The organism is Vreelandella neptunia, from assembly GCF_034479615.1.
GTDB classification, from domain to species: Bacteria; Pseudomonadota; Gammaproteobacteria; order Pseudomonadales; family Halomonadaceae; genus Vreelandella; species Vreelandella neptunia.
In genome coordinates, this window is the sequence record NZ_CP140255.1 from 4,705,284 (window position 1) to 4,762,214 (window position 56,931).

The 56,931-nt window shown below is 56.1% G+C and carries 54 protein-coding genes (2 of these 54 running past the window's edge); 27 read left to right on the plus strand and 27 right to left on the minus strand.

The window, feature by feature from the left end:
• The 3 genes from SR894_RS21735 to SR894_RS21745 all read right to left on the minus strand — a co-directional run.
• Window positions 1-808: the 5' portion of a TRAP transporter large permease gene (locus SR894_RS21735; RefSeq protein WP_133732201.1), read on the minus strand. 512 nt of this gene lie to the left of the window's left edge; 808 of the gene's 1,320 nt are visible here — the first part of the coding sequence; the start codon lies at window positions 806-808; the stop codon falls past the left edge of the window.
• Window positions 808-1,452, minus strand: coding sequence for a TRAP transporter small permease (locus tag SR894_RS21740; protein WP_223288347.1), 645 nt, complete (start codon window positions 1,450-1,452; stop codon window positions 808-810). Before SR894_RS21740 ends, SR894_RS21735 begins: the two co-directional genes overlap by 1 nt.
• 153 nt (window positions 1,453-1,605) lie before the next feature.
• Entirely contained in the window at window positions 1,606-2,109 is a 504-nt protein-coding gene (locus SR894_RS21745) for a MarR family winged helix-turn-helix transcriptional regulator (RefSeq protein ID WP_223288346.1), read from the minus strand.
• 143 nt (window positions 2,110-2,252) lie between these two features.
• Here SR894_RS21745 and SR894_RS21750 point away from each other — a divergent pair, with 143 nt between their 5' ends.
• A complete protein-coding gene (locus SR894_RS21750) occupies window positions 2,253-4,061 on the plus strand; it encodes a feruloyl-CoA synthase (protein ID WP_246638148.1) in 1,809 nt (602 codons plus the stop codon).
• A gap of 91 nt (window positions 4,062-4,152) precedes the next feature.
• On the plus strand, window positions 4,153-5,388 hold the full coding sequence (locus tag SR894_RS21755; protein WP_223288344.1) for a thiolase family protein: 1,236 nt from the start codon (window positions 4,153-4,155) through the stop codon (window positions 5,386-5,388).
• Window positions 5,389-5,547: 159 nt separating this feature from the next.
• Here SR894_RS21755 and SR894_RS21760 read toward each other — a convergent pair whose 3' ends face one another.
• Both SR894_RS21760 and SR894_RS21765 read right to left on the minus strand, forming a co-directional pair.
• Complete coding sequence (locus SR894_RS21760; protein WP_133732206.1) at window positions 5,548-6,741, minus strand: DcaP family trimeric outer membrane transporter; 1,194 nt, start codon at window positions 6,739-6,741, stop codon at window positions 5,548-5,550.
• Window positions 6,742-6,957: 216 nt separating this feature from the next.
• Window positions 6,958-7,635 carry a GntR family transcriptional regulator gene (locus tag SR894_RS21765; RefSeq protein WP_223288343.1) on the minus strand — a complete coding sequence of 226 codons (678 nt, stop codon included), beginning with the start codon at window positions 7,633-7,635 and terminating at the stop codon, window positions 6,958-6,960.
• A 141-nt stretch (window positions 7,636-7,776) separates the two neighbouring features.
• Here SR894_RS21765 and SR894_RS21770 point away from each other — a divergent pair, with 141 nt between their 5' ends.
• The 3 genes from SR894_RS21770 to SR894_RS21780 all read left to right on the plus strand — a co-directional run bounded on the left by SR894_RS21770 (window position 7,777) and on the right by SR894_RS21780 (window position 10,903).
• Window positions 7,777-8,844 (plus strand): aromatic ring-hydroxylating dioxygenase subunit alpha, encoded by a 1,068-nt coding sequence (locus tag SR894_RS21770; RefSeq protein WP_244286566.1) that lies wholly within the window; start codon window positions 7,777-7,779, stop codon window positions 8,842-8,844.
• Window positions 8,841-9,809 carry a PDR/VanB family oxidoreductase gene (locus SR894_RS21775; RefSeq protein WP_223288342.1) on the plus strand — a complete coding sequence of 323 codons (969 nt, stop codon included), beginning with the start codon at window positions 8,841-8,843 and terminating at the stop codon, window positions 9,807-9,809. Before SR894_RS21770 ends, SR894_RS21775 begins: the two co-directional genes overlap by 4 nt.
• Window positions 9,810-9,880: 71 nt before the next feature.
• Window positions 9,881-10,903, plus strand: coding sequence for a TRAP transporter substrate-binding protein (locus SR894_RS21780; protein ID WP_223288341.1), 1,023 nt, complete (start codon window positions 9,881-9,883; stop codon window positions 10,901-10,903).
• A gap of 95 nt (window positions 10,904-10,998) precedes the next feature.
• Here the strand turns inward: SR894_RS21780 and pcaG are convergent, their stop codons facing one another.
• The 9 genes from pcaG to SR894_RS21825 form a co-directional block, all read right to left on the minus strand.
• A complete protein-coding gene (gene pcaG, locus SR894_RS21785; RefSeq protein WP_171051099.1) occupies window positions 10,999-11,643 on the minus strand; it encodes a protocatechuate 3,4-dioxygenase subunit alpha in 645 nt (214 codons plus the stop codon).
• 16 nt (window positions 11,644-11,659) lie between these two features.
• Entirely contained in the window at window positions 11,660-12,391 is a 732-nt protein-coding gene (pcaH, locus tag SR894_RS21790) for a protocatechuate 3,4-dioxygenase subunit beta (protein WP_088700076.1), read from the minus strand.
• An 88-nt stretch (window positions 12,392-12,479) separates the two neighbouring features.
• Complete coding sequence (gene pcaQ, locus SR894_RS21795) at window positions 12,480-13,412, minus strand: pca operon transcription factor PcaQ (RefSeq protein WP_088700075.1); 933 nt, start codon at window positions 13,410-13,412, stop codon at window positions 12,480-12,482.
• 66 nt (window positions 13,413-13,478) lie between these two features.
• A complete protein-coding gene (locus SR894_RS21800; protein WP_223288340.1) occupies window positions 13,479-14,648 on the minus strand; it encodes an alpha/beta fold hydrolase in 1,170 nt (389 codons plus the stop codon).
• Window positions 14,649-14,659: 11 nt separating this feature from the next.
• The gene (gene pcaF, locus SR894_RS21805) at window positions 14,660-15,862 is read right to left on the minus strand and encodes a 3-oxoadipyl-CoA thiolase (RefSeq protein ID WP_223288422.1); all 1,203 of its coding nucleotides are present in this window, start codon (window positions 15,860-15,862) and stop codon (window positions 14,660-14,662) included.
• Window positions 15,863-15,888: 26 nt separating this feature from the next.
• Window positions 15,889-16,662: a CoA-transferase subunit beta gene (locus tag SR894_RS21810; RefSeq protein WP_089691070.1), complete on the minus strand. Its 774-nt coding sequence runs from the start codon at window positions 16,660-16,662 to the stop codon at window positions 15,889-15,891.
• Window positions 16,662-17,495: a CoA transferase subunit A gene (locus SR894_RS21815; protein WP_133732218.1), complete on the minus strand. Its 834-nt coding sequence runs from the start codon at window positions 17,493-17,495 to the stop codon at window positions 16,662-16,664. Before SR894_RS21815 ends, SR894_RS21810 begins: the two co-directional genes overlap by 1 nt.
• Before the next feature lie 174 nt (window positions 17,496-17,669).
• Window positions 17,670-18,998: a class-II fumarase/aspartase family protein gene (locus tag SR894_RS21820; RefSeq protein WP_223288339.1), complete on the minus strand. Its 1,329-nt coding sequence runs from the start codon at window positions 18,996-18,998 to the stop codon at window positions 17,670-17,672.
• Between the two features lie 210 nt (window positions 18,999-19,208).
• Window positions 19,209-19,874 (minus strand): TetR/AcrR family transcriptional regulator, encoded by a 666-nt coding sequence (locus tag SR894_RS21825; RefSeq protein ID WP_133732220.1) that lies wholly within the window; start codon window positions 19,872-19,874, stop codon window positions 19,209-19,211.
• 169 nt (window positions 19,875-20,043) lie between these two features.
• On the opposite strand from SR894_RS21825, the gene SR894_RS21830 reads away from it, so the two are divergent.
• The 6 genes from SR894_RS21830 (at window position 20,044) to SR894_RS21855 (ending at window position 26,632) form a co-directional block, all read left to right on the plus strand.
• Entirely contained in the window at window positions 20,044-21,084 is a 1,041-nt protein-coding gene (locus SR894_RS21830; RefSeq protein ID WP_205737507.1) for a DctP family TRAP transporter solute-binding subunit, read from the plus strand.
• 89 nt (window positions 21,085-21,173) lie between these two features.
• A complete protein-coding gene (locus tag SR894_RS21835; RefSeq protein ID WP_223288338.1) occupies window positions 21,174-21,671 on the plus strand; it encodes a TRAP transporter small permease in 498 nt (165 codons plus the stop codon).
• Window positions 21,668-22,933, plus strand: coding sequence for a TRAP transporter large permease (locus SR894_RS21840; RefSeq protein ID WP_223288337.1), 1,266 nt, complete (start codon window positions 21,668-21,670; stop codon window positions 22,931-22,933). The genes SR894_RS21835 and SR894_RS21840 overlap by 4 nt, the downstream gene beginning before the upstream one ends.
• A gap of 28 nt (window positions 22,934-22,961) precedes the next feature.
• On the plus strand, window positions 22,962-24,848 hold the full coding sequence (locus tag SR894_RS21845; protein WP_223288336.1) for a bifunctional sugar phosphate isomerase/epimerase/4-hydroxyphenylpyruvate dioxygenase family protein: 1,887 nt from the start codon (window positions 22,962-22,964) through the stop codon (window positions 24,846-24,848).
• On the plus strand, window positions 24,845-25,720 hold the full coding sequence (locus tag SR894_RS21850; protein WP_223288335.1) for a shikimate dehydrogenase family protein: 876 nt from the start codon (window positions 24,845-24,847) through the stop codon (window positions 25,718-25,720). The genes SR894_RS21845 and SR894_RS21850 overlap by 4 nt, the downstream gene beginning before the upstream one ends.
• 198 nt (window positions 25,721-25,918) lie before the next feature.
• Window positions 25,919-26,632: a GntR family transcriptional regulator gene (locus SR894_RS21855; protein WP_223288334.1), complete on the plus strand. Its 714-nt coding sequence runs from the start codon at window positions 25,919-25,921 to the stop codon at window positions 26,630-26,632.
• Here the strand turns inward: SR894_RS21855 and SR894_RS21860 are convergent.
• The 6 genes from SR894_RS21860 to SR894_RS21885 form a co-directional block, all read right to left on the minus strand.
• Window positions 26,622-27,608, minus strand: a complete 987-nt coding sequence (locus tag SR894_RS21860) for a C-terminal binding protein (RefSeq protein ID WP_223288333.1) — start codon at window positions 27,606-27,608, stop codon at window positions 26,622-26,624. The genes SR894_RS21855 and SR894_RS21860 overlap by 11 nt on opposite strands.
• A complete protein-coding gene (locus tag SR894_RS21865; protein WP_223288332.1) occupies window positions 27,605-28,489 on the minus strand; it encodes an isocitrate lyase/PEP mutase family protein in 885 nt (294 codons plus the stop codon). Before SR894_RS21865 ends, SR894_RS21860 begins: the two co-directional genes overlap by 4 nt.
• A gap of 36 nt (window positions 28,490-28,525) precedes the next feature.
• Entirely contained in the window at window positions 28,526-29,230 is a 705-nt protein-coding gene (locus SR894_RS21870) for an SDR family NAD(P)-dependent oxidoreductase (protein WP_223288331.1), read from the minus strand.
• Window positions 29,231-29,243: 13 nt separating this feature from the next.
• Window positions 29,244-30,257, minus strand: a complete 1,014-nt coding sequence (locus SR894_RS21875) for a DctP family TRAP transporter solute-binding subunit (protein WP_223288330.1) — start codon at window positions 30,255-30,257, stop codon at window positions 29,244-29,246.
• Between the two features lie 66 nt (window positions 30,258-30,323).
• Window positions 30,324-31,604 carry a TRAP transporter large permease gene (locus SR894_RS21880; RefSeq protein ID WP_088699282.1) on the minus strand — a complete coding sequence of 427 codons (1,281 nt, stop codon included), beginning with the start codon at window positions 31,602-31,604 and terminating at the stop codon, window positions 30,324-30,326.
• Window positions 31,601-32,101, minus strand: coding sequence for a TRAP transporter small permease (locus tag SR894_RS21885; protein ID WP_223288329.1), 501 nt, complete (start codon window positions 32,099-32,101; stop codon window positions 31,601-31,603). The genes SR894_RS21880 and SR894_RS21885 overlap by 4 nt, the downstream gene beginning before the upstream one ends.
• 423 nt (window positions 32,102-32,524) lie before the next feature.
• Between SR894_RS21885 and SR894_RS21890 the strand changes: the two genes are divergently transcribed.
• The 7 genes from SR894_RS21890 to SR894_RS21920 all read left to right on the plus strand — a co-directional run bounded on the left by SR894_RS21890 (window position 32,525) and on the right by SR894_RS21920 (window position 40,262).
• On the plus strand, window positions 32,525-33,511 hold the full coding sequence (locus SR894_RS21890) for a tripartite tricarboxylate transporter substrate binding protein (RefSeq protein WP_223288328.1): 987 nt from the start codon (window positions 32,525-32,527) through the stop codon (window positions 33,509-33,511).
• Window positions 33,512-33,563: 52 nt separating this feature from the next.
• Complete coding sequence (locus tag SR894_RS21895) at window positions 33,564-34,025, plus strand: tripartite tricarboxylate transporter TctB family protein (protein ID WP_223288327.1); 462 nt, start codon at window positions 33,564-33,566, stop codon at window positions 34,023-34,025.
• A 12-nt stretch (window positions 34,026-34,037) separates the two neighbouring features.
• Window positions 34,038-35,537: a tripartite tricarboxylate transporter permease gene (locus SR894_RS21900; protein ID WP_223288326.1), complete on the plus strand. Its 1,500-nt coding sequence runs from the start codon at window positions 34,038-34,040 to the stop codon at window positions 35,535-35,537.
• Window positions 35,538-35,549: 12 nt separating this feature from the next.
• The gene (locus SR894_RS21905; RefSeq protein WP_223288325.1) at window positions 35,550-36,239 is read left to right on the plus strand and encodes a GntR family transcriptional regulator; all 690 of its coding nucleotides are present in this window, start codon (window positions 35,550-35,552) and stop codon (window positions 36,237-36,239) included.
• A 214-nt stretch (window positions 36,240-36,453) separates the two neighbouring features.
• Window positions 36,454-38,322, plus strand: a complete 1,869-nt coding sequence (locus SR894_RS21910; protein WP_223288324.1) for a bifunctional sugar phosphate isomerase/epimerase/4-hydroxyphenylpyruvate dioxygenase family protein — start codon at window positions 36,454-36,456, stop codon at window positions 38,320-38,322.
• A 202-nt stretch (window positions 38,323-38,524) separates the two neighbouring features.
• Window positions 38,525-39,475: an AEC family transporter gene (locus SR894_RS21915; RefSeq protein ID WP_223288323.1), complete on the plus strand. Its 951-nt coding sequence runs from the start codon at window positions 38,525-38,527 to the stop codon at window positions 39,473-39,475.
• A 43-nt stretch (window positions 39,476-39,518) separates the two neighbouring features.
• Entirely contained in the window at window positions 39,519-40,262 is a 744-nt protein-coding gene (locus SR894_RS21920; RefSeq protein WP_223288322.1) for an SDR family NAD(P)-dependent oxidoreductase, read from the plus strand.
• A 1-nt stretch (window position 40,263) separates the two neighbouring features.
• On the opposite strand, the gene SR894_RS21925 is transcribed toward SR894_RS21920, so the two are convergent.
• The 3 genes from SR894_RS21925 to SR894_RS21935 all read right to left on the minus strand — a co-directional run bounded on the left by SR894_RS21925 (window position 40,264) and on the right by SR894_RS21935 (window position 43,366).
• On the minus strand, window positions 40,264-41,769 hold the full coding sequence (locus SR894_RS21925; protein ID WP_223288321.1) for a tripartite tricarboxylate transporter permease: 1,506 nt from the start codon (window positions 41,767-41,769) through the stop codon (window positions 40,264-40,266).
• A gap of 27 nt (window positions 41,770-41,796) precedes the next feature.
• On the minus strand, window positions 41,797-42,303 hold the full coding sequence (locus tag SR894_RS21930; RefSeq protein WP_133732227.1) for a tripartite tricarboxylate transporter TctB family protein: 507 nt from the start codon (window positions 42,301-42,303) through the stop codon (window positions 41,797-41,799).
• Window positions 42,304-42,379: 76 nt separating this feature from the next.
• Window positions 42,380-43,366 carry a Bug family tripartite tricarboxylate transporter substrate binding protein gene (locus SR894_RS21935; RefSeq protein ID WP_133732228.1) on the minus strand — a complete coding sequence of 329 codons (987 nt, stop codon included), beginning with the start codon at window positions 43,364-43,366 and terminating at the stop codon, window positions 42,380-42,382.
• Window positions 43,367-43,596: 230 nt separating this feature from the next.
• On the opposite strand from SR894_RS21935, the gene SR894_RS21940 reads away from it, so the two are divergent.
• A complete protein-coding gene (locus tag SR894_RS21940) occupies window positions 43,597-44,376 on the plus strand; it encodes an IclR family transcriptional regulator domain-containing protein (RefSeq protein ID WP_223288320.1) in 780 nt (259 codons plus the stop codon).
• On the opposite strand, the gene aroQ is transcribed toward SR894_RS21940, so the two are convergent.
• Entirely contained in the window at window positions 44,369-44,812 is a 444-nt protein-coding gene (gene aroQ / locus SR894_RS21945; RefSeq protein ID WP_133732230.1) for a type II 3-dehydroquinate dehydratase, read from the minus strand. The genes SR894_RS21940 and aroQ overlap by 8 nt on opposite strands.
• Before the next feature lie 58 nt (window positions 44,813-44,870).
• The gene (gene hglS, locus SR894_RS21950; protein ID WP_223288319.1) at window positions 44,871-46,232 is read right to left on the minus strand and encodes a 2-oxoadipate dioxygenase/decarboxylase HglS; all 1,362 of its coding nucleotides are present in this window, start codon (window positions 46,230-46,232) and stop codon (window positions 44,871-44,873) included.
• A 214-nt stretch (window positions 46,233-46,446) separates the two neighbouring features.
• On the opposite strand from hglS, the gene SR894_RS21955 reads away from it, so the two are divergent.
• Window positions 46,447-47,301, plus strand: coding sequence for a DUF72 domain-containing protein (locus SR894_RS21955; protein ID WP_223288318.1), 855 nt, complete (start codon window positions 46,447-46,449; stop codon window positions 47,299-47,301).
• A gap of 155 nt (window positions 47,302-47,456) precedes the next feature.
• On the plus strand, window positions 47,457-48,800 hold the full coding sequence (locus SR894_RS21960) for a sodium-dependent transporter (protein ID WP_223288317.1): 1,344 nt from the start codon (window positions 47,457-47,459) through the stop codon (window positions 48,798-48,800).
• Window positions 48,801-48,906: 106 nt separating this feature from the next.
• Here SR894_RS21960 and SR894_RS21965 read toward each other — a convergent pair whose 3' ends face one another.
• Window positions 48,907-49,122 (minus strand): PA3496 family putative envelope integrity protein, encoded by a 216-nt coding sequence (locus SR894_RS21965; protein ID WP_022521120.1) that lies wholly within the window; start codon window positions 49,120-49,122, stop codon window positions 48,907-48,909.
• A gap of 249 nt (window positions 49,123-49,371) precedes the next feature.
• Between SR894_RS21965 and hexR the strand changes: the two genes are divergently transcribed.
• From hexR to SR894_RS21985, 4 genes are all read left to right on the plus strand, one after another.
• Window positions 49,372-50,226, plus strand: coding sequence for a transcriptional regulator HexR (hexR, locus tag SR894_RS21970; RefSeq protein ID WP_133732234.1), 855 nt, complete (start codon window positions 49,372-49,374; stop codon window positions 50,224-50,226).
• 257 nt (window positions 50,227-50,483) lie between these two features.
• Window positions 50,484-52,682 (plus strand): DNA helicase II, encoded by a 2,199-nt coding sequence (gene uvrD, locus SR894_RS21975; protein ID WP_133732235.1) that lies wholly within the window; start codon window positions 50,484-50,486, stop codon window positions 52,680-52,682.
• Window positions 52,683-52,741: 59 nt separating this feature from the next.
• Window positions 52,742-53,221 (plus strand): phosphate-starvation-inducible PsiE family protein, encoded by a 480-nt coding sequence (locus SR894_RS21980; protein WP_133732236.1) that lies wholly within the window; start codon window positions 52,742-52,744, stop codon window positions 53,219-53,221.
• A gap of 104 nt (window positions 53,222-53,325) precedes the next feature.
• On the plus strand, window positions 53,326-54,420 hold the full coding sequence (locus SR894_RS21985) for a TRAP transporter substrate-binding protein (RefSeq protein WP_223288316.1): 1,095 nt from the start codon (window positions 53,326-53,328) through the stop codon (window positions 54,418-54,420).
• Between the two features lie 88 nt (window positions 54,421-54,508).
• On the opposite strand, the gene SR894_RS21990 is transcribed toward SR894_RS21985, so the two are convergent.
• The gene (locus SR894_RS21990; RefSeq protein ID WP_022521117.1) at window positions 54,509-54,925 is read right to left on the minus strand and encodes an acyl-CoA thioesterase; all 417 of its coding nucleotides are present in this window, start codon (window positions 54,923-54,925) and stop codon (window positions 54,509-54,511) included.
• A 193-nt stretch (window positions 54,926-55,118) separates the two neighbouring features.
• On the opposite strand from SR894_RS21990, the gene SR894_RS21995 reads away from it, so the two are divergent.
• Both SR894_RS21995 and SR894_RS22000 read left to right on the plus strand, forming a co-directional pair.
• Window positions 55,119-56,021, plus strand: coding sequence for a PstS family phosphate ABC transporter substrate-binding protein (locus SR894_RS21995; RefSeq protein ID WP_223288315.1), 903 nt, complete (start codon window positions 55,119-55,121; stop codon window positions 56,019-56,021).
• Window positions 56,022-56,155: 134 nt separating this feature from the next.
• Window positions 56,156-56,931, plus strand: partial view of an ABC transporter permease subunit gene (locus SR894_RS22000; protein ID WP_133732239.1) — the 5' portion only. Its footprint extends 343 nt past the window's final position; only the first 776 of its 1,119 coding nucleotides appear in the window; its start codon is at window positions 56,156-56,158; its stop codon lies beyond the right edge, outside the window.

A 56,931-nucleotide genomic window follows, 5' to 3' on the forward strand; every position in this document is an offset into this window, starting at 1 on the left:
CGTTCCAACGCAGTCCGCCTCTTGTTATTGCCAGGGCACCGGTGGAGACCGCACCGACGGCGGCGGCTTCGGTCGGCGTAAAGATACCGGTATAGATGCCTCCAATCACCACGATAAAGATCGCTGCTCCTGGCCAAACCTCCAGCAGTGAGCGCCAACGCTCGCTCCGGGATGCTTTCGCTTTACTCGGCGCACTGTCAGGGAAAAAGCGCACGTAAAGCGAGATGGCCAGCATATAGCTGAACACCGCTAACAAACCCGGCACCAGGGCGGCGGCAAACATTTCATTTATGTTTTGCTCGGCCAGAATTGCGTAGATAACCAACACCACAGAAGGGGGAATCAAAATGCCCAGGGTGCCGCCAGCGGCCAGTGCGCCGGTCGCCAGGCTGCCGCGATACCCTTGACGCTCCATTTCGGGCAGCGCCACTTTGGTCATGGTGGCGGCGGTAGCCAGCGAAGAGCCACAGATGGCCCCAAAAGCGCCGCAAGCGCCTATGGTAGACATCGCCAGCCCACCGCGGCGGTGACCCAGCCAGTCGTTGGCCGCCTGAAACATGGCTCGGGAGAGACCGGCTCTCGCCGCGAACTGCCCCATCAGCAGGAAAAGCGGAATGATGGATAGCGTATGGCTGGAAAAGTGTTCGTAAGGGAGCGTCTTTAAGCCATTTAAAATGCCCATCGGGCCAGTAATCAGCATCATACCTACGGCACCGACAACTAGCATGGCCAGGCCAATAGGAATACGCGTAGCCATCATGAATAGCAGTACCACAAAGCCGCTAGCGCCCAAAGTGAGTGGTGTCATCACAGGTCTCCCTGGGCGGAGCTTTCTTTAGCCGAGCTGCCTTGAGTCGGACTATTTTGATTCGAACTATTTTGTTTAGAACCTTGCTGATGTGGATCGTAAGTAAACGCATCGCAGGTGCGATAGAGACACACCAGCGTCAACAGCGCGAACCCCACCAGACCACCGACATACCCCCACCAGAGCGGTATATCCAGCAGCATGCTGGTTTCCATATAGCGTCGTTTATCGAGCAAGCCATGATAGAGGCGCCAGGTCATTAACCCTGCCACCACCAAAAAAAGCGTTTCTGCGACAACAGCGAGCAGGCGTTGAACCATGGGCGGCGCATGCATGACCAGTAGATCCACCGTGACATGCCCACCGCGAAGATGGCAGTAAGGTAAAAACAGAAAAACGGCAATGGCAGTACCCATTTCCACCAGCTCGTAATCGCCAGTGATGGGGCCCACCCATTCCAATATAGGCAGTTCACTTAAGATTGGCGCACTGGCTAGCCACCGGCCAAGAATACTAACGACGGTGATGATCGCGAGTGCTGCGACCAGCAAGCCGCCGCTTATCGCGGCAACCCTACAGGGTGTCTCAAGGCTACGGCGCATCAATGCAGTGCCGATTGTCGGTACCGTCGCTAAGCTGCTCATCGCTTCGTCTCTTGTTTTTGGAGTTCGCTGTATGGCTGAAACACACCTTGCGCTATACACCGCGAGACCGTCACAACCAAACTAGTTACTTAATATAAGTAATTGTCTTTGAGAGAGCATGCAAGCGTTGCCGACAAAAATACGCCTAAAGTTTTATTCCTCGATGGTATCCGCTGCGTATATTTTCACTAAAAGAGACAGCAATTGGCGCCGCTCAATTTCACTAAGTGCTTGAGTTGCATTGATATCACTCTGTTCAGCCAGTTCTTTTAGCTGTTCGGTTAAGGCTTCCCCTTTTTTGCTAAGAAAAATCCCGTGGGAGCGCCGATCTCGCTTACATCGCACCCGCAGAGCAAGCCCTCTTTCCTCCAGATTATTAATTAAGCTAACGATTCTGGGCGGATCAATGTCCAGTATTTTGGCTAAATTGGTTTGGGTGATGCCGGGATAGCCTTCAATCACCACGAGCGAAGAGAACTGGGCAGGGCGTATTTCATACTCCTGCATGGCCTCATTAAAATGTTTAAAAACGGAGAGTTGAGCCCTTCTCAAGGCGTACCCAAGGCGATTTTCAAGCACCAGGCCGGCGACAGAAGTCGGCTCTTTTTCTTCGGGCTCAACTTGCTGAACAGACGTGCTTTTTTTAGATGTGGTCATGCGTCAATTCCCATCTTATTTAAATAATTACAACCAAGGTCTTAAATCAGCATCCTAGCCAATCATCTAGTTAACAACTATAACTATATTCGCCAAGATGACAGCACACAACAAATCCAAGATTTTTCGCTATGGAGCTATTCATGTCACTCCCCCCTCCGCTTACCAAGCCACCCCTCCATGAGTACCGACTACACGGGGGCGATGTTCCCAGCTATCCCAGCAGCATGACCCAGCGCCTAACCCATTGGGCAAGCGAAACACCACTGAGCCCCTTTTTGGCTGAGCGAGAAGAGGGTCGACACAGGTGGCGAACGCTAACCTTCGGCGAAGCAATGCCACAAGTGATTCGTCTGGCACAAGCACTGATTGATCATGGCCTGTCGACGGAGCGGCCGCTGATGGTGCTGTCGGGAAACAGCATCGAACATGCTCTGCTTGCCTGTGCCGCCATGCATGTGGGCATTCCCTACGTGCCGGTGTCGCCCTCTTACGCGCTGCTGTCTGAGGATTTCGTTAAGCTTAGGCATGTGGTGGAGCTGGTAACCCCAGGAATGCTATTTGTCGATGAAGAGACGCGCTTTGGCAAGGCACTGGCAGCCGTTTGCGATAATAACGTCACCTGTGTGGCCAAGGTACCAGCTCAGCGGGCCCTGGCGTTTGACTCACTGACAGCGACGCCGGCAAGCGCAGAGGTTGACGATGCCCACGCCCGTGTAACGCCTGACAGTATCGCTAAACTACTGTTTACCTCAGGGTCGACGGGCATGCCGAAAGCGGTGATTAACACCCATCGCATGCTATGCAGTAACCAAGCCATGCTGGCGAAACGGCTGAGCTTTCTAGAACGGCGCACCCCGGTGTTAGTCGACTGGCTCCCCTGGCACCACACTTTCGGCGGCAATACGATTTTGGGGATGGCAATGCATAACGGAGGCTCGTTATACATTGATGACGGTAACCCCACCGCCCAGGGGGTTCAGCGAACCGTCGAGAATCTGCGCGAAGTGTCGCCGACGTTTTACTGCAATGTTCCCAAAGGGTTTGAAGCACTAGTCGAGCACTTGCGTAACGATGACACCCTGCGTGAAGCCTTTTTCCGTGACCTGGAAATGCTGCACTTCGGGGGGGCCGTACTGCCCGCCCATGTGCGCACCGCCTTAGAGAGCCTAGGCAAACAGACGCGCGGGGCTCCAGTTCCCATGTTGACGGGGCTGGGCTCTACCGAAGCATGTCTGGCATTTTGCACCGAAGAGCCCAGCGAGACACCGGGGTTGATCGGGCAGCCCGTACCTGGCATGGCGCTGAAACTGGTAGCGACGGATGATAAGTGGGAGGCGCGCCTCAAGGGCCTCAACATCACTCCAGGCTACTGGCGCGACACCCAGCGAACCAGTGAGGCGTTTGACCACGAAGGCTACTACTGTACCGGAGATGCCATGCGCCTTCTTGACCCAGACCACCCCGAACGGGGGCTAATCTTTGACGGCCGGCTAAGCGAGAATTTCAAACTGGTGACCGGAACCTGGGTCAATGTGGGCACCCTGCGCCTAAACCTTGTCGAGCACTTTGCCCCGCTGGTACAAGACATCGTGGTGGTCGGCGAAGGGCGTGACTACCTGACGGGCATCGTCGTGCTGAACCTTCCCGCCTGCGAGCAGAAGCTTGGCTCAGCGGATAGCTCCCTTGAAGCTCTGTCCACCGACGCCAGCCTGCACCAATGGTTCGCACAGCGCCTGGCAACCCACTGCCGCGGCCAGTCAAGCTCCATGCGTTTAGAGCGCCTATTACTGCTCGATCAACCGCTTTCCGTTGACCGCGGTGAACTGACCGACAAGGGCTCGGTGAATCAGCGCCTAGTTCGCGAGCGCTACTCGGATCTCGTGGCCTGTCTCTACGCTGAGCCACTCCACGATCCACGCATTATCCTGCCCACCAGCCCAGCGTCTTAACTACCGGCACTGTTAACATCAGGGCGTCAGCCGCCACCAGAGCGCACGGGCAGCTATACGCCGCCCGCTACGCTATTTTGGGAGAATAACTATGACACGCGGGCACTACACGGCATTTGAGGATACCCATTTAGTTGCCGCTGTACGCACACCGTTCACCGACCTGAACGGTGTACTGGGGGCGATCTCCCCCACGGATCTGGGCATCTGGGTCGCCAAGGCAGTACTGGACATGAGCGGTACACCACCGGCAAGCGTTGATTCGGTGATCGCTGGGTCGGTGGCACAGGCAAGTTTCGACGCCTATTTACTCCCCCGCCATATTGGATTGTATGCAGGCGTCCCTCAGGAGGTGCCTGCGCTACACACACAGCGTGTTTGCGGCACCGGTTTTGAGCTGTTGAAACAAGCTGCGGAACAGATTGCACTCGGGCAGGCCAATTGCGTGCTGTGCGTCGGCACGGAATCCATGACCCGCAACCCAATTGCAGCCTACACGCACAGAGGTGGCTTCAAACTGGGTGCACAGGTGGCCTTCAAAGACTTCCTGTGGGAAGCGCTAATGGATCCGGCACCCAATGTATCGATGATTCAGACCGCCGACACACTGGCGCAGCGCTATGCCATCACTCGTGAGCAGGTAGACGCCTATGCGGAGCGCAGCTTCTCCCGGGCGGTCGAAGCCCAAGCGCAAGGGATTCTCTCCACGGATATCATTGCTGTTGAAAACGAAACCTTCTCCCTCCCCGGTTATAGTGATAGGCGCATTCGCCTACCTCGTAAAATTACCCGGGTAGACCAAGACACACATATTCGGCCTTCGCCTCGGAAGGTATTGAACCAATTGCCGCCGGTATACGACGGCGGTGTACAAACGGCTGGTAACAGCGCCGCCGTGGTCGACGGCGCAGCAGCGGCGCTGGTGATGGCAGGGACTCACGCGGCCAGGTCATCTCTCGCACGCCTATGCGCCACGATCGTGGTTGGCGTAGCCCCCGAGATCATGGGTATTGGACCGGCACCCGCCATTCGGCTACTGCTGGAACGTAGCGGCCTCACTCTCGATGATATCGACCGCTTCGAAATCAACGAGGCTCAGGGTGCGCAGGTGCTCGCAGTTGCACGTGAGCTGGATCTCGACCCAACCAAGCTCAACGTTCATGGCGGAGCTATCGCCATTGGGCACCCACTGGCTGCAACGGGCTTGCGGCTAGCAATGTCCTTGGCCCGACAAATCAAGCGTGATGGCTTGCGCTATGGCATAGCGGCCGCTTGCATTGGCGGCGGTCAAGGCATGGCCATTCTGCTTGAGCACTCAGCCGAATAAACCGCTCGTTCACCTCTTTAATCTACGCCCTTCTATGTACGCTTGAGCCCCCCTTTTTTCCATACGTGACCAAAAAAGGCTGGCAAATCGCCAGCCTAAAACGTCATCGAAACAGCGGTAAATCACTTACACAGTCACCTCACGAGAACGCGTAGAGCGCTAGAATTGGAAGGTGGCACTCGCCTGAAGGCGACTAGCATCATTGGAGACCCCATTCACCTGCTCGATATCCGCATGCTGGTACTCAAGTCCTACCGTCATGCGCTCGGTAACATCCCAAATCACATTGGCAAACCCATAGTTGAGCGTTTCGAAATGATCGCCATAGCCTGCGGGTAGGTCTTGCTCAAGACGCGAAACGCCCACTGAACTGAACCAGCTATCCGTCCAGTAGTGATTCAGTGAGAGACCAAATGCCTGGGTTTCAATCGTTTCAAGATTGTTACCCTTCACATAGACGTCAGGTGCGTTACGGTGACCTACATTGCCAGGGTTACCCATATAGTTACCGATACCTTCACCGTAGGTGGCACTGCCTCGCAAGCTGGTTGACGCATTAAAGGGCAAATTAAACTGTGCCTGCACCCCATAGCCAGTGACTTCGTCATCAATGGTATTGGTGATGTTATTGGTCGAAAGCTGGCGTGCTATCCCCGATAGCGCAAATAAACGCTTATATTCGTAGCGCAGCGTCAAATCTGGCAGCTGACTCTCCCCATCGGCTACTGAAGCATCATTGCGGGCTATAACCGTAGTGGGGTTTTCCAATGCAACCGAGAAACTCCCTTCCCCAACAGGCTGCGTATAGCGCAACTGAGCCTGCCGCTCGAAGGCGTAGCCCTTAGGATCCCCTAGTGCCAGGGTGCGTGTTCCGCCCACGAAGCTCATAAAATTTGACCACGTTTGCCCGGCGAGAAAACCATTCAGTTCGCCATACGCATGGCGTAGCCCGAACTTACCATCGGGAACAAAATGCCCTTCGAAGTAAGTCGATAAACGCCCATAGTCAGTGGCGGTGTGGGTGCGGAAATTCAGGCGGGACTCATAGGCCGTAAAGCTGGTTCGACCATCGGTTCTATTACCGGGGTTCATAACGGCGTAAGGATTAGTTGATGTCCCCAGGTCGTAGTCGAAGTCGTAAAACGCATCGAGTTTAACGTACCCCCCAAAGGCAATATCTGTTTTGGTGCCTGGAATATTAATCGTTGATCGATGATTCCAGGGTGGGCCTACACGGCTGGGCTCTCCGGTAACGATAGGCTGCCCGGCTTCTACAACATCAAATGCATGGGCCTGAGAAGCAAGCGCACAGGGAGCGAGAAGAACACACGCGACAAAGTGGTTAATTTTCATTGTTTGTCTCTGCTTTTGGTCGTAGTGGCTAGTTGTAATTGTTCTCAATGCGAACTCTGATCCGCACTACGTACCAAAGCTGCAAAAAAAACCTCCATCTGTCAATTACAATGGAGGCTATACATCTTTCTGATAACACAAACTACTGAATATAAAAGATTTTATTAATTTAATACTTTGGTTTAATTACACTATATAACTAAATTATCGGTATTTTTATTCAGAATCTGCCAGCAGCTCAGGGTACCGTAGCCCGATCAGCGCATGTTCGCGCATCAGCATTTCGGCTCTGGCTCCCTCTCCCCTCTTAAGCGACTGAAATATAAGCTCATGATGGAACTGAGCTAACTGCAATTTTTTAAATTCACGCTCTAAGTCATCACCATCAATAATGATTGAATCGGCGGCAGCAAAAGGCAGGTGATTATTCCTGGCAATGGCATCCGCCACGACACCGCTGCCGATAGAGTCAATAATAATGCCGTGAAAATGTGCATTAAGCTCACTCCATTGATTAATATCTGATTCCAAAAGGTAGCCTTTGTCGATCAGCGCCCTCCCTTTTTGGATCCAAAAATTCAATTCCTTATCAACACTCGGCGGCAGGCCCTGCTCAGCAAGCCGCCGAGCAGCCAGCCCCTCCAATACCCCGCGAACCTCAACCGCGCAGTGCACATCCACCTGGGTAAACTCACGCACCATAAACCCACGCTTGCCTGCCTGCTGCAGCAGCCCCTCCTGCTCTAAAGTTCGAAATGCAAGCCTTACCGGCGTTCTCGAAACACCCAGCTGCTCCGCAACCGCAACCTCCCCAAGGCGCTCGCCAGGAGAGTACTTCCCCTCGCTGATCAATTTACGCAGCCGGCTGACGACACTTTTATCGTTGTTACTCATTTAATTTTTCTCTCATATCAACACTGTTTAGCTATTTATTGGCGAACTCTACGAAAGTATAGGTTGACTGCAAAAACCTTCCTAGCCTTTACTTTGGATCCAATAAGCATAATTACAACACTAAACCATAAGGAGTTAACCGTGACTCAACAAACCCCCTTTCCAATGAACACTTGGTACGTCGCCTGCACCCCTGATGAGCTTACCGAAAAGCCACTCGGGCGAACTATTTGCAATAAGCAACTAGTTTTCTTCCGCGGCGATGAAGGTCGCGTAGCCGCCGTGGAGGATTTCTGCCCCCACCGTGGCGCGCCACTCTCCCTGGGCTTTGTCCGTGATGGCAAGCTGGTTTGCGGCTACCACGGCCTTGAAATGAACTGCAGCGGCAAATGCGACAGCATGCCCGGCCAGCGGGTTCGCGGCTTCCCAAGCAATCGTGCCTATCCTGTTGAAGAACGCCACGGCTTTATCTGGATCTGGCCCGGCGACCCCGATAAAGCTGACGCCGATCTGATCCCCGAGCTGCACTGGGCCAACAACCCCGACTGGGCTTATGGCGGCGGCCTCTACCATATTCAGTGTGAATATCGCCTGATGATCGACAACCTCATGGACCTTACCCATGAGACCTATGTGCACGCCTCCAGCATTGGCCAGCCAGAAATAGAGGAAGCCGCACCGGAAACAACGGTTAACGGCGATGAGGTGGTCACCAGCCGCGAGATGGAGAATATCCCCGCGCCGCCTTTCTGGCAGGCCGCCCTTAGGGGTAACGGGCTTGCAGACGACGTACCCGTTGATCGCTGGCAGATTTGCCGCTTTACCCCGCCCAGCCATGTGTTAATTGAAGTCGGCGTGGCCCACGCGGGCAATGGCGGGGCCAACGCACCGGCCAATGTAAAAGCCTCAAGTATCGTAGTCGACTTTATCACCCCAGAATCAGACACCTCTATCTGGTACTTCTGGGGAATGGCCCGCAACTTCAAGCCGGAAGATCAGGCGCTCACCGACAAGATCCGCGAGGGCCAGGGCAAGATCTTCGAAGAGGATCTTGAGATGCTCGAGGCACAGCAGCGTAACCTACTTCGCTATCCCGACCGCCAACTGCTGAAACTCAATATTGACGGCGGGGGCGTACAAGCGCGCCGCATTATTGATCGCATCTTAAAAGAGGAGCAGGCCGAGCAACCCCAGGAGGCAACGGCATGAGCCCCCCCTCTCTATCGCTTATTGTCGAGGTAAAAGCTCGCCATGAGGAGGCGCTTGGCATTGCTACCTTTGAGCTTGCCGACCCGCATGGTCGACCGCTGCCCCCCTTTAGCGCTGGCGCCCACATTGACGTGCAGGTGAAAGAGGGGGTAATCCGGCAATACTCGCTATGCAACCACTCTGAAGAGCGGGATCGCTACTTGATCGGCGTATTGCGTGATGAGGCCTCCAGAGGAGGCTCCGTCGCCATGCATGATGAAGTTCAAGAGGGTGACCTCTTACTCATTAGCGCCCCTAAAAATCACTTCCCGCTCAAGCCAGCTAAACGAACTTATCTGCTGGCGGGCGGAATTGGCATTACGCCATTGCTTTGCATGGCAGAGCGTTTAGCGCGCACCGAGGCAGACTTCGAGCTGCACTACTGCGCGCGCTCTGCCGAGCGCATGGCCTTTCGCGATCGTATCAAGACATCAAGCTTTGCCAATAGAGTGCACTTCTATCTGGACGACGACACCGCGGCCCCCGCCCTCGACCTGGAAAAACTGCTTAATGAGCCAGAAGCTGATTCCCAGGTCTACGTCTGCGGCCCTAGCGGATTTATTAACGCCGTCATATCCACAGGTAAACAGTGTGGCTGGCCAGCCGACCAACTGCATACCGAGTACTTTGCAGGCGCGGAAACAACCAGCGAAGACGACGGCAGTTTCGAGGTGCGTATCGCCAGCAGTGGCGCTGCCTTTACCGTGCCCGCCGACAAAACGGTCTACCAAGTGCTGGCCGAAAATGGCATCGACATCATGGTCTCCTGTGAGCAAGGCGTCTGCGGCACCTGCCTAACCCGTGTGCTTGAAGGCGAACCCGACCACCGGGATTTATACCTGGATGACGATGAGCACGCGGCCAACGACCAGTTCACGCCCTGCTGCTCCAGAGCCAAGAGCAAAACCCTTGTGTTGGATCTTTAAGCCAGCATAAAAGCAGTCATAAAAACAGTTACAAAAACGTACCCCGTTGACTAGCCATCAGGATAACGACAATGAATAAACTACCCACACATCTAGCCAAGGCGACTCTATTTGGCGTGTTCGCCGTTTCAATCGCGGCCCCCGACGTGGAAGCTAGTACCACACTTCGAGTGGCGCACGTTTGGCCGGGTGGCTCAATGATAGACCGTGAGCTGTTTCAAGCCTGGGCTGAAAGCGTCGAGGAGGCGTCAGATGGGCAGCTGACAGTAGAAGTTTTCCCCAGCCAGACACTAGCGAAATCGGCTCAAACCTACGAAAGTGCTGTCAGCGGTATCGCCGATATTGGTGCCTCTGCCCAAGGTTATACGGCGGGCCGCTTTCCCCTCACGCAAGTCGTCGAGCTGCCGGGGGTCTCATCAAGCGCCCGCCAAGGAGCCTGCATACTCCAGTCGCTTTACGATCAGGGATACTTTGAACAGGAGTACGCCGACACGCGCCCTCTGTTCTTGTTCACTACCGGCCCAGGCTATCTGCATACCAAGGATCAACTGATTGAAACACCGGCTGACCTAGAGGGACTTCGCCTACGCCGCCCCACGCCAGTGGTGGGTGATATGTTCGAACGCTTAGGTGCCCAGGCGGTGGGTATGCCAGCACCGGATGTGTTTACCTCCATGCAGCGTGGTGTCGTCGACGGCCTCAGTTTCAACTGGGAAGGCATGAAAACCTTCCGGCTAAATGAACTGGCGCAGTACCATACTGAAGTTCCCCTGTATGACCTTTCGCTGTTCGCCACCATGAGCCAGCGCAGCTACGACAGCCTGCCGGCCGATTTACAGCAGGTGATTGATGACCACAGCGGCTTAGAGTGGTCGCTTCGCGCGGCGGAGGTTTACGACGAGATGATACGCCAAGGCCGTGAAGAAGCCGTTGAAGCCGGACATGAGTTCGTCGTCATCGAAGACGCACTGGAAGATCCTGAATGGGGCCCCGCGCTGCAGCAGACCATTGATGATTACTTGGAAGAGGTTGGCGACTCTGCCAACGATATCTACAAAGCCGCGATAGATTTACAGCAAAGCTGCTCGGCTTAGTTTAAGAAATAGAAGTAACCATCGCTATCGACATACTATAAAGGCAGCCAATTGGCTGCCTTTATAGCTATATTAAAAACCCTGTATGCTCAGTATCAAAAATCAAAAAACACCGTCTCGCCTTCGCCCTGCAGGCGGATATCAAAGCGATAACGTACCTTTCCATTTGCCTCTTCTCGCTTGGCGATTAGCGTTTGGCGTCGCGTCGGTGACTCAATACGCGTGAGCACCGGGCACTGGGCGTTCGCCTCAGCTTCATCATCGAAGTAGAGCCGTGTTTGCAGGTGAACATTGACCCCCCGGGCAAAGACCGCCAGGTTAATATGCGGCGCCATTGGCTGGCCGCTGGGGTGCTTCACCGCGCCGGGCTTAATGGTGGTTAGCGACCACTCGCTGCCGTGGTCAAACGTCGTCGCGGTACGGCCGAAGCTATTGAACGGCTTGCTGAGGTCGTAATCGGATTGGTAGTTGCCGGCGGCATCGGCTTGCCACGCTTCTAAAAACGCATCGCGCACCAGGTCACCATTGCCGTCGATAACGGTGCCGACGACTTCGATATGCTCGCCCTCGGCGTCGGGCTTGGCCATCTCGTTCCAGATCTCTTCATCCCGTACGGGGTTGCCGGCTGCGGCGAGCGCCAGACCAATATGCACGTAGGGGCCAGCAGTTTGCGACGCCGTTTCGCGCAGCATAAGCTCGCTAGTTGGCTGCGTGTTGGGCTGAATAGCGGGTTGTTTCATGAGGTTTCCCCTGGCCTTACTGGTTTTCGAAGTAGGTTTGCAGTTCACCGCGCACCACGATGTCAAAGCGATAAGCCAGGCAGTCCATCGGTTTACTGTGCGCCATATCGAGTCGGCCGATCATGGTTTCCACTGCGTCAGGATCTCTGAGCGTATGCACAATGGGGCACAGGGGAATCAGCGGATCACCTTCAAAATACATCTGAGTAATCAGCCGGGTTGAGATCGAGGGGCCGGTCACCGATACGTGAATATGCGCTGGGCGCCAGCTGTTCACATCGTTGGGCCACGGGTAGGGGCCAGGCTTGATGGTGCGAAAACGGTACATACCCTGCTCATCGGTCAAACAGCGACCTACTCCGCCGAAGTTAGGGTCTAGCGGCGCCAGATACCTGTCGTTTTTGTGGCGATAGCGACCGCCAGCATTGGCCTGCCACATTTCCACCAGGGTATGCGGTACCGGCTTACCAAACTGATCCACCACTCGGCCAAACATCATAATTCGCTCGCCCTGGGGGAGTCCGCCCCGGTCTGGATCCTGGCGGAAGTTCAGCAGTAGATCGTTATCGTGGGGCCCCATGCGCAGGTGGCTGAAGTCGGGGCCGGTCAGTTCGGAGGCGGTGGGTTGCTGCATACTCACCAGCGCCTGCTGTGGCGAGCGCGGTACCGAGGTTTTATAACCCGGCGTATAGGCTGGGGGATGCCAGTTGCGGTCACGGGTCACAAAGCGGTTATTGTCATTTGGCATACAGGTATCTCAAGGATTGAAACGGACGGTATTAGTGTCATGGTTAATCCACCACCTGCCAATTAATAACTTATCCAACCCTCATAACCTATAGGTTATGCCCTTTGACAACGTCGGCAGCCACTTCCCGCAACACTTCGCAGAACGTTTCAGTCGCCAGAGTAGGGCGCAGTGAACGGTTGATACATGCCCCGACGGAACCGCCATGGGGCTCTAAGGGCAGGGCGAGTTCGCAGAGCTCTCTGCGCTCAAGGGCTGAACGCACCGCTTCTTCTGGCGCCACCCAAATAGCATCACCGGTAAGCGTATAACGCTGTCCCAACGCTAACGACAGTGTCTCAATGCGCTGGGCTGGCAGCGTGAGCCCATGACGTACAAAGAAGCTATCGACTTGTTGGCGGAGCGTGGTTTGCGGCGGCGGCACAATCCAGGGGTAGGCGCAGAGTTTATCGGCACCTGGCGCCTGTTCGAGCAGTAACGGGTGGCCTGCGCGAACCACTAGCTGAAGACGTTCGTAATAGAGGTGTTCAAAGCTCAGATCATGAATTTCGCGCGCTTCTGTCATGCGGCCTACCACCACATCCAGCTCACCGCGGCGCAAACGCGAAAGCAGGAAGGCGCTGGTGCCGGTAACCACCTGTGCGCCTCGTTCGGTGGTGGTACTCATCTGCCAACGGCGCAGAGCTTCAGGTAGGAGCCAACTTTCAACCGTAGATAGCGTGCCTACGCGCAACCAGTGAGAGCCGGTTTGAACGGCCTGAATAGCATCCACGCCCTCCTCCAGCGCGCGCACTGCCGGGCCTGCATGTCGAAGCAGTGTCAGTCCAGCCTGGGTAAGGGAAACACCACGGGGAGTGCGCTCGAATAGCTGGACAGCGAGGGTATCCTCTAGCTCACGAATGGTTTTGGAGATACCCGGCTGAGTAATGGCGAGGCTTTCAGCGGCGCGGGCAAAACTTCGCTGTCGCGCTACTTCGAGAAACGCCTGCAAGTGGCGTAGTTTTATCCGCGCGTTGAGCATAACACCCTCACAATAACCCTTTGGTTATGAGGATACCCTGTCAGCACGTGTACAGCGAGTGGCGCTTTACTCGCCCCACCCCAGCTCTTTGGCTAGCGCAAAGGCGTGATTTGCCGCTGGAACACCGCCGTAAATGGCCACGTGCATCAGCACCTGGCGCAGCTCGGATTCCGTGAGGCCAATGCGCTTGGCGGTTTTCAAGTGCAGCGTTAGCTCTTCGCGGCCAAGGGCGGCGAGAATACCCGTTGTGATCATGCTGCGTTCGCGCCGCGTGAGATCACCGTTGCTCCACAGCTCGCCCCAGGCCAAGCGGGTGATCATCTGCTGGAAGGGCGCATCCAGAGTGTTGGCGTTGGCGGTGGAGCGCGCCACATGCTCCTCGCCCAATACCTGTTTGCGGGTTTCAAGGCCAGTGGCGTAAGCCACGCCGTGGTTGGCCACGTCGCCCAGATCCGTTGCCATCACGGCAAGGAGCTTTTGCACGAACAGCGTCGGGGCTTCGACTGCAGGCACATGGCCCACACCGTCAAAAATCTCCAGCGGTGCGTCACCGAGCTCTGCCGCCAGGGCTTCCAGCGTCGCGGGTGGCGTGGCCAGATCTTCGCTGCCACCAAATAGCTGCACTTTGACCTGCTTAGCAGCTAATTTGCCAGTGAAGGTATCGCGGCCAAGCATTTCGCACAGCTGGGCGTAGGACTCATCGTCGCCACGGCCCATTTGTACGCACCACCCCGCTTTCAGCGCCGGGCTTTCCTCAAACGCCGCCGGGGCAAACCAGCGCGGCACGATCTCTTCAGACATCGCCGCCAAGCCCTCCTGACGCACGCGACCTGCGCGGGTGTTCCAGAGATCCGGATTACCAATCACCGCGCCGGTGTTGGTCAGCGTAACGGAGAGCAGGCGATCACCATGCTCGGCAATCAGTTGCTGGCCGACGACACCGCCAATGGACGTCCCGGCAAAGTGAAAGCGCTCAGCACCCGCCAGTTCTGCCAATGCCAAGGCCTCGGCGGCTAGATCAGCGGGCGTAATTTGCGTACCGCTGACCGCCTGGCTGGCACCGTGGCCGGGAAGATCCCAGGTCAGCACCCGATAGCGGGGCAGCAGCGCGGGAATCACGTCATCCCATACTGCCTGGCTCATGCCCAAAGGGTGCGCCAGCACGACCAGCGGGTTCACTTCTGCGCCGAGCAGCCGATAGGCCACGCTGCGGCCGTTGATGCTATGAAATGCCATGACGATCTCCGTTAAACGCGTTCAATCAACGTAGCGATACCCTGACCCACGCCTACGCACATGGTGCACAGTGCATAGCGCTTGCCGCTGTTTTGCAGCTCATGGGCAGCGGTCATTAACAGACGCGCACCGGACATACCCAACGGGTGCCCCAGCGCAATCGCGCCACCGTTGGGATTAACACGTGGGTCGTCGTCTTTAAGACCCAGGTCGCGCATACAGGCTAACGCCTGGGCGGCGAACGCTTCGTTAAACTCAAACACATCGATCTCATCCATCGAGATACCCGTGCGCTTGAGCAGTTTCTGCACTGCCGGTACCGGGCCATAGCCCATAATGCGCGGCTCTACGCCTGCCGTGGCCATGCCGATGATTTTCGCCATTGGCTTAAGACCATGCTGTTTGACCGCCGCTTCGCTGGCCACCAGCATCGCCGCCGCACCGTCGTTGACGCCAGAAGCGTTGCCCGCGGTAACGCTGCCGCCTTCACGGAAGGGCGTGGGCAAACCTGCCAGTTTTTCCAACGTGGTTTCCCGCAGATGCTCATCCTGGTCAAAGATCAGCGGCTCCTGCTTGCGGCGCGGGATCTCGATGGCGGTGATCTCCTGTGCAAAGCGCCCGGCTTTTTGAGCGGCAGCGGCCTTCTGCTGGGAGCGCAGGGCAAAGGCATCCTGGTCTTCGCGAGAGATATTGAACTGCTCGGCGACGTTCTCTGCGGTCTCCGGCATGGAATCAATGCCGTAGGTTTTCTTCATCAGCGGGTTGATCAGGCGCCAGCCAATGGTGGTGTCTTCGAGTTTTTGACTGCGGGCGAAAGCGCTATCGGCCTTGCCCATCACATAGGGCGCGCGAGACATGGACTCCACGCCGCCGGCCAGCGCCAGCTCCATCTCACCCGCTTTAATGGCGCGAAACGCGGTGCCCACCGCGTCCATACCCGAGCCGCAGAGGCGATTCATGGTCGTGCCGGGCACTGAGGTAGGAATACCCGCCAGGAGCGACGACATCCGCGCTACGTTGCGGTTATCTTCGCCGGCCTGGTTGGCGCAGCCCATAAAGACTTCTTCAATGGCAGCAGGGTCGAGATCCGGCGCTTCTGCCAGTACGGCTTTAAAAATCGTTGCAGCAAAATCATCCGGGCGCACACTGGCCAGGGTTCCACCAAAGCGTCCCACGGCGGTGCGGCGGGGATGACATAGAAAGACGTCTTGCATAACAACATCGCTCATAAATAGCTCCTTTATGCGTCCGCGTGGGCCCGCTCAGTGCGCGCTTTGAGCTCACGTAAAATCGTCAGCTCGTTTTCGCTGGGCTCTGGTGTGCTCTCAAGCTGTTCGGCAAAGCGAATCTCCCAGCCGGTCGCCTCAATCACGTCTTCGCGGCTGACACCTGGGTGCAGTGACACCACTACCAGCTCTTTGCTTTCCGGGTCGGGCTTCATCACGCACAGGTCGGTGATTACCCGGGTGGGGCCTTTGCCGATATTAGGTACGTTATCGCGCCCTTTGCCGTCGCGGCCAAAGCCTAGGGTGGTGACAAAGTCGACATCTTTCACAAAGGCACGCTTGGAGTGCTTCAGGGTGATAAACACTTCACCGGCGTTGGTGGCGATTTCCGGCGCACCGCCGCCGCCCGGCAGACGAACCTTGGGCGCTTTGTAATCGCCGATCAGCGTGGTGTTAAGGTTAGCAAAGCGGTCGATTTGCGCGGTGCCTAAAAAGCCCACGTCGACTTTGCCGCCCTGCAGCCAGTAGCGAAACATCTCCGGCACCGCTACGGTGGTCAGCGCTGATTCGCACAGCTCACCGTCACCGATGGAGAGCGGCAGAATATCGGGCTTGGTTTGCAGCGTGCCGGACTCGTAAATCAGCACCACATCAGGGGCGTGGGTCAGCCGTGCCAGGTTGGCGGCTTCCGAGGGCAGTCCGATACCCACAAAGCAGGTCATGCCATTTTCCAGCGCCCGCGCGGCGGTCACCGACATCATTTCAGAAGAGGTATATTCGAGACTCATTAGCTGTTCTCCTCTGCATGATTTTTAACAGCGTTAAAGACGTTGTCGTCAAGCCACTGGGTAAAGGTGTCGCGATCGCGAGCGATGGCATCCCACTCTTTATAGAAGCGGTTGCTGCGGCCGTAATAACCGTGGGTGTAGGAGGGCAGTGCGCCTTTCTCAGCTACCGCAATGGCGCTGATGGCCCAGCTGGGAATCACGCAGGCGTTAGGATGGGCGTTGAGGTCATCGACGATCTCCTCCACCGTGACGATACTGTGCTTGGCCGCTAGTACCGCCTCTTTCTGTACGCCCACGATACCCTCTACCAGCACATTACCCTGACGATCCGCCCGCTGGGCGTGGATGATCGAGACGTCCGGGCGCACCGACGGCACGGCGGCCAGGCGCTCACCGGTGAACGGGCACTCGATGAATTTGATTTGATCGTTGACGCTGGGCAGTTCGCTGCCGATGTAGCCACGAAAAACAGCCAGTGGTAACCCCGCTGCACCCGCTTCAAAGGCGCAGGCCATGGCCGCGTGGCTATGCTCAAGAATCTCGATCTTATTCGGCCAGCCTTTCTCAACCGCATCGCGCAGGCGGTGCAGCGAGCCCACGCCGGGATTACCGCCCCAGGAGAAGATCACCTTTTTAGCGCAGCCCGCGCCAATCATCTGATCGTAGATGATATCCGGGGTCATGCGGATCAGCGTCAGGTCACGCTTCTTCTGGCGGATCACTTCGTGACCGGCGGCAAACGGAATCAGGTGGGTAAAACCTTCCATGGCCACGGTAGCGCCGTCTTGGACGTAGCGCGCTACCGCGTCATGCAAGCTGAGAAACTCGGCCATGATGGGTGCCTCTTAGCGGTTAGCAGAATGTTCGTTAAGCGAACATAGATCCTCTATACGAACAATCTACTGCTGAACGCTAATGGGGTCAAACCCATCGGCGCTCACCTAATTACCCTGCTGAACCCATCCACCACGCCAAACCTAAACGTAACGTTTTGTTTTTAAATACGCTTATTGCGCTGCTAGCCATTTTTTGGCACGAGTGACCTGGGCGGCGCTGCTACCAAGGTATAAAGCAGGGTCGCAGGCATTACGCAGCGCATCGGGGCCTACGACCCCTTTCACATCAGGATGGTTGGCGAGTACATCAGAATAGGGGCGCGCTTCCTGGCGTGAGACCTCTGCCGCTTCTGCGCTGACCGCTTTGGCTCTCTCCACACCTAGCGTAGGCGCCAGCAAACGTGCCACTGGCTCGGCCATAATGCCGCCGCCAGTGGCCGCCAGGTTGCGCTGCATTTTTTCGGGATAGACCTCCAACCCTTCCAGCAGCACGGCCACTTGCTCTAGCGCACCTTCTACCAGCAGAGCGCTCTCCATCAACGGTGCCCACTCCGCATGCCACTCGCCCAAGCCACGCTCAAGGGGCTGAGCGGCAGCATTGATCAACACGCTGGTATGGCCATGTACCTGCCGCGCGGCGCCGCGGATCAGCGCGCTGCGTACCGGGTTACGCTTATGGGGCATGGAGGAGGACTCCCCCAACCCCGGTGCCGAGGGTTCCGCGACTTCGCCGACTTCGGTTTGGGTGAGCAGCGAGACATCCAGGGCGATTTTTTCAGCGGCCCCGGCAACGGCATCAAACGCCGTGCCGAGGGCATGGATTGGGTAGCGGTCGGTATGCCAGGGCAGTACCGGCACCGCCAAGCCTAACCGCTCGGCTAGCGCATCCATCCACTCAAGCCCGAGGTTATCCCAACCCGAGTGCACGCCCACCGCACCACCAAACTGAACGGGTAGCTCAACAGCGCTTAAACGGCGGCGCGTTTGCTCCAGGCCAATTGCCCAGTGAGCCACCTTCACCCCAAAGGTGATTGGCAGCGCCTGCTGCATTAAGGTGCGTCCCACCATGGGCGTGTCGATATGAGTGCCCATAAGTGCTACCGCCGCCGAACGGCAGCGCAGCAGTAATTCATCCAGCGCCGCCAAGCGTGGCTTAAGTAGCAGCATCAGCGCAGAGTCGACCACGTCCTGGCTTGTTGCACCCTGGTGCCAGTAGCGCTTGATCTCATCGGCGAGCAGCGCACGGCTCTGTTTAACGAAGGGAATCGCCACATTGCCTCCGCTGGCGATGCCCTCAGAGATCTCAGCGACATTAACGTTGGCGCGCTCAAGCTGCTCACGCATTTGCTGGCTAACCCCGGCAGGCACGGCTCCGCTGGCTTCTTGAACCTCGGCCAGGGCCAACTCGAAGGCCAACATGGCACCCACCATCGCGTCATCGTCACTCTCAGCGACGGCTCGCTGGCTCATAAAAGGGTGTTTTAAAAATGCAGAGGGCATGGCGGTAGGCTTCCTATTTAACGCTGTCCAGCGCCTCAAAATAGCTTATAAGCAGGGCCTAGGACAAAATTGTACATATGTTCGCTCTTCGAACGCACGCTAAGAACCATACGCTAACTAGGTAGGTGTGAACTCACAAGCGTCTCCCTACTTCGTAAGGCAAGCTTGCGAATCAACATGAACTGATTTTGCTCACCATTAAGGGGTCGCCTAGTCGGGACGCACGTAACGCATCACCATATCGGTAACATGATCTTCTAATTTTTGCTGATTCTCTGGCGCAGCTTGGTGCCAATCAAAAATCCGCGAAAAGGTGTGCTGATTTGAGACATTGAAAAACGACAGGGCGCTAATCAGCCAGTGCAGCTCCCGAGGATCCAGGCCTTCGCGAAAACAACCCTCCTCTACACCGCGGCTATAGACGTTGGTGAGTACATCAATCACTCCAGCATTGAGTGATTGAATCAACTCTGACTGCGCCAAAAAGCGGCCATGATGAATATTTTCGATCATTACCAGGCGAATAAAGTCAGGGTTTTTGGCGTGATGACAAAAGGTAAACCGCACCAGCCGACTAAGCGCTTCAAGCGGGGCCAGGTGGTCAAGATCCAGCTCAGCCTCCTGCAGGCGCACTTTCTGATAGGCGGCTTCCAGGGTGTGCAGGTAGAGCGTCTCTTTATCATTAAAGTAGTAGTAAATCATCCGCTTGGAGGCGCGGGTTTTCTCGGCGATCTCATCAATCCGGGCTCCAGAGAGGCCTTTTTCTGAGAATTCGCGGGTAGCCACCGCAAGAATATCGGCGCGCACAGATTCGGGGTTATTTTTACGCCGACGCCGCGCGGCAGGGGGGCTGGCCTTGGTCGAAGGGGCTGTCATAGAGCGTGCCTTTTATTGTCATGGTCGTCTTTTGTCTAGTATGCCACAGCTTGACTGAACGTACCATTTCGTACATTGTTGATTATGACAGGATGAAAAGGCCAGGCACGCCATGTCTATAAGGCTTTTTCAAACCCCATGACAACGGCCCGATAAGAGGACAACAACAATGTCTCCAGTGTTTTCAGTAAAACAAATATCCATGAAGCGCACGCTGACGGCAGCCGTCGCTGCCGCTACTCTCATTGCCGCAGCAAATGCTTCCGCCCAGACGTTACGCTTCGCCCACGTTGACCCAGATGACTGGACTACTTCGAAAAAAGGCGCAGCTGGTCAGGTGTTTAAAAACCTGGTGGAAGCCGAAACTGACCTCACCGTAGAGGTCTATCCCGCTGGAGCGCTAGGTGGTGAAACCGAGCTGATTGAAGGCGCCCAGGATGGCACCATCAGCATTGCGATGGTCTCCGGCGCCTACGCTAATTTCTGCCCGGCGGTCGCCGTGACGGATATCCCTTACACCTTCCCGTCAGCACCAGTGGCGTGGCAAGTGATGGACGGCGAGTTCGGTACTGCACTTGCCGAGCATTGCTTGCAACAGACTGGCCTCCGCACACTGGCTTATGGCGAAACCGGCTTCCGCCACTTCACCAACTCCGTGCGCCCGATCAACTCGCCTGAAGATATGCAGGGGCTTAAGTTCCGCGTGCAGACTATTCCGCTCTACCTGGAAATGGTCAGTGCTTTAGGTGGAGAGCCTCAGGGCATCGCCTGGGGTGAAGTACCCACAGCCCTTGCCACCGGCGTAGTCGATGGCCAGGAGAACCCCATCTCGGTGATCTACGGCAATAACTTCTATGAGTTTCAGGATTATTTGACCCTGGATCGCCACGTTTACGGCGTTGACCACCTGCTGATCAACGATGAGATATTCCAGTCGCTTAGCGAAGAGGAGCAAGCGGCGGTGAAGCGCGCCGCTGTAGTCGCGGGCACCACCGGCCGTGCCATTCAGCAGTTCAACTCGGCAGAGGGGATCACCAAACTTGAAGCAGAGGGTATGGAGATCACCCAGCCCACCGCTGAGCAGATGGAGGCCTTCCGCGCAGCCGCCCAACCGCCGGTTCAGGCGTACCTGACCGAAGAGCTTGGCGATGACGCGGAGTGGATTGAGCGTCTCTCTTCCGCTGTGGAAGAGGCTTCCGCACGCTTCTAAACCCCGCCTGATCAAAGCGCTTTTGCGAGTGGGCCTTCGGTGGCCCACTCGCGACCCTGCATGCCTGACTATCGATTGAAGGTGCTCCTATGTCTCATCTTCTTGCCCGGATACATCGCGGCCTGATCCTGTTCAATGGCAGCTTGGCAGGGCTTGCCATGGTGCTGATTTTTCTGCTGGTCGCAGGCAATGCCTTTGCGCGCTACACCTATGGCGGCTCCATTACCTGGGGGGAAGATACCGCCATCTACCTGATGATTTACGGCCTGATGTTTGGCATGTCCTGGGCGTACCTACAGGACAAACACATCGGCTTTGACCTTATTCGACGCCTGCTGCCGCCACGCTGGGTGCGCTGGCAGGCCGTGGTTGTTGACTTGGTGGTGCTCGTGGTGGGCATTGGCTTGATGGTATCAGCCGTTGAGTTTATCTCCGCACGGGGTGGCCGCACCTCATCAAGCACCGGCATGCCGATGTGGCTGTTTCAAGCCTCTATGCTCATCGGTGGCGGGCTGCTCTGTCTCTCTGCACTGGTGATGGGTGCGCTGCGTTTGAGCGAGCACGCCAGTGAGGAGGTCTCCTCATGATATTCGTACTGCTTTTAGCCCTTGTACTGCTCGGGGTGCCGTTTGCCTTTGCCATTCTAGGCTCACTGACGGTGTTAATGAGTAGCGGCGATTTGCCCTACCACATCCGTATCGTCTCCCAGCAGTTTTTCGGCGGCATGGAGTCCTTCCCGCTACTGGCTATCCCGCTATTCATTCTAGCCGGCGAGCTGATGAACGAAGCGGGTATTACCCACCGAATTATTAACCTGGCCACCGCCATAGTCGGCCGCCTAAAGGCGGGGCTGGCGCACGTTAACATCTGGGCCTCGGTGATTTTTGCCGGGCTTTCCGGTTCAGCGATTGCCGACACCTCCGCGCTGGGGCGGGTATTTATTCCGTCAATGGAAAAAGAGGGTTACCCCCGGGATTTTGCCGCTGCGCTCACCGCTGCCTCTTCGGTGATTGGCCCGATTATTCCACCCAGTATTCCGGTGATTATCTATGCACTGACGGTGTCGGGTGTGTCGGTACCGGGGCTGTTTTTAGCCGGTATCGTGCCGGGCTTTTTGCTGGCACTGGGGCTCTCCGTCTACGTCTACTTTTTTGCCGGTGACCTTGGCGCCACCCAGTCAAAACAGCAGTCGCGCCGCCACGCCCTTCTCCACGGCCTGCTGCCCGCGCTCATGCCGGTGTTTGTGGTCGGGGCCATTCTTGCCGGTATCGTCACGCCCACCGAGGCGGCGGCCTTTGCCGTGGTCTACGCGCTGATTCTGGGCGTGGTGCTCTACCGCAATATCAAACTGGTGAACCTGCCTGGCATCTTCGCCCGGGCCATGCGCGACAGCGCGGTGATTATGGTCATCATGGGCGCCGTTGCCGCAGCCAACTGGGTATTAACCTTCGAACGCGTGCCCAACATGCTCACCGAGTGGGCGTTGATGAGTATCGATACCCAGTGGACTTTCCTGATTGCCGTGATTCTGCTCCTGCTGGTGGTGGGACTGTTTTTAGAGGGTATAGCGGCCATCTTGGTGCTCGTGCCTATCCTCCACCCCATCGCCATGGCGCTGGGTATCGACCCACTGCATTTCGGCATCGTGGTGATCTTCAACCTGATGATGGGGCTGATCACACCGCCCATGGGGCTCTGCCTGTTTGTCGCCGACTCCGTCTCTGGCGTGGGAATGGGGCCGATTATCCGCCGCATTCTGCCAATGCTGGGCGTGCAGTTTTTGATTCTGCTGCTGATTACCTTCGTACCAGCGCTGGTCACTTTCCTGCCGCGCCTGGCGGGCTACTGATGTTACTCAATGTAAGGAGCGTGATGCCATGTACTCATCCATTGCCACGGTTTGCCTAAGCGGCTCACTGGAAGAGAAGGTAGACGCCATTGCTCAGGCAGGCTTTGAGGGGCTTGAGCTGTTTGAAAATGACCTAACCGCGTTCACCGGCACGCCGCGGGAAGCGGGTGAGTTGATTCGCTCCCGCGGCCTCAAGCTGGTGACGCTCCAGCCGTTTCGCGATTTTGAAGGTCTCCAGGGCCGCGCACGTGAGCGGGCCTTTGACCGCGCCGAGCACAAGTTTGATCTGATGGAGGAGCTGGGCACGGATCTGCTTATGGCGTGCAGTACCGTCCACCCTGATTCGCTACCGGGATTGAGCCGTGCCGCCGATGACTACTATGAGCTCGGCGAGCGTGCCGCGCGGCGCAATCTGCGCGTGGCCTATGAGGCGCTGGCCTGGGGCCGCCATATTCACGACTACCGCGACAGCTGGGAAGTGGTACGCCGTGCTGCCCACCCCAATGTCGGCCTGGTGCTGGACACTTTCCATATCTTCTCCCGCCAGACCGAGCTGGGCACCATTGGCCGCATTCCGGGGGATCGCATCTTTCTGGTACAGACCGCCGATGCGCCGCGTCTCTCCATGGATCACCTGTCGTGGAGCCGCCACTACCGCTGTTTCCCTGGCCAGGGCGAGCTGCAGATGGATAGCTTCATGGCCATGTTGGATGAGACCCGTTACGACGGCCCGCTCTCTCACGAGATCTTTAACGATGTCTTTCGCATGGGGCACAGCGACCAGACGGCCCGGGACGGGCTGCGTTCCTATCACTTGCTGCGCAGCATGCAGGGCGACAGTGGCATTCCCGCGCCGCAGCCGATCGAGTCGGTCGCCTTTCTGGAAATCGCCGTTGAGCCTGCGGATTTAACGTCGTTGCGCGAGCTGCTCAGTGCGTTGGGCATGGCCTGCGTGGGGCGCCACCACACGCTTAACGCCGAGCGCTGGGCGGCAGGTGACGTCAATCTGGTACTCAATGCCGAATCAAGCTTTACCGGCCGCACGCCAGGACGCGATGCCACCGCAGTAACGGCGATTGGCCTGCGCGTGGCAAATGCCTATGAGGCGTTTAAACGTGCCGACAAACTTGGCTACGATATTGTCGAGCCTGAAGAAGTGGGCGCCAGCCACCGCATGAGCGCCCTGCGCAATGTGGATGGCAGCCTCTCCTATATTATTGACGACTCACAGCTAAGCCGCACCTGGGATCGCGAGTTCCCTGTCGATGTACAGCCGGTTCCTCAGGTGGCGCTGGTAGATATCGACCATATCAGCGTGGCCCTCTCCTACCACGACTACCTCTCGCTGATGCTGCAGTACCGCGCTATTTTCCAGTTGGAGCCAACGCCCTCCTTCGATGTCACCGACCCCCGCGGGCTGATCCAGAGCCAAGTGCTACAGAACTACAACGGTCGCTTCCGCCTGGCGCTTAACGCCAGTGCCTCGCCGGATACCGCCAGCAACCGTTTTGTGCGCCAGTACGGCGGCTCGGGAATTCACCATGTTGCCCTGCGCACCAGCGCCATGCGCGACACCAGCGCAGCGCTGCGGCAGGCGGGCACGCCGCTACTGCCGATTCCCGGTAATTACTACCGCGACCTGGCCGCGCGCTTCGACCTACCAGCGCAAACCCTGCAATGGATGCAAGAACACCACATCCTTTTTGATCAGGATAGCGACGGTGACTTCCATCAGCTGTATACCCAGCCCGGCCACCAGGCGTTCTTCTTTGAGCTGGTGCAGCGTGAAGGTTATCAAGGGCTCGGCGCGCCGAATGCCTTTGTGCGCGTCACTGCACAGCAACGCCTGGAAGCGGAAATTGATGGTATTGCTCAGGCAACGCCAAACCACGACTCGGGAGAGAGCCAAGCATGATCAAACTCGGACTGGTAGGCGAAGGTATTGCTAAATCGCAATCTCCCGATTTGCATGAGCGCCTGGGTGCCTCACTGGGCGAGCCGGTACGCTATGATTTAGTCGATAGCCGGGGGGTGGCAGATTTTGACTTCCCCAATGCAATACAAAAGCTGCGTGCCGAGGGCTACCGGGGCACCAACGTTACGTTCCCGTTTAAGGAGAAAGCGGCACAGCTGGCCGATATCCGCGGCGAGGGCGTTCGGCGGGTAGGCACTGCCAACACGCTGCTGTTTGACGCGGATGGGTTGCGCGCTGAGAACACCGATTACACCGGCTTTATCAGCGCCTACCGCCACTCTTTCGGCAGCCAGCCCGCGGGTGAGGTACTACTCATTGGCGCCGGTGGCGTTGGGCGTGCGGTGGCGTGTGCGCTGGGGGAGCTTGCCGTTAGCCACATCCATATTCTCGAACACGATGCTTCCCGGGCAGAGAGCCTCAGCCGTGATCTTAACGCCATGGGCATTAAGGCGGCGTGTATCACGTCAGAGCAGGCGCAGCAGGAACTGCCCCAGTGGCAAGGCGTGGTCAACTGCTCGCCGATTGGCCATATCAACCACCCCGGCTGCCCCATCGATACCGCTGGGCTGGGTGCCCAGCATTGGGTCTTCGATGCGGTTTACATCCCCGCCCACACCGAGCTGTTAAACGCCGCCCACCAGGCGGGCGCCAAAACACTGTCGGGTGTTGATCTGTTTGTGTTTCAGGGCGTAGATGCGTTTCGCTTTTTCACCGCCGATTGCATCACCTCTGAACAGATCGATCCGCATGTGATACCGCTGCGTACGCACTATATCGAGCAGTTAGTCGCACCACAGCGTTCTAACTCTTGAGCAAGGGCCTCGCCAATGTCACCACCTGCTCCCGTAATGATGGCAACCGTACCCTTTAACTCTGTATTGAACGCGTTATCCTTGGTGTCCATATAAAATTCTTCCAAGTTGAAACAAAACGACACAACTATATTTAGATTTACGGTGTGTGGTACTTTACATACTAGATGCAGTCACCACCCACTGTGCGGAACACCTATGGCTTCCAAACCTCTTAAGATCCAGCGCCCCCAGTCCCTGGCAACACTTGTTATGGAGCGGATTCGTGATGCTATTGTGTCTGGCGAGTTCACCTTGGGTGAGAAAATCTCAGAAGAGTCGCTAGCCGAAACGTTTGGTGTCAGCCGCTCACCGGTACGCGATGCGCTAAACGCACTGCAATTTACAGGCTTGGTTGAAATTCGCCCCAAGCGAGGTAGTTTTGTCTTCAATCCTACGATCGTCGACATAGGTCAACTGTGCGAATACCGTGAAATGCTAGAGCGTGAAGCCTGCACCCTCGCCATGCGAGGCGGGGGTGAGACATTGATTCAAGCTCTTCAAGGGCTGTTCGATGAAATGGCCAGCACCCATAAAAGCGGAGACACCAGGCGCTATGCCGCACTGGATACCGCCTTCCACAAAGCGTTCTTCCAACACTGTTCAAACACATTGGTACAGGACGCCTATATGCTGGTTGAAGCACGGCTAGCGACAATCCGCACCGTACTGACAGCAGCCAAGGAAGAACGCCGTGAGGCCAGCTTTACTGAACATGGCGACATCATTGAGGCGCTAAAACAACAGGACATGGCCAGATTTGAGAGAGTGCTGAAAACGCATGTTCACCGCACTCAGCTCGTTGCCGTCGAACGCTTATCCGAAACGGATCATGATGCCTCTGCGTCGGCTCGATCCACCCTCAGGCTTTAGTGCGAAGAATATCGCGGACAGCCGGATTAGCGAGATAAGTCGGTTCACGTCCCTGTAATACGTCGACGATATTCTGCGCAGTCTTTGAGCGGATCTCGAACTCGCTGCCTTCTGAATACCAAGCGCAATGCGGGCTAGTAATGACATTGGGAAGCGATAATAGCGGGTGATCAGCGCCAATCGGTTCGGCTTCAAACACATCGAGCCCTGCGCCTGCAATTTGCCCGTCTTTCAGTGCCCGCACCAGCGCATCCTCGTCAACCACTGGGCCGCGAGCGGTATTCAGTATTAGGGCAGTGGGCTTCATCGCCGCAAACTGTGCATCTGAAATCATGTGCCGGGTTTCATCGGTCAACGGAACATGTACTGACAAGATATCGGATTCGGCGATTAACTTGTCGTAAGTCACCAGCTCAACACCTGCGGACTTCGCGACAGCTACATCGGCGTATGGGTCATGCGCAATAATACGCAGCCCAAAATTCGCCATTTTGTGTGCCATACGCTGGGCAATTTGGCCGAAGCTAAGAAATCCCAATGTTTGCCCACGTAACCGCGATAGTGGTTTGGCAACAGTGTAGTCCCATGTGCCTGCTCTTAGCGCGCGATCATAGGTAGCAATGCCTCGTTTCAGCGCCATCATGAGTGCAATGGCATGATCCGATACTTCTTCCAATGAGCCGTCTGGCACATTGGCAACATAGATGCCAGATTCGGTGGCACGCGGTACATCAATAGTGTTCAGCCCAATACCATAACGCGAGATAACCTGACAACGTTCTAACTTGTCGATCACCCCAGCTGTCAGCTGGCAATACTGATTAATAATGGCATCCGCATCGGCGCAGGCAGCGATGGCCTCGGCTTCTGTCTTGCACTGAGCTTCGATTAACTGAAAACCAGCCGCTTCAATGACCGCTCGTTCGGGTGCTAGATCGGGAAATTCAAAATCGGTAACGACAATCTTGGGGTTCATGAACGCGCTCCATACTGGTCATCAAAGGCGTTGAAGAAGTCCTGGTTCACGATCTCGGTGAACTGGTTATAATTATGCTGATCACCGACATTTGCTGGGGTACCGTCCTCGCGCAGGCGTACCAGTGCGTTTTCCATGGCCTTGCTCGCGGTAAACAGCAGGGTGACGGCATAGAAAACGACCGAGAACCCCATCTCCTGCAGTACTTCCTGGTTCAGCTTGACCGTTTCGTTGCCATCCACGATCGACACGACCTTAGGCCCTTCGACAGATTTAGCGACGGCCTCAATTTCGGCGATGGTTTTAATGCCATCGACAAATACCAGGTCGACGCCAGCATCCTGATACATTTTCGCTCGGCGAATCGCTTCCTCGGGCCCTGCGGCAGGCATCGCATCAGTGCGACCAATGACCAGCATATCTTGGCTACCACGTGCGGCGATGGCGCCTTTTAAACGTCGTACATTGGCATCGGCATCGATCAAGCGTACACCCGCTCGCTGGCCACAGCGTTTAGGTGCCTCTTGATCCTCCAAATGGATCGCAGCGACTCCAGCCTGCAGGTATTCCTGCACGGTGCGATAAATGTTGTTTGGCCCGCCATAGCCGGTATCGGCATCGGCGATAATGGGGATATTGACAGCTCGCACCATATTACGGGCGTGCTCGGTCATCTCAGTCTGGGATAAAAGCCCAATATCGGGCATCCCCAAACGACTGGCAGTGGCACCAAAGCCCGTCATATAGATAGCGGGGAAGCCTGCTCGCTCGACCAAGCGCGCCGACAGCGAGTCGGGGGCACCGGGTGCGGCGACGATATCGCCCTTGGCAATAAGGGATCTGAGAAGAGAAGCCTGGGTAGTTGGCCGTGTGTCGGTCATTGGGCACCTTTGAGTGATGGAAGTAGTACGTGGGCGTCAGCGCCGCCCACCGGCGACGCGTAGCACTTCGCCAGAGGTATAAGGCGCATCGAGCAGCAGCCATTCAGCGGCGCCGGCCACTTCCTCGGCGCTGCCTGCCCGACCGAGCGGGATAGCCTCGGCGTTCGCCGCCCCGCCTGGCGCGCCGGTCTGCATGGCGGTTTGAATGATGCCGGGCGCCAAGGCATTGACCCGAAGATCCGGGGCCAGATCGCGCGCCATCGCACGGGTTAGCGCCAACAATGCGCCCTTCGAGGCACCATAAGCGGCAAAGCCCGGCGCGCCTCCGTTTTCACCCGCGATAGACGCCATATTGACGATCGCACCGGGCGTATCGAGGGCGCGTGCGTTCAGAAAGGCCTTGGTGACCAGCATTGGGCCTGTCACGTTAATGCGTAACAAACGCTCGATTTCAGCGGCCTCCAGGTCGAGCCAACTGCGCTTTTGCCCCAGAATGCCGGCGTTGTTGACTAGGTGTGTCGGGCGCCACGTGGTCATATCCGCCGAGGCAATGGCATTTTCATCGGCGATATCGACGACCTCTGCCCGGGCTAAATCGCCGAGCTCGTCGCGTGTCTGCTCCAGTGCCGGCGCCGAGACGTCCCAGAGCAGGACACGCGCGCCTCGTTGAACCAGCCGGTTCGCGATGGCCCGGCCGATGCCCGCCGCCGCGCCGGTAATCAGTACAGTGGGTCGAGACATAATTCTCTCTTTATTAGTTACCTGAACGGATGCTGTCGAGCTGTTCCATCATTCGGTCGATGTTGTCACCGCCGAGCGCGTCACGGCTGATCTCGTAAACCGGCGCCACCGTCTCGCGAAGCTCGGCCATTGCCTCTTCGCTGAGTTCGGTAAACTCCATGCCTTCAGATTCCAGCGCGGCGCGAGCCTCGTCAACGGCTTCGCGGGCACGCGTGACCTGGGGGTCGCGCGCCGCAACCGCACACTCGCGCACTAGATTCTGCTCATCTTCGTTAAGACCGTTCCACTTGCGTTCGGACATCAAGACCGGCAACGGGGAATAGGCGTGCTGCGTCAGCGTGACATAGTCCTGAACCTCGTAGAAACGCTGGGACTGAATCAGCGGCAGTGGGTTTTCCATGCCATCGACGGCGCCGGTTTCGAGTGCCGTGAACACTTCGCCGAACGACATAGGCACCGGGTTTGCATCGAGCGCGCGGAAGGTAGCGAGATAGATCGGGTTCTGAATCACGCGAATGCTCAGTCCCTCGAAATCCGCCACGCTCTGGATGGGGCGCACCGAGTTGGTGGCATGGCGAAAACCGTTTTCCCAGATCGACAGCATTACCAATTGATGTCCGGCCATCTTCTCGGCCAGATCGTTAGCGTAGGGGCCGGTCATCACCTGATCGACCTCATCGAAATCGGAAAACAGGAACGGTAGGCTGAAAACGCCCATCGCAGGCTCGATGCCCGCCAGCGCGTCGGCCCCGGCAACGACCATATCGATGGAGCCCGAGCGCACCGACTGCGTTGCCTGAGCGTCGTCACCCAGTTGGCCAGAGTAGAAGGCGCGCAGCTTCATCGCGCCACCCGAGCCCTCCTGAAGACAGCTAGACATGGCATCAACCCCTGTGGCCACCGGATGGTCTTGAGCGGCGCCGTTCGACACTCGAAAGGTGTGATTGCCGAACTCCTGGGCCATGGCCGGTACCAGCGTTGTCAGACCAGTCAGAGCCGTCGCGGCGAGGAAGGTCATTTTTTTCATGATGAGTCATTCCTTATTTATTGTTTGAAGACGCAAGTTACGTACCACTGCTGGATCGCTTCGACATTATCGAGCCAACCACTCCAGTGGCCAGAGAACGATTTGCGGGAACGCGACCAGCAGTACCAGCACCAGTACCTGGGCGATCAAAAAAGGCGCCGCCCCTCGCGCCACCCGATGCAGCGCGACACCTGACACCCCGGAGGCGACGCTCAATACAATGCCGACAGGCGGGGTAACAAGACCGATCGCGGTATTGACGACGAAGATCACCCCGAAGTAGATCGGATCGATGCCAGCCTCGACGACCACGGGCAGCAATACCGGTGCGAGGATGAGAATGGTCGGCCCCATATCCAGCATGGTGCCTACCAGCAGCACGATCAGCATGATCACGATTAGCAGCAGACGCGGCGACTCCACCAGCGGGCCGACCAGCTCGAGCACTATTCCCGACAAATCGGCGATGGTGATGAACCAGGCGGTGGCCAACGCCGCTGCGGCCAACAGCATGACGACCGCCGTGGTGAGCGCTGCGTTGCGAAAGACCTCGAACAGATGACTGATCTTCAGCTCTCGGTGAATCACCATGCCGACGAATACGGCGTAGACCACGGCGACGACGGCCGCCTCGGTGGGCGTGACAATACCGAACCTAATGCCGCCCAGAATGATGACCGGCATACCTAGCGACCAGATCGCCCGCCGAGTTTCGTGCAAGCGCGTCATCCACCCCTGACGCGGCAGCGGTTCGACATTGTCGCGACGTGCAACGATCAGCCATGCCGCCATCGCCGCGAGCCCCATCAGAACACCCGGAACGATGCCCGCCAGAAACAGCTGGGTAATCGAGAGATTAGTCGCCACCGCAAAAATAATGTAGGCGATAGAAGGCGGGATGATCGGCGCGATGACACCCCCTGACGACAAGAGCCCGACAGAGCGCGCCTCGTCATGGCCCGATGCGCGCATCATGGGCAGCATGATGGCGATCAGGGCCGCAGTATCGGCGGCGGCAGAGCCCGACAGCGATGCAAGAATGATAGCGGCAAAGATCGCCACGATGCCCAACCCACCACGCAGATGGCCCACGAAAGCTATCGCGAAAGCGATGATCCGCTTAGACATTCCGCCGGCGTTCATCAGCTCCCCAGCCAGTAGGAAAAACGGGATAGCCAATAGGGAAAAGTTGTTGGCGCCAAGCACTAGCTGTTGCGAAATGATCTGTGGATCGAGCAGATCGAGCGCCCAGCCCATCATGGCCGCACAGATCAGCAGCGCAAAAGCCACGGGGACACCGAGCGCCAGAGTGGCGATCAAAGTGCTGACAAAGATACCCAAAATCATGGCGCCACCTCACCGCCACGCGGTAGAGAGGTCAGCCGCCCGGTCAGATAGCCCAACATACGCAGCGCGGCGATCAAACCGATCGCTCCCGCCATGGGGATAACTGCGCCGAAGACCCAAATCATCGGCAGGCGCGTCACCGGCGCGATATTCGTCGCGTTTATATCGAACTGCTGGAGTGCGCCGGTGATGAGCAGCCCACAAACGACAACGACCAGACCGTTGGCAACGACGAGTATGGCACGCCTGAGCGGCCTCGGGGCCAGCAAAAGCACCAGATCGAAGCCGATATGCATGTTGCGATGCATGGCTGCGATGGCGCCAAGAAAAATCAGCCACACGAAAAAAAATCGCGAAAGCTCATCGGATACGTCGATACCCGAGCCGAAACCGTAACGTAAGACAACGTTTACAAACACCATGACCGTCATGCCAAACAGCAGTGCCACGAGTGCGACGTCAACCACTCTAAAAATCAGGTTGATTGTCCTGGTCATCTTTCCTCCGTAGCGGAACCGGCGCTTGAGCGTGTACGCCGCCTCGACTCACCTAATATGTTACATACAACATACAACAATTAATCCTGAAGCCGTCAAGACAAATCTGAGCTTAAACCGCTTAACTAAGACTAAAGTAATAAGAAAAACCACTATTTCAGCGTTTTAAAGCCCCTTTTATAGAGCAATAACTCAATAAAATTTGATTGTTGTATGTAAGAACTGCGTGCTTTAAATATGCACTTGTGTGTTCAAGCACGGATAGTGATAAAACAATAATACTATTTATTATCAATAACTTATTTATTTATTATACTTTTTGATAATACGTTTTTGAGTATTATTTCTTGACGGTACCCGGCATTTAAATTGAAGTGTTATGTGTTACATACAACAAGCTTTTGATAACAATACGAGACCCTCATGACTCATTCAACGAAGAGCCAAGGCTACAAAGCCCTTGGAATTGCCTCATTACTGCTGCTTGCATCATCGCCTCTGCACGCCAGTAGCTGGCCTGATAAACCCATCACGCTGGTTGTTCCCTGGGGCGCCGGCGGTGGCACAGATGCAACCGCGCGCATGATTTCCACCCTGCTCGAAGAGAGCCTTGGTGTTCCCGTTCCCGTGGTCAACCGTACCGGCGGCTCGGGCGTTATCGGCCATTCGGCCATCGCCAATGCCACGCCTGACGGCTATACGATCGGAATCGCCACCCTTGAAATAGGCGGCATGCATTACCAGGGCCTCACGGATATCACCTACCAGGATTACTCGCCCATCGGGCTTTACAATGCCGACCCAGTTGCCATTTTCGTTTCGTCCAGAAGCGGCTATGACAGCATCGACGATCTGCTGAAAGCGATTCGCTCATCCGGACATCGCGAGTTCAAGGCCAGCGGCTCGGCCCAGGGCGGCGTCAATCACATTGCAGAAGCCGGCATGCTGCTGGCATCAGATATCCCGGCGGACAAAGTGGCGTGGGTTCCTTCCGAAGGCGCGGCTCCGGGCCTTCAGGATCTCGCCGCCGGCGGCGTGGATTTCGCGGCCGCGTCGATGCCGGAAGCGCGTGCACTGATGGATGCGGGACTCATCAAGCCACTCGTGATCCTGAATACAGAGCGCTCCTCAAACGCTCCTGACCTGCCGACCTTCGAAGAAGCGACGGGCAACGAGTGGTCGTTTGGTTCCTGGCGCGGACTGGTCGGGCCTGCCGACGTGGATGAAGAAATCATCGACACGCTACAGGAACATATGAGCGCCATAGTGAACGACCCGACCTACCTGGAATTCATGAACAATCGCGGCTACGCAACGCTTTGGCTGGAAGGTGATGAGTTCATGGATTTCATGCAGAGCTCGGATCAGAGAATCGGCGAAACGCTGAAATCTCTGGGCATTGTTGAATAGCGAAAATGGGTACCTTGCCTGCAAGGTATCCATTTGCTTCAGGTCTTCTCATATGAAATTCAACGATATTGTGATTGGTATTGCCTTCATGCTCATTGGCGCGTTGGCGGTTTTCCAGGCACGTACCTTTCCTGCCATGCCTGGGCAGATGGTCGGCCCCTCCACCTTTCCAACGATTATCGGCTGCGGTTTTCTGATCGGCGGCGTGATATTGATCGCCAAGTACATGCTCGCGGGAAAAGCGACTCCCTTACTAGTCACCAACCAGGGCTGGCTGAAAAAGAAGCGCGTCCTGGGGTTTTTACTGCTGATTCTGGGAAGTCTTGTGTTCGCGATTTGGATTGAAGAGATCGGCTTCGTACCCGGTGGGATCATTCTGGCGCTGGCACTATTGTGGCTTGAAGGCTACCGCCAACCGCTGATTCTTGGCTGCGCCGCTGTTTTCGTCGTCGTGGTTTATTACCTGCTATCTCAACAGCTCAATGTGCCTCTTCCCGCCGGATCATTCATCTAAGGGTATAACGACATGACCGACAACATCGTGGGAGCGCTGCCCTTAGTTTTCAACTACACCACGCTCAGCGTCATCCTGATCAGTGCACTTTTCGGACTCTTCGTGGGCGCCATTCCGGGGCTTTCCGCCACCATGGCAACGGCCATACTGGTACCCATCACCTTCTTTATGGATCCGGTGCCCGCCATTGCCGCGATCGTCACGACGGCGGCCATGGCGATATTCGCCTCCGATATACCCACCGCTCTGCTGCGAATTCCCGGAACGGCCGCCTCGGCCGCTTACGTCAGCGACATGAATGGTCTCGCCGTGAAAGGAAAGGTAGGGCAGGCGCTGGGTATCTCGGTTTTCTGTGCCGCTTTTGGCGGCGTCTTCGGATCGCTGGTGCTCATTTTCGCCGCACCCAAGCTTGCGCTGGTTTCTCTGAACTTCACTTCCACCGAGTATTTCTGGCTGGCGCTTCTCGGGCTGACAGCGGCTGTCATGCTGGGTACCGGCTCCGTATTAAAGAGTCTGCTCTCGCTGGGAGTGGGGCTTTTGATCGCCACGGTCGGTCTCGACTCGACGGCGGGTTATCCACGCTTCGTGTTCGGTATCGACGCTGTCATTTCAGGTGTGGCCTTCGTACCAGCCCTGATCGGCATGTTCGCCATCCCCGAGATCATTCGCACCATCGTCCACAAGGATTCGACAGAGAAGGCGCCTTCACACGTTTCCTTTCGTTCGCTGTTTTCGGGCCTGGGCAAAACCCTGTTCCGTTACAAGGTCAACATCCTGCGGGGCTCGTTGATCGGCAATATTGTGGGCATTCTGCCCGGCGCGGGCTCCGATATCGGCAGTTGGATTGCCTACGCCGTCTCCAAGAAGATGTCTCGCCAACCTGAAAAGTACGGCTCGGGTCACGACGAAGGGCTGGTAGACGCCTGCTCTGCCAACAACTCTGCGCTATCCGGTGCGTATGTACCGGCCATGGTGTTCGGTATTCCTGGAGATTCGATCACCGCGATCGTCATAGGGGTGCTCTACGCCAAGGGGCTCAACCCGGGGCCGCTGGTATTTATCACGAAAGGGGTCGAAGTGACCGCGGTCTTCATTACCTTTTTGGTGGCCAACCTGCTGATCATTCCACTTGGCCTGATCGCCATATTTGCCTCTCGGCATCTTCTTCAGGTAAAGAAGAGCATTCTAGTGCCTTTCATCCTGATTTTTGCCATTGCTGGCTCCTATGCGATCGACAATACCTACACCGGTATCGTGATCATGCTGGTGCTGGGATTGATAGCTTACCTCATGGAAGAGAATGGCCTGCCTGTCGCCCCGGTCATACTGGGTCTGGTGATGGGTCCCATGCTCGAAAGCAACCTGATTACCTCGCTCATCAAGAGTGACGGCAACCTGCTCGACTTCTTCTCGCGCCCCATCGCCGCAACGCTTGGCATCCTGACGCTTTCCATATGGTTTGTGCCGGTATTGCTACGACTGATTCGAAAACAAAAGACAGTAACCGGTTGATAGGGCGAATTAATGACAAACAAATTTCGCATAGGGCCTGTTCAGTCCCTGACGGACATCGTTGCCGAACGACTTCGCACGGCCATCATCAACGGGGATTTTGTCCTGGGAGAAAAAATCCCTGAAGAGGCGCTTTCGTCGAAACTCGGAGTCAGCCGGACCCCTATAAGAGACGCGCTGGCTCGACTTCAAACGTTGGGGCTTGTCACCGTTAAGCCCAAACGCGGCAGTTTCGTATTCGAGCCAACGAGCGCGGACGTTGTGGACCTTTGCGACTTTCGCTTTATGGTAGAACTACAGGCAGCGAAGCGCAGCTTTTCGAATAGCCCGATAAGACTCGTGAGATCTCTGCAGTTGATCACTCAGAAGATGCAGTCATCTATTGATAAAGACGATGTTCAGGAGTATTCCAGCCTCGATAGCGCCTACCACCAGATGTTCTTCGAGCACTGCGACAACCGATATCTGCTCGATGCCTTCAACTTGATCAGCAACCGTATTTCGGCTCTGCGAACGTCCATCACATCACCGCAAACCGAGTTAAGAAATATAAGCTTCAAGGAGCATCACGCCATGATCGAGCACCTCAAGAAAAGCGATATCGCAAGCTTCGAAAGCGTTCTACACGCGCACATCATGCGAACCCAAGAGATCTATCTGAAAGCCTTGCAGCATCGAAAAGCGATCGCCCGACAAGCCTGACTCGTCAGAACCTGTTTATTCGAAGGCAGCAGACCAGTCGCCACTTCGAGCGTTCAACTCGTTTTCTCGTGAACCATACCGGTTCGTTTCACCGTTCGTCCAAACAGACAGCAAAGGGTTGGGGTAGGTACAAGTGATTTTTTATCCCCGCCAACACCGGTCGGTCGCCTTGCTGACGGGTTACTGACTGTTCGATACCAAGGAGCACACGTCCATGTACTCATCCATTGCCACGGTTTGCCTAAGCGGCTCACTGGAAGAGAAGGTAGACGCCATTGCTCAGGCAGGCTTTGAGGGGCTTGAGCTATTTGAAAACGACTTAACCGCCTTCACCGGCACCCCACGGGAAGCGGGTGAGCTGATTCGCTCCCGCGGCCTTAAGCTGGTGACGCTCCAGCCGTTTCGCGATTTTGAAGGTCTCCAGGGCCGCGCACGTGAGCGGGCCTTTGACCGCGCCGAGCACAAGTTTGATCTGATGGAGGAGCTGGGCACGGATCTGCTTATGGCGTGCAGTACCGTCCACCCTGATTCGCTACCGGGATTGAGCCGTGCCGCCGATGACTACTATGAGCTCGGCGAGCGTGCCGCGCGGCGCAATCTGCGCGTGGCCTATGAGGCGCTGGCCTGGGGCCGCCATATTCACGACTACCGCGACAGCTGGGAAGTGGTGCGCCGTGCCGCCCACCCCAATGTCGGCCTGGTGCTGGACACTTTCCATATTTTCTCCCGCCAGACCGAGCTAGGCACCATTGGCCGCATTCCGGGGGATCGCATCTTTCTGGTACAGACCGCCGATGCGCCGCGCCTCTCTATGGATCACCTGTCGTGGAGTCGTCACTACCGCTGCTTCCCCGGCCAGGGCGAGCTGCAGATGGATAAGTTCATGGCCATGCTGGATGAGACCCGTTACGACGGCCCGCTCTCCCACGAGATCTTTAACGATGTCTTTCGCATGGGTCACAGCGACCAGACGGCCCGGGACGGGCTGCGTTCCTACAACCTGCTGCTCAGCATGCAGGGCGACAGCGGTATTCCCTCACCGCAGCCGATCGAGTCGGTCGCCTTTCTGGAAATCGCCGTTGAGCCTGACGATTTAGCCTCGCTGCGCGAGCTGCTCAGCGCGTTGGGCATGGCCTGCGTGGGGCGCCACCACACGCTTAACGCCGAGCGCTGGGCGGCAGGTGACGTCAATCTGGTACTCAATGCCGAATCAAGCTTTACCGGCCGCACGCCAGGACGCGATGCCACCGCAGTAACGGCGATTGGCCTGCGCGTGGCAAATGCCTATGAGGCGTTTAAACGTGCCGACAAACTTGGCTACGATATCGTTGAACCCGAAGAGGTGGGTGCCAGCCACCGCATGAGCGCCCTGCGCAATGTGGATGGCAGCCTCTCCTATATTATTGATGACTCACAGCTAAGCCGCACCTGGGATCGCGAGTTCCCTGTGGATGTACAGCCGGCTCCTCAGGGGGCGCTGGTGGATATCGACCATATCAGCGTGGCGCTCTCCTACCACGACTACCTCTCGCTGATGCTGCAGTACCGCGCTATTTTCCAACTGGCGCCAACGCCCTCCTTCGATGTCACCGACCCCCGCGGGCTGATCCAGAGCCAAGTGCTACAGAACTACAACGGTCGCTTTCGCCTGGCGCTTAACGCCAGCGCCTCGCCGGATACCGCCAGCAACCGCTTCGTGCGCCAGTACGGCGGCTCGGGGATTCACCACGTCGCCCTGCGCACCAGCGCCATGCGCGACACCAGTGCAGCACTCCAGCAGGCGGGCACGCCGGTACTGCCGATTCCCGGCAATTACTACCGCGACCTGGCCGCGCGCTTCGACCTACCGGCGCAAACCCTGCAATGGATGCAAGCGCACCACATCCTTTTTGATCAGGATGGCGAAGGTGACTTCCATCAGCTGTATACCCAGCCCGGCCGCCAGGCGTTCTTCTTTGAGCTGGTGCAGCGTGAAGGTTATCAAGGGCTCGGCGCGCCGAATGCCTTTGTGCGCGTCACTGCACAGCAGCGTCTGGAAGCGGAAATTGGCGATAGCACTCAAGATGATGATGTTAAACACTGATATTCTGCGGGCTGAAGACATCAACTGCGTCGGCATCATCTCTAAAACAGATCGATCTGCTCGTAATACCACCGCGTGCTCATTATATCGAGCAACTTGTCACGCCTTCTGCTCACTCTATGCCATGAAGCGCCAGATAAATAGCGTACAATTATTCGTTATTCGAACTTAACTATTTGCCTTCATGCGCTAAGGGGCCGCTATGCTAGCTATACTTGGGATTACCACGCCCATATTCCTACTTATTGGCTTGGGATATATAGCGAGATGGAGCGGCATTATCCAGCGCGATCAGATGCAGGGGGTGGGCGTCTTTGTGCTCTACTGCGCGCTGCCCGCGCTCGTAATTCGCGCGCTCACCCAGCAACCTCTCGAAGAGGTTTTCAAGCTCAACTATCTGGTGGCTTACGGGCTGGGCTCTATCGCCGTTTTCGCTGCGGGGTTACTGCTCTGCTTAAAACTACAGCGCCAACCACTCAACGCCAGTGCTATGCAGGCACTAGGCATGTCAGCTTCCAACAGCGGTTTTGTCGGGTACCCCGTGGCAGCGATGGTCATCGGCTCACCTGCGGCGGTGCTTATGGCACTCAATATGGTTATTGAGACACTGATTATCATTCCCGCAGCGCTGATTCTGGCCGAAATGGGCAGCCATCAAGGTTCCAGCACATGGATAACGGTTAAAAAGACGTTGCTTAGCCTTATCAAAAACCCGGTGCTGGTAGGCTTGCTGATCGGCATTTGTCTGGCCGTTACCGGCGTCAGTATTCCCGCGCCACTGTTTAAAGCCATTGATATGCTGGCCGAAGCAGCGGGCCCAGCGGCGCTGTTTGTGATCGGCGGCGCGCTGTTTGGCCTACAGGTTAAAGGTATGGCGAGCGACGTAGGTCAAATTGTCATCGGCAAACTGATTATTCACCCCCTGCTCATCTTCATCGCCTTCTATTTTGTTCCAGGCATTGATCCGCTTTATATGGCCGGTGCGTTGCTATTTGCTGCCGCACCGATGATCAGCATTTACCCACTTTTTGGCCAACGCTATGGTTTAGGCGGCGTAAGCGCTGCGGCGATGCTGGTGGCGACAGTCGCTTCGTTCTTTACGCTTAGCCTGATCATCGGGCTGATGTCACTTTCAGGAATGCTAGCGTTTTAAAACTCTAATAAACAAATATTTAACGTATAAAAGGACAATAAAAATGGGTCAACATTCTGATCAAGACAAAACGTCACAACAGCCCTGCGCCGTGGTTACCGGCGGGGCTAGAAACATTGGCCAAGCCATTGCTTTACGACTTCAACAGGATGGCTATCGCGTTATTGTGGCGGATATCGTCGCGCCGGAGGCCGGCTCTTTACAAGAAGACGCCTACCAAGTCGACCTTGCCGACGCCAACGCTACTCGCCGGGTGATGGAGGAAATCGCCGAACGATATGCGGTGTCTCGGCTGATCAATAATGTGGGTATTGTGGCGCCAGCGCTGCTTGAAGAGGCACGGCTTGAGGACTTCGATAAGCTCATGCATCTGAACGTGCGCTCGGCGCTGGTCTGCACTCAAGCGCTACTGCCCACTATCAAGGCACAGGGCATGGGTCGTATCGTCATGAATGCCAGTCGTGTGGTGCTCGGTAAAGAGGCGCGCACTATTTACAGCGCGACAAAGGGAGCACTGCAATCCATGGCCCGCACCTGGGCGTTGGAGCTGGCGGAGCACGGTATTACGGTCAATTGCGTGGCACCCGGCCCTATCGCCACTAGTGCCTTCTGGCAAAACAATCCGCCCGATTCCGAGCGCGCTCGCCGCATCATCGATAACATTCCGCTAAGCCGAATGGGACAACCTGAAGACGTGGCCCAGGCTGTCAGTTTCTTTTGCGACGAGCGTAGCAGCTTTATTACCGGCCAGACGCTGTTTGTCTGCGGCGGAGTGACGGTCGGTTAACTCAGCTTTGGCGTGACTCGTCAGTGCTATTCCGCGCGCCACGTCGGGAGGCGGCAAAGCGATAAACGGCCAGGCCGATGGAACCCACGGTCAGCGCGATGAAGGCCCAGGTAATCGGCCCACGTACGAAGATCGATAGGTCATTGGAGCCGATGAGCAGAGAACGACGCAGGTTGTCTTCGAACATCGGCCCCAGAATGAAGCCAATCAGAAACGGCGCCGCCGGTATGGCGGCACGATTGAAGATATATCCCAACACTCCAAACGCCAGCATCAGCCACACGTCGAACGTGGCGTTATTGACCGCATAAGCGCCGTAGACGCAGAACATCAAGACGATAGGAAAGAGAATGGACTTGGGGATATCGGCAATTAACGAGAAGTACTTGATGGCAACGTTACCCACCACCAGCAGGATGACCGAGCTGCACATAATCCCCAGGAACAGTGCATAGATCAGCGACAGATTTTCCTGGAACATAAGCGGGCCAGGCGTTAACCCATGCACCATAAAAGCTCCCAGGATAATGGCGGTGATGACGTCCCCAGGAATACCTAGCGATAACAGCGGAATTAACGTCGCCCCGGCAACGCCATTGTTACCGGCCTCAGCCGCTGCCACCCCTTCTACCTCGCCCTTGCCGAAATTTGCTCTGTTGGGAGAGCGCCGACGCGCATCGCTGTAGGAGATGAATGCCGCCGCCGTCGCGCCGGTGCCGGGGATAGCGCCAATAATGACGCCAATTAAGCTGCCTCGCACAATGCTTTTCATACAACGCTTGAGCTCAGAGAAGGCCAAACCGGAACCACTTGCCTTCGCCTTAATATGAGGAATCGCTTTCTTACGATAAAACTCGATAATTTCTGGAATAGCAAACAGGCCAATCAACAGAGGGATAAAAGAGATGCTGTCCATCAAGTTGTAGCTATCGAAGGTAAGCCGCTGGGAACCGAAGACCTCATCCAGCCCTACCATGGACAACAAAATGCCCAACAGCGCTGCCATCAAGCCCTTGATCATAGAGCCGCTGGCTAGCGAGATGATAATGGTGAGCGAAAAACAGATCAGCCAGAAAAATTCGGGTGCCCCGAAGTTCAGCGCAATTTTAGCCAAGTAGGCGGCAAAAAAGATCAACGCTATGTTGGAGATAAAATCGGCAATCACCGACGAATAGAGCGCGGCCTTAAGCGCTTTTTTTGCATGCCCCTGTTGGGCCATCGGGTAGCCGTCTAACAACGTACAGGCCGAGGCGGGGGAGCCTGGGGTTCTGATGAGAATGGCGGTAATCGAGCCACCGTACATCCCCCCTTTATAGATACCTACCAGCAGCAGGATAGCGGCAACCGGCTGCATAGAGAAGGTAAAGGGAAGTGCCAATGCCACCGCCATGGTGGCGGTTAAACCGGGGATAGAACCAACAACCACGCCGATAACCACGCCTGCGGCTATGGCCAGAAAGTTATCCAGGCTGAAGAATATCTCTATGACTTCCGAAAAATTTTCCATAGGGCACCCAGAAAAGTAAGTAGCAAATCAGAAACCGAGCGGCATTATCGGTAGTGGTACGTTCATTACTTCTACAAATAAGAGCGCCACCACAACTGGAAACAGAAATGCCAGGCTATATACCCACCAGGTGCGAACCGGATGCGCTACGAAAAGAACTAAGGTTGCCAAAATACCGCAGAACACGGCGCCCATTACCTCAAACAAGGCAACATATATCACCAGCGATAGCACCATTAGCACGAAACGCCGAGTGGAGCCTTTCTCAATCGCCCGCTCATCCTCCTCGGGCTTTCCTTCCACAATGAAGGCCTGAAGAATGAGTAGAATCGAAAACAGCAGAATCAGCCAGCCGATGATCGCCGGCAGCCATCGCGGCGACATCATTGGGTTTTGTAGGATCGGCGGTTCGTTTATATAGTTGGGTACCAGATAAAAGACCAACACTATGGCAAACCCCAGCAATACAATGCCGGTGATGAGGTCGCTGGTATCTTTTATTTTCACTCTGCGCTTGGAACCCGAGGGTGTCATCGCGGCCTTCTCCTGGGCAACAAGAGAGGCGAGGGTAGCGGCCCTCGCCTCTCTGTTATAACGGAAGAGTAGCTAGTTACTGGCTAATACCGGCCTGCTGTGCAACGCCCTGCCAACGTTCGACTTCATCGGCGATAAACTGCTTGAACTCTTCGCCAGACACCTGGCCCGGTTCGGCGCCCAGTTGATCAGCAAAGTCCACAAACTCTTCACGCTCCATCACCTTAGCCAGGGCATCCCGCATAACGGTTTGCGCTTCTTCCGGGAAAGAGCTGTGTGCCACCAGGCCAAACCATGCCGTGGTGACGAACTGATCAAGGTTATACTCGCCCACTTCCGTCAGAGTGGGCACATCCGGCAAATACTCTGACCGCTCAGCGGAAGTCACCGCCAGAGCGCGCAGGTCACCCGAGCGAATATGCGAAAGGACGGTCGGCATGTTCTCGAAGGAGACGTCTACATCGCCGCCCAATAGCGCAGGAAGCGCCGCACCGCTGCCGGCAAACGGCACTGCCGTCATATTGGTCTCAGTCAACGTCTTGAATAACTCGCCGGACATATGAATCGAGCTGCCCACGCCGCTGTGGCTGAAGGTCATGTTCTCTTCTTTAGCCGCTTCAACGAACTCGATAACACTTTCATAAGGGCTGTCGGCGGGCACCACCATGACATTGGGGATATCGATCATGTTTTGCAGGAAGACAAAATCTTCGACTGGATCGTAGCTAAGATCAGGGTAAATGGCCGCGCCGATGGTGTGACCGGGTGATGCCATTAAAATGGTGTGGTCGGCATCACGCCCACCGCGGGCGAGACGACCGGTGCCCACCGTAGAGCCCGCCCCCGGACGATTCTCCACAACCACGTTAGCATCAAGCTCTTGCTGAAGAAGATCCGCGACGCGGCGGGACAACACATCCGTGGTGCCACCTGGAGCGTAGGGTACGACAAGACGAATATCGTCGGTGGGCCACTCATTGGCGCTGGCGGAGGAAACCGCTAGGCCCAGTGCTAGAGCGCTACCGAAGGCAGCCAGACATGATGCGCTAAGGAGTTTATTCATTGTTATCTTCCTGTGCGTTGCTAAGTAATTATTTATACTTAACTATTGTTCGTAAGGCATACACGTATTCGTATCATCTAGCTTGAGATTACGTTGTTGCTAACCTTTTAAAAAACACAACTTTAGTAGTAAGAAGCGGGATTGACCGCTGAAAGAGGGAGCCACGTTCGCACTGCGAACTTTTTTACGTTAATCTTTTATCCCCGGTTTTAGCACAATGGATAGTAAAAATGCAGGAAAAAATGCTGAGTGAAGATAGCCGCGACTTTGTAACGGCCCTTGCTAGTGGTCTGGAAGTCATCCAGGCATTCGATCATGAGCACCCCCGCATGACACTAAGCGAAGTCGCCGCGCGCACGGGAATGAATAGAGCAAAAGCCAGGCGCTTCTTACTCACCCTGCATGCCCTGGGGTATGTGCGCAAACAGCAACGCTACTTCGAACTGGCACCCCGCGTGCTTCAACTCGGCTATGCCTTTTTATCGGCTAATAATTACCGAGATGTTATTCAGCAACATCTCGAAGACATTACCGCTGAAACCGGGGAGTCCTCCTCGCTTGGTGTACTTGATGGCAATGATGTTATCTACGTAGCCCGCTCGGCAGCAAAGCATCGCTTGATGGCAATTACGCTTTCAGTAGGCACTCGGCTGCCAGCAGCTCATACTTCCATGGGGCGCATGTTGCTCGCTCAGCTCAGCGATACCGACCTTGATCACTTTCTTTCTTCGGTTGCTCTAGAGTCTTACACCGACAAAACGGTGACAGATGTTAGTGAGCTACGAAACCAGATAATAAAAGCGCGGCAGCAGGGCTATGCCATTTCTGATCAAGAGCTTGACTCCGGCTTGCGCTCCATTGCCGTTCCTGTCTATGACGCCAAGCAGCATTTAATGGGCGCAATCAATATCAGCACTAACGCTGCTCGGGTCGATCTTGATACGTTGATTAATGTTTACTTGCCTGTTTTACAAAACAAAGTGGCCCAGGTAAGAGCGCATATTAACTAGCCCCCACCATCACCGCCTCTAGCGCGGCTCGATAGCCTTGAACCCCGAGGCCAGCAATGACGCCATCGGCACGCAGCGAGACATAGGAGTGATGGCGAAAGGCTTCGCGCTTGTGAACATTGGACAAATGCACCTCAATAACTTTGCCATCAAAAGCATTGAGGGCATCAAGAATGGCCACTGAGGTATGCGTGTAGGCAGCGGGATTGATAATAATCGCTTGGGTGCCATCCAGGCGTGCAGCGTGAATGGCGTCAATCAATTCGCCTTCATGGTTGCTCTGCAGACAAGTGATGTCCCAGTCGGCCATCACCGCTTTCTCCCGCAAAGTGTTATTCACGTCGTCTAACGTCTCGTACCCATATATTTCTGGCTGACGGCTACCCAGCAAATTTAAGTTGGGGCCATGTAATACCAATACCTTTCCTTGACTCATAACTCTCTTCAACCTTATGGGTTAGTGGATAGCTTGACCTAGCTGCCTGTTCTATCACTTAACCCGCCAACTGCGCCAGCGCCTGTTCAAGCGATGTTTCCTGGCGCTGGGCATACAGCTCGATTTCATCGATAACGGCTCTCCCTAAGGCCTGCTCAAACGCCTGCTGACTTGCGCTGCTTGCATAATGATCATGGCTGTTTCCACCCAGGTTGGATTGAAAAATACCGGCCGCGCTCACGGGTAAGAAGTCTTCATAAATCATCGGGGTCACACGGAGGGCGCCTTGTTCGATCAAGCTCTCCAGTTGCTCAACTGAAACTTCTCCTTGCACAGATGCACCCTGAACCGCCTGATAGTGGAAAAACGCTAATCCTTCGCGACGCAGCGTTTCATAGCTATCGGGAAACGCTTTAAACACCTCAGATAAATGCGCTTGATGGGTGTCATTATTGGCTAAGGTGGGCGAGTTCTCTTTGGCAGCTGCCAGCAGGCGGTCGTATAGCTCGCGCCCCTTGCGCGTTAATGCAATGCCGCGCTGTTCGATTTCGCCAAAGCGGGCGGTGTGTTTACCCTCAGCAGCGTCCGCGAAAGCAATCGTCTCCTCCAGTGCTTTGAAGCTGGTTTGACGTAGCAGGACTGGGCAGTCTCGGCGAGGCGGGCCTTCAATCGTCGCTTTGGGGTCAATGCCAACGCTGGGCATGCGCCGCTGCACTTCATCAATATCCAGCGTGCGCGGCGTTAGGTGGTTAATGTGCGGGCCGCGGAAGCAGACCACATCGGCAATTAAGCGGTGTTCGGCATGCAAACGCTCATAGGTGGCCAAGTCGACCGTGGCGTTGTCGTGCCAGCGGAACGTTTCCAACGCTTCCTGCACAAACTGCTTGGCATCGTCGGCGCTTAGGCCACCCTGCTGCTCAAAACGCTCAATCAGCGTTTTCACGTTGGCAGTGAAGATATCGCGGGCACTTAAAATTTCACTCGCCTGTTCTCTTAGTTCAGCTTTTTCGATCAGTTCAAGGCGCAATAACGAGGTAAATACGCGGAAGGGGTTCCGCTTGAGGGCACTATCCGCGACCGGCCGAAATGCCGTGGAGTGAACCGGCACGCCTGCGGTAGATAAGTCGTAATACCCCACCGGCTCCATCCCCATGACCGAGAACATTCGCCGCAACATAGCAAGCTCGCCTGGGCTTCCCACTCGAATAGCGCCGTGGCGTTCAACGTTGATACGCGCCAGCTCATCGCTTTGTTTTAATTCACTGTTAAGTGCAGGATTAGCGGCGAGTACCTCTTGATTAACCGCCTCAACCAGCGACAGCAAGGTGCCATATTGCGGCACCTCCTGCTGATACATCGCCGACATGGCGCGGGAAAACTGGTCGCGAATTTCATCACTGCTAACGTAAGCTGAACACATGGCACTATCCTGTTTGTAAACGGCTATACCTGCCCATAAAGGGGCTATACCTACATAGTAGCGCTATCGGCGTCTTAACAATTTCACTTTTTCCGCGCCTTGCTATACATAAAAGCCATGCAAAGCCCCTATAGAAGCCGCCATGCACGCTTAACGGGCGGGGCGCTTAACCTGTTACATTAGCGCTTGATCTTGTTGACGTAGGCTGGCACCCATGACGCTTCCTCTTTATCTAGGCTTGCCTATGTGGGCCAATCAAGACTGGCTGGGTAACCTTTATCCACGCCATGCCAAAACTGAGCTGTTAAGCGATTACGCGGCGGTGTTTTCCAGCGTTGAGGGCAACACTACCTTTTATAGCGGTACCCCAAAGCCGGAAACCATTGCTGCCTGGGCGTGTCAGGCACCATCCCACTTCCGCTTTTGTTTTAAATTGCCTGCCAGCGTCACCCACGATCAACGGCTAACCCGGTTAGAGGAGGCCTGGGCTTTTTTGACGGCGCTAGAACCGCTGCACGACCGCCTTGGGCCCACCATGGTTCAACTGCCACGGGATTTCGGCCCCCAAGAGCTTCCCCAGCTTGAAGCGCTGCTCGCCGCTTGGCCTGCCCATTTGCCTTGCGCAGTCGAGGTTCGCCACCCTGATTTTTTCCACAAAGGAGCCGCTGAAACAGCCCTTAACCGCCTGTTGATAACTTATTCGGCCAATCGCGTGATGCTCGACGTACGCCCGCTCTTCTCAACCCCGGCAAATGGCCATGTGGGCTTGGCCCATGCCCAGCAAGAAAAGCCGAAACTCCCGCTACACGTGCTTTCAACGGCAAATTTTCCTGTCATTCGTTTCATTGGCCATATTGACAAAACGATTAATAGCAACTATTTCGTCGCCTGGAAAGAGCGGCTAAAGCTGTGGATAAATCAGGGGAAAACCCCTTTCTTATTTGTGCATACTGCGGATAACCGCGAGTCTCCCCACATGGCCCGCTTACTCTATAACGCACTAGGAGAAGTGACGCCATTGCCCCCACTTGGGCCCTTTGCAGGTGAAAAGCAAAGCCAACTGTTTTAACCCACCTTTTTAGGTCAGCTAACTGGCATGCTTGCGGTCGATCAGATAAATTGCGCTTACTTTCGGAAAAGTACGCTGGCAATAACTCAATTTTCCGAAAACTAGCGTGCCCAGCACGCAGTAACTTACACAACAATCGACTTAATGGGTGATGTATGGCGAAGCTTGCGCATGCGCAGTGGTCATCGCGAATGACCTTTGTGCTGGCCGCCGCTGGTTCAGCGGTGGGTCTAGGTAATATCTGGAAATTTCCGTATATGGTGGGTGAAAGCGGCGGCGCTGCTTTCGTATTTGTGTATTTGCTCTGTATCGCGCTGATCGGCTTGCCCATTCTTGTCTCTGAGTGGCTTTTGGGGCGGCGCGGCCAGAAGAACCCCGCCAGCACGATGTCAGAGCTGGCGCGCACGGCTAAAAAGCCAAAAGCCTGGGCCATCGTGGGCATCAGTGGCATTGTCGGGGCCTTCTTGATTTTGTCGTTTTATAGCGTGATTGGCGGCTGGTCGCTCTACTACACCGTCAACTCGGTGAGCGGTGCTTTTAGCGGTCAAGATGCCGATGGCATTGGCGCGCTATTTAATGGCATGTTGAGTAACCCTGGGTTGCTGCTGCTGGGCCACTCCGTGTTTATGCTGCTGGTCATTGGGATTGTCGCCCGCGGCGTTACCAAAGGCCTTGAAGGCGCTGTACGCATTCTGATGCCAGTCCTCGCACTGCTGCTGGTCGTGCTGATCGGTTACGGCATGACGACCGGCCACTTTGGCGAAGCATTGACGTATATGTTCAACCCGGAATGGAGCAAGCTCACAGCAGAAACCGTGCTAGCCGCCTTGGGTCACGCCTTCTTCACCCTCTCTCTGGGTATGGGCATCATGATGGCTTACGGCTCTTATCTGGGCAAAGAAATCGATCTGCTGCAAACCGCCCGCACGGTCATCATCATGGATACCGTCATCGCGTTAGGCGCTGGTTTAGCCATCTTCCCGATCGTCTTTGCTAATAGCTTGGATGTCGCTTCGGGCCCTGGACTGATTTTTGTCACCCTGCCGCTGGCTTTTGGCAACATGGGAGGCGGAACGATTTTGGGGTTGATGTTCTTCTTGCTGCTGACGTTTGCGGCATTAACGTCGGCCATTTCACTGCTTGAGCCCGTGGTGGAATTCATTGAAGAACGCACGCCGCTAAGCCGTGTCATGGCTACCGTTGTGGCCGGGGTGGGCGCTTGGTTACTGGGTATTGCGGCGCTGCTGTCATTCAACGTGTGGAGCGAACCGGTGCTGTTTGGACTGGGCGTGTTTGACCTGCTGGATACGTTGACCAGCAAAATCATGCTGCCGCTGACGGGGCTGGGTGCGATTCTATTCACCGCTTGGTGCCTGGAGCGCAGCAGCGTGGAAGATGAACTGGGTCTTTCAGCGACCGGCAAGAGCGTATGGAACGTCATCGCGCGCTATGTTGCGCCCGCTGGCGTTATTGCCGTCTTCGTAACAGGGTTAATCTAAGCTCAGCCGCTTGTATAGCCGAGCTGCCAAGGCCCTGCTAACCGACAGGGCAGCGTGGTTTTGCGCAGATAATAGTTGCGCCCCTACTCTCTTGGCATCCTGAAACTTAGTGTAATTCGCTCTCTTGCCGATCTTCATCGGGCAAGGGGGCGATATCCCGCGATAACTTTTGAAACTCACGATGAAGCTCAATACCCCGCCGCGCTCTTAAGCTGCGTTGGGCAGCGCTGCGCTGGCGCTGAGCATGCTCATCGACTTCCATACTCATGAAGATGTCGAGCAATTCGCTTTTAACCGAGGTGATTCGTTCGACGTTTCTCATAATCGACGTTCCTCCAGATGAATATGCCTTCGTCCACCTGCATCCGTGACGACTGTTATGATGCAGTGCGGCACTTCAGTTATTACTATAACCTACTTGACAAAATGATGACCATTCATAAAAAAAGGGGCTAACGGCCTTTAAACGCTAGCCTGAACGTCGTTATCAGTGCCCATTTGCACCATCAGTCAGGCATACTGTGACCAATGCCAACGTAGCCAAGTGAGCTAGAAAGCCAAGGAGCTGAACGTGAGTCGCGCCCTGTTCGATGAAATGAGACGCCGCATGGAGCACTTTCGACGCTCCGAGCAAAAAGTGGCGCGGTTTGTACTGCGCAACCCCGAAGAGGTCATCCACATGCGTATTGTGGACTTGGCCACCGAAGCCACCGTTAGCGAACCTACCGTTGTGCGCTTTTGCCGTGCGCTGGGTTGCAATGGCTTTCAGGACTTCAAACTACAGCTGGCACAAATGCTGGCCAGCGGCAGTCAGTTTGCCCAGTTCTCCATGAACGATAGCGACTCGGTCGCTGAGTTTTCCCACAGCATCTTCGACTCGACCGTGGGCACGCTGCTATCGGTTCGTGACCGTCTGGATAATGAGGCCCTGGGCCGTGCGGTGAACGCCCTGGCGATGGCCAATCGGGTCGAGTTCTATGGTTTTGGGGCATCCGGCGCGGTGGCTTTTGATGCTCAGCACAAATTTTTCCGGCTACAAATTTCTACCTCTGCCTACGCTGACCCGCATATGCAGAATATGTCGGCGGTGACCTTGAACGATGGCGATGTGGTGGTGGCCATTTCCCAAACCGGCCGTACCAAAGCGTTGGTCGCCAGCGTGCGCTTGGCTCGCGAAGCGGGCGCGACAGTCATTGGCCTGTGCCCCAGCGGCTCGCCGCTCGCCGAAGAGGTTAGCCTGCCGCTGTATATCGATGTTCACGAAGACACCGAAATCTACACCCCGCTTAGCTCGCGGATTGCACACCTGGTGCTTATCGATGTACTCGCCGTGGGCGTGGCCAAAACCCGCGGGCCGAAACTCGCCGAACAGCTCAAAGCGGTTAAAAAGAGCCTTAATACGCTGCGCTTTCCTGAAGATTCCTAGTCTTTGCCTATACCGAGTGCGAGGGCAGGTTGAAGCGAGGGTCTTTTGACAGGGCCGGAAAGTGTTCCTGACAATTCCGGCATTTCCGCCCTCCATGGCGGTCAGATGCAAAAGTAGCGCCCACGGATGGGTTCACAGCGCCCTCGCGGAAACCTGCCCTCGACACAGAGGCGAGAAGATTGCCACACCTGTATACACAGCCAGTTAGCTGGCTGTGCTAGACTAGCCGCCTATTTTTTGATCCGGCAGCGGCTACTATGGACGACGTCACGGCGATTCTCGATCAGCTCAACTCCGCCCAGCGCGAAGCAGTGAGCGCTCCCCAAGGTAATCTATTGGTGCTCGCAGGCGCAGGCTCCGGTAAAACCCGCGTGCTGGTTCATCGCATCGCCTGGCTGATGCAGGCCGAAGGGCTTTCACCCTACGCACTGCTGGCGGTAACCTTTACCAATAAAGCCGCCAAGGAGATGCGCACCCGCCTCGAGGCGCTGCTAAGCATCTCGATGCGCCATGTGTGGGTAGGTACCTTTCACTCCATCGCCCACCGCCTGCTGCGCACCCATTGGCAGGACGCCAAGCTGCCGCAACACTTCCAGATTATCGATTCTGACGATCAGCTACGGCTGGTCAAACGGCTGCTGAAAGATTACGCCATCGACGACGAACGCTACCCGCCCCGCCAAGTGCAGCACTTTATCTCCGGCTGCAAAGAGGAGGGACTGCGCCCGCACCAGGTCAATGTGGATGGCGATGCCTACATGGGCCAGATGGTTGAGCTCTACGAGCGCTACCAGCTCACCTGCGAGCGCGGCGGCCTGGTCGATTTCGGTGAACTGCTGCTACGCAGCCTGGAGCTGCTGCGCGATAACCCGGCGCTGTTAAACCACTACCAAGAGCGCTTTGGTCATGTCCTGGTGGATGAGTTTCAAGATACCAATACCCTGCAGTACGCCTGGCTAAAGCTGCTCACCGGCATGAAGACGCCGATGACTGCCGTCGGTGATGACGACCAGTCGATCTACGGCTGGCGCGGTGCCAAGGTGGAGAATATCAGCCGCTTTGAGCAGGAGTTTCCGCAAACCCACACCGTGCGGCTCGAGCAGAACTATCGCTCCACCAGCGCGATTCTGGAAGCCGCCAATACGCTGATCAGCCACAACAGCGAGCGGATGGGTAAAAACCTGTGGACCGACGGTATCGAAGGCGAGCCGATCTCGATCTATGCCGGGTTTAACGACCTGGAAGAAGCGCGCTATATCGTCGACACCATCAAGGAGAAGGTCGACGAAGGCTTTAACCGCCGCGATATCGCGATTCTCTACCGCTCAAACGCCCAGTCTCGCCTGCTGGAAGAGACGCTGATTCGCCAAGGCATGCCCTACCGTATTTACGGTGGTCACCGCTTTTACGAGCGCCTGGAAATCAAGAATGCCCTGGCCTACCTGCGCCTGATGCTCAACCGCGATGATGACGCCTCGCTTGAGCGGGTGATCAACGTACCCACCCGAGGTATTGGCACACGCACGGTGGAGATTGTCCGCCTACGTGCCCGTGAACAAGGCATTCAGCTGTGGCAGGCACTCCACGATGCGATTAACGACGGCACCTTGAAAGGCCGCGCGGCCAATGCCGTGCAAACCTTCGCCAACCTGATTGAGCAGCTCGATAACGATGCCTCTGGCATGGCGCTGCACGAAATTATCGATCACGTCACGGTGCATACCGGTTTGATCGAGCACCACAAGAGTGAGCGCGGCGAGAAAGGCCAGGCGCGGGTCGAAAACCTGGAAGAGCTCGTCACTGCTGCCCGCGCCTTTACCCAAGGCGATGTTTTTGAAGCCCCTGAAGCGGGCGAAGGCATGGCGGCACTGGAAGCGTTTCTTTCAGAAGCCGCCCTTAATGCTGGCGACCATGAAGCCGAAGAGTTTGAGGACAGCGTACAGCTGATGACGCTGCATTCCGCCAAAGGCCTGGAGTTCCCCGTCGTCTTTATTGCCGGTGTCGAGGAGGGGCTGTTTCCGCACAAGATGTCCCTGGAGGAACCGGGCAGGCTCGAAGAGGAGCGTCGGCTCTGCTACGTCGGCGTTACCCGCGCCATGCAGAAGCTCTACCTGACCCACGCCGAAACCCGCCGCCTGCACGGCAAAGAGGTGTTTCCACGCCCGTCGCGCTTTTTGCGCGAGCTACCGCCACACCTACTCGAAGAAGTCCGCCTACGCGGGCATATTTCCCGCCCGGTCACCGCATCACGAACGTCTTTTGCCCAGCAAAGTGTCGAGAGCAGCGGCGATATGCCTAGCCTCCACGTTGGTCAGGGAGTTGAGCACCCGGTGTTTGGCGAAGGGATTATTCTTAATGCGGAAGGTGAAGGTGCCCGCGCCCGAGTGCAGGTCAGCTTTGAAGGTGAAGGGGTCAAATGGCTAGTGCTTGGTTTTGCTAAGCTAACGCCGCTGTAAACCAGCGATTCTTCTCATTAACTACGCCTACGCGCTCCAGGCACCACATAGAGGTCATTATGAAACAGCGCTTAAAACGCCTATTTCCTGAGGTGTGTAACGGTTGGCAGGCACTCAGCGGCTACCAGCGTTTTGAACGCTTAGTTTCGATGGTGCTGACCCTCGCCATCGGCGGCGCTGTGCTGGTCGCTATGTATTACTTAGTCATTCATGTGGTGCAACTGCTGTTTATTCAAAGCCGTGACCCCTTTGACTACCGCGTATTTCAAGCGCTATTTGACATGATCCTTACCGTCTTGATTGCCATGGAGTTCAATAACTCCATCATCCGCACAATGACCAGTGGTAAAGGCTTCATCCACGTTGAAATCGTGGTTCTCATTGCCATTATGGCGCTGGTGCGCAAGTTTATGGTGCTGGATATGGAAGTCATCGACCCCTGGCAGATTGGCGCCCTCTCGGCTGCGGTATTGGCGTTAGGCGGCTGTTATTGGCTGGTACGCCATGGCAACAGCATGAAAGACGCCTCGGATGATTAATCAGGCTTGCGGGCTAAATTCGCTATACAGCATACTAACAAGCGGACACCGCGAACTTAGCGCCCTATAACAACAGTTTTATTACCTTTGGAGTTTTGCTCACCATGCAACGCCGTCACTTCCTCAAAACTGCCAGCCTTGGCGTCGCCGGGGCCGTTGCCGCCCCTTTCGTAACCACCTCAAGTGCGCGCGCACAAGAAACCTTCACCTGGGACATGGTCACCTCTTGGCCGAAAAACTTCCCTGCCCTGGGCACTGGTGCGAATGATTTCGCCCGCCGGGTAGAACAGCTTTCCAACGGCCGCATGCAGATCCGTGTACACGGAGCGGGTGAATTGGTACCAGCCCTGGAAGTCTTCGATGCGGTAGCAGCCGGTACCGCTGAGATGGGCCACTCTGCCTCTTACTACTGGCGCGGCAAAGTAGCTGCTTCGCAGTTCTTTACCGCTGTACCCTTCGGTATGACGACTACCGAAATGAACGCCTGGTTGTACCACGGCGGCGGTCAGGAGCTTTGGGATGAGATCTACGCCAATCACAATCTGAAGCCGTTTGCCGTGGGCAATACCGGTGCGCAGATGGCGGGCTGGTTCAAAAAAGAGATCAACTCGTTAGACGATATGCAGGGGCTAAAACTTCGCCTGCCGGGCCTGGCGGGTGAAGCGATGAACAGCATCGGCGTCAGTACGGTTACTATGCCGGGCTCGGAAATTTTCACCTCGCTGCAAACCGGTGCACTGGATGCCGCTGACTGGGTGGGGCCCTATAACGATATGGCATTCGGCCTACATCAGGTGGCTGACTACTATTACACCTCGGCGTGGAACGAGCCCTCTGCGGTACTGGAAGGAACGATCAACCTGGATGCCTGGAACGCGCTGCCGGAAGATCTGCAGGACGTGGTTCGCGAAGCGGCGCGGGCGTCTAACCTTGCGATGATCAGCGAATTTGCCTTCCGCAACGCACAAGCACTGGAAACACTGGTCGATGAGCATGGCGTTCAGCTGCGTACTTTCCCTGACGATGTAATGGCGGCGCTATACACCTCGTCTCAGGAAGCGATCCAGCGCCAGGTCGAAAGCGACGAGGAATCTCGCCGTGTTTACGAGTCTTACTCGGCCTTCCAGAAGCTACTGCGCCCGTTCAGCGATGTGGGTGAATACGCCTACCTGAAGAACCGCGATAACGTCGAAGGTTAATGAGCCACTAGACCAGTAAACGACAAGCACGACAAAAGGGCGCTCTTAGCGCCCTTTTGCTATTTCAAGTCAGCTCTGTTGAAGTGAACTAGTCGCTATGCACTGCTCGGATGCGCCCATTATCGTCCAGCGCAACCATCACAAAGCGCGCCTCGGTAACTTTTTGGCGCTCCTCTATGCGTTGCCCATGGGGAGGACGCACCCAGACCTCCACATCAATCTTGATCGAGCTATGACCAATTTCTTGTACCTGGGTGTAAACGCTGACCATCGAGCCAACGCGCACCGGGCTTAAAAAGTCCATGGCTTCAATTGCCACAGTCGCCGTACGCCCCCCTGCTTCACGGCCTGCCGCCAGTTCAGCCGCTTGATCCATTTGATTGACCAGCCATCCACCGGGTATATCACCATAAAAATTGGTATCTTGGCGGGAAGCCAGTAATTTTAGCGTTAGTTGGCCTTGAGGGGCGGGTACGTCGTCCAAATCGGTTTCCAGAAGAGTCATGAGTTAGTCGCTTAGTCAGTTTATTGTTGTAAACGTTGCAGCGTGGCACGTTATTTATAGGTGTTGCTGCATCGCAACACAAAGGAATGGATTTAGTTAACCATAAGAGGACGCTCGTTTGAATACTCGTTTGACGACTCTTTTCATTAATGGGGGTTTAGCTTTCACCGTTCGGCGCACCGTATTGAGCTGGATGGCGTTTGTCCTGATGCTGATAACGTCCCTGGCCTGGGGGCAGCAGCCAGCAGTTATTAGCGGCACCTTGGGCGCGGTGGGCTCCGACACTATGGCGGGGCTAATGCTGCGCTGGGGTGAAACCCTCACTACCCGTTATCCTGAGGTAAAGCTGCAGTTTCAAGCAAGCGGTTCAGCCAGTGCACCCACGGCGCTGATGGCCGGCACTACCCGGCTTGGCCCGATGTCTCGTCCGATGACCAGCGAAGAGCGTGACAATTTTATTGAGCGCTATGGCTACCCACCGCTGGAATTAAAAGTCGCCCGTGACGCACTGATTGTGGTTGTACACCGCCATAACCCCTTACGCGCTCTGACCCGGCTGCAGGTTGACGCCATCTTCTCAACCTCGTTGGCCTGCGGAGGCGAAGTGCCGATCAGGCGCTGGGAACAGCTACCGGCAACCCGTGACTGGTCATTTGGTAGCATTGCGCTGCATGGGCGTAACCTTGCCTCGGGCACCCATGGGCTATTTCAACAGCGGGCGTTATGCGGCGGTCTTTTTCGCAACGACATTAGTGAGCACCCCGGCTCATCGGCGGTGGTCGCGGCCGTTGGCGAATCCGCCAATGCGATGGGCTATGCAGGATTTAACCACCTAACCCCAGCCGTTCATGCATTGAGCCTCTATAACGATGATGGCATTGCGATACCGCCCGATGAAGCAGCGATACAGAGCGGTGACTACCCGCTGTCGCGCTACCTTTACCTCTATGTGAACCTACCGCCGGGGGAGACCTTACCTCCCGCCGAGCAGGCACTGCTCAAATTGGTTATGTCCGATGAGGGCCAGCAGATTGCGCGCGCATCCGGCTTTGTACCATTAACCTCCAGTGTCCTTAGCGCACAACAGAGGTGGTAAACCACTGTCATCTAACTGACACATAATTGTCTTAGGGTAGGGATCCTGTCTATGCACTGTTGTTCACTACATCCTGGTTTTTCACTACCTCTTGGTCAGCGCTATGATCACCTCGGTTTTGCCATGATATCCACATGACCCTACCTCGGTTAAGCTCTTCTCGACGGCCGCTAAGGCTGCTGCAAGATCGCATGGCCACCGGTTTAATCACCGCTGGCGGCATCGGCGTGCTGTTGGCAATCCTGGCTATCGGTGTCTTTTTGGTGTGGGAAACCCTGCCGCTGCTGGCGATTGGCGATACCTTAGCGCTGGCTAAGCTCTCCCCCCTGGCGTGGGGCACGCTTAAAGCCGCCCTAGCCGCACTGCTGTTCGCCATTCCCGTGGCCTTGGGGGCCGCCATCTACTCTGCACTGTTTATGTCAGCGCGCCTGCGCTCGCGGATCAAGCCCACGCTCGAAATGATGGAGGCTATCCCCGGTGTGGTGGTGGGCTTTATTGCCGGACTTATTTTGGCACCTTGGGTCGAGCGTCATCTAGCCAGCGCTTTGGTGCTGATCGTTTGGCTACCGCTTAGCGCAGCGCTTGCCGGCTTACTCTGGCATTGGGCCAAATCACGCCTGCGCCGCCGCTTACCGCTCTCCTGGGCGGGTCTCTGGCTCGTTCCCTGGCTCGCTATAATGGTGGCGGTAGCACTATGGCTCGCGCCCTGGATGGAGCAGCAGTGGTTAGGCGGTGATTTACGCCAGCTACTCGACCAGCGCTATGGCATGGATTACGCCACCCGTAACGCGCTGATTGTCGGTATTGCCATGGGCTTTGCCGTTATTCCCAGCATCTATTCACTGGCAGAAGACGCGCTCGCCGATGTGCCCTCAACCTTAATAGAGGGCGCGCAAGCGCTAGGAGCCAG

Excerpts from the sequence above, each read along its gene's own strand:
- SR894_RS21815 (WP_133732218.1), bottom strand. The coding sequence starts at position 17,495 with ATGGCCGAGTTTCTCAGCTTGCATGACGCGGTAGCGCGCTACGTCCAA.
- hglS (WP_223288319.1), bottom strand. The coding sequence starts at position 46,232 with ATGTGTTCAGCTTACGTTAGCAGTGATGAAATTCGCGACCAGTTTTCC.
- SR894_RS21870 (WP_223288331.1), bottom strand. The coding sequence starts at position 29,230 with ATGTCTCGACCCACTGTACTGATTACCGGCGCGGCGGCGGGCATCGGC.
- SR894_RS21810 (WP_089691070.1), bottom strand. The coding sequence starts at position 16,662 with ATGAGTCTCGAATATACCTCTTCTGAAATGATGTCGGTGACCGCCGCG.
- aroQ (WP_133732230.1), bottom strand. The coding sequence starts at position 44,812 with ATGAGTCAAGGAAAGGTATTGGTATTACATGGCCCCAACTTAAATTTG.
- SR894_RS21960 (WP_223288317.1), top strand. The coding sequence starts at position 47,457 with ATGGCGAAGCTTGCGCATGCGCAGTGGTCATCGCGAATGACCTTTGTG.
- SR894_RS21920 (WP_223288322.1), top strand. The coding sequence starts at position 39,519 with ATGGGTCAACATTCTGATCAAGACAAAACGTCACAACAGCCCTGCGCC.
- SR894_RS21740 (WP_223288347.1), bottom strand. The coding sequence starts at position 1,452 with ATGAGCAGCTTAGCGACGGTACCGACAATCGGCACTGCATTGATGCGC.
- SR894_RS21825 (WP_133732220.1), bottom strand. The coding sequence starts at position 19,874 with ATGACAGCCCCTTCGACCAAGGCCAGCCCCCCTGCCGCGCGGCGTCGG.
- SR894_RS21855 (WP_223288334.1), top strand. The coding sequence starts at position 25,919 with ATGGCTTCCAAACCTCTTAAGATCCAGCGCCCCCAGTCCCTGGCAACA.
- SR894_RS21850 (WP_223288335.1), top strand. The coding sequence starts at position 24,845 with ATGATCAAACTCGGACTGGTAGGCGAAGGTATTGCTAAATCGCAATCT.
- pcaG (WP_171051099.1), bottom strand. The coding sequence starts at position 11,643 with ATGAAACAACCCGCTATTCAGCCCAACACGCAGCCAACTAGCGAGCTT.
- SR894_RS21935 (WP_133732228.1), bottom strand. The coding sequence starts at position 43,366 with ATGAATAAACTCCTTAGCGCATCATGTCTGGCTGCCTTCGGTAGCGCT.
- SR894_RS21880 (WP_088699282.1), bottom strand. The coding sequence starts at position 31,604 with ATGATTTTGGGTATCTTTGTCAGCACTTTGATCGCCACTCTGGCGCTC.
- pcaH (WP_088700076.1), bottom strand. The coding sequence starts at position 12,391 with ATGCCAAATGACAATAACCGCTTTGTGACCCGTGACCGCAACTGGCAT.
- SR894_RS21910 (WP_223288324.1), top strand. The coding sequence starts at position 36,454 with ATGTACTCATCCATTGCCACGGTTTGCCTAAGCGGCTCACTGGAAGAG.
- SR894_RS21895 (WP_223288327.1), top strand. The coding sequence starts at position 33,564 with ATGAAATTCAACGATATTGTGATTGGTATTGCCTTCATGCTCATTGGC.
- SR894_RS21755 (WP_223288344.1), top strand. The coding sequence starts at position 4,153 with ATGACACGCGGGCACTACACGGCATTTGAGGATACCCATTTAGTTGCC.
- SR894_RS21840 (WP_223288337.1), top strand. The coding sequence starts at position 21,668 with ATGATATTCGTACTGCTTTTAGCCCTTGTACTGCTCGGGGTGCCGTTT.
- SR894_RS21845 (WP_223288336.1), top strand. The coding sequence starts at position 22,962 with ATGTACTCATCCATTGCCACGGTTTGCCTAAGCGGCTCACTGGAAGAG.
- SR894_RS21835 (WP_223288338.1), top strand. The coding sequence starts at position 21,174 with ATGTCTCATCTTCTTGCCCGGATACATCGCGGCCTGATCCTGTTCAAT.
- SR894_RS21905 (WP_223288325.1), top strand. The coding sequence starts at position 35,550 with ATGACAAACAAATTTCGCATAGGGCCTGTTCAGTCCCTGACGGACATC.
- SR894_RS21820 (WP_223288339.1), bottom strand. The coding sequence starts at position 18,998 with ATGCCCTCTGCATTTTTAAAACACCCTTTTATGAGCCAGCGAGCCGTC.
- SR894_RS21915 (WP_223288323.1), top strand. The coding sequence starts at position 38,525 with ATGCTAGCTATACTTGGGATTACCACGCCCATATTCCTACTTATTGGC.
- uvrD (WP_133732235.1), top strand. The coding sequence starts at position 50,484 with ATGGACGACGTCACGGCGATTCTCGATCAGCTCAACTCCGCCCAGCGC.
- SR894_RS21925 (WP_223288321.1), bottom strand. The coding sequence starts at position 41,769 with ATGGAAAATTTTTCGGAAGTCATAGAGATATTCTTCAGCCTGGATAAC.
- SR894_RS21750 (WP_246638148.1), top strand. The coding sequence starts at position 2,253 with ATGTCACTCCCCCCTCCGCTTACCAAGCCACCCCTCCATGAGTACCGA.
- SR894_RS21900 (WP_223288326.1), top strand. The coding sequence starts at position 34,038 with ATGACCGACAACATCGTGGGAGCGCTGCCCTTAGTTTTCAACTACACC.
- SR894_RS21955 (WP_223288318.1), top strand. The coding sequence starts at position 46,447 with ATGACGCTTCCTCTTTATCTAGGCTTGCCTATGTGGGCCAATCAAGAC.
- SR894_RS21890 (WP_223288328.1), top strand. The coding sequence starts at position 32,525 with ATGACTCATTCAACGAAGAGCCAAGGCTACAAAGCCCTTGGAATTGCC.
- SR894_RS21800 (WP_223288340.1), bottom strand. The coding sequence starts at position 14,648 with ATGGCATTTCATAGCATCAACGGCCGCAGCGTGGCCTATCGGCTGCTC.
- SR894_RS21985 (WP_223288316.1), top strand. The coding sequence starts at position 53,326 with ATGCAACGCCGTCACTTCCTCAAAACTGCCAGCCTTGGCGTCGCCGGG.
- SR894_RS21875 (WP_223288330.1), bottom strand. The coding sequence starts at position 30,257 with ATGAAAAAAATGACCTTCCTCGCCGCGACGGCTCTGACTGGTCTGACA.
- SR894_RS21990 (WP_022521117.1), bottom strand. The coding sequence starts at position 54,925 with ATGACTCTTCTGGAAACCGATTTGGACGACGTACCCGCCCCTCAAGGC.
- SR894_RS21965 (WP_022521120.1), bottom strand. The coding sequence starts at position 49,122 with ATGAGAAACGTCGAACGAATCACCTCGGTTAAAAGCGAATTGCTCGAC.
- SR894_RS21995 (WP_223288315.1), top strand. The coding sequence starts at position 55,119 with ATGGCGTTTGTCCTGATGCTGATAACGTCCCTGGCCTGGGGGCAGCAG.
- pcaF (WP_223288422.1), bottom strand. The coding sequence starts at position 15,862 with ATGCAAGACGTCTTTCTATGTCATCCCCGCCGCACCGCCGTGGGACGC.
- SR894_RS21775 (WP_223288342.1), top strand. The coding sequence starts at position 8,841 with ATGAGCCCCCCCTCTCTATCGCTTATTGTCGAGGTAAAAGCTCGCCAT.
- SR894_RS21860 (WP_223288333.1), bottom strand. The coding sequence starts at position 27,608 with ATGAACCCCAAGATTGTCGTTACCGATTTTGAATTTCCCGATCTAGCA.
- SR894_RS21980 (WP_133732236.1), top strand. The coding sequence starts at position 52,742 with ATGAAACAGCGCTTAAAACGCCTATTTCCTGAGGTGTGTAACGGTTGG.
- SR894_RS21760 (WP_133732206.1), bottom strand. The coding sequence starts at position 6,741 with ATGAAAATTAACCACTTTGTCGCGTGTGTTCTTCTCGCTCCCTGTGCG.
- SR894_RS21830 (WP_205737507.1), top strand. The coding sequence starts at position 20,044 with ATGTCTCCAGTGTTTTCAGTAAAACAAATATCCATGAAGCGCACGCTG.
- SR894_RS21885 (WP_223288329.1), bottom strand. The coding sequence starts at position 32,101 with ATGACCAGGACAATCAACCTGATTTTTAGAGTGGTTGACGTCGCACTC.
- SR894_RS21765 (WP_223288343.1), bottom strand. The coding sequence starts at position 7,635 with ATGAGTAACAACGATAAAAGTGTCGTCAGCCGGCTGCGTAAATTGATC.
- SR894_RS21745 (WP_223288346.1), bottom strand. The coding sequence starts at position 2,109 with ATGACCACATCTAAAAAAAGCACGTCTGTTCAGCAAGTTGAGCCCGAA.
- pcaQ (WP_088700075.1), bottom strand. The coding sequence starts at position 13,412 with ATGCTCAACGCGCGGATAAAACTACGCCACTTGCAGGCGTTTCTCGAA.
- SR894_RS21780 (WP_223288341.1), top strand. The coding sequence starts at position 9,881 with ATGAATAAACTACCCACACATCTAGCCAAGGCGACTCTATTTGGCGTG.
- SR894_RS21865 (WP_223288332.1), bottom strand. The coding sequence starts at position 28,489 with ATGACCGACACACGGCCAACTACCCAGGCTTCTCTTCTCAGATCCCTT.
- SR894_RS21940 (WP_223288320.1), top strand. The coding sequence starts at position 43,597 with ATGCAGGAAAAAATGCTGAGTGAAGATAGCCGCGACTTTGTAACGGCC.
- SR894_RS21930 (WP_133732227.1), bottom strand. The coding sequence starts at position 42,303 with ATGACACCCTCGGGTTCCAAGCGCAGAGTGAAAATAAAAGATACCAGC.